Source organism: Mycobacterium sp. E183 (assembly GCF_001667735.1).
Classification (GTDB): Bacteria; Actinomycetota; Actinomycetes; order Mycobacteriales; family Mycobacteriaceae; genus Mycobacterium.
The window spans coordinates 1-48,206 of record NZ_LZJN01000111.1 but is presented as its reverse complement, the minus strand read 5'-3'; the positions used below and the strand labels follow the sequence as shown (position 1 = coordinate 48,206).

38 protein-coding genes and 2 pseudogenes are annotated in these 48,206 nt (G+C 69.4%); 11 read left to right on the top strand and 29 right to left on the bottom strand.

The window, feature by feature from the left end:
* Positions 1-609 (top strand): annotated as a pseudogene (locus A5691_RS12160) (sulfatase); the annotation flags it as partial.
* Here A5691_RS12160 and A5691_RS12155 read toward each other — a convergent pair.
* Positions 606-1,391, bottom strand: a complete 786-nt coding sequence (locus A5691_RS12155) for a trans-aconitate 2-methyltransferase (RefSeq protein WP_067760835.1) — start codon at positions 1,389-1,391, stop codon at positions 606-608. The pseudogene A5691_RS12160 and the gene A5691_RS12155 overlap by 4 nt on opposite strands.
* Before the next feature lie 121 nt (positions 1,392-1,512).
* Between A5691_RS12155 and A5691_RS12150 the strand changes: the two genes are divergently transcribed.
* Positions 1,513-2,706, top strand: a complete 1,194-nt coding sequence (locus A5691_RS12150; RefSeq protein ID WP_067760833.1) for a S9 family peptidase — start codon at positions 1,513-1,515, stop codon at positions 2,704-2,706.
* Here A5691_RS12150 and eccE read toward each other — a convergent pair.
* From eccE to A5691_RS12085, 13 genes are all read right to left on the bottom strand, one after another.
* Entirely contained in the window at positions 2,696-3,664 is a 969-nt protein-coding gene (gene eccE / locus A5691_RS12145; protein ID WP_068015203.1) for a type VII secretion protein EccE, read from the bottom strand. The two genes, A5691_RS12150 and eccE, sit on opposite strands and share 11 nt — an antisense overlap.
* A gap of 14 nt (positions 3,665-3,678) precedes the next feature.
* Positions 3,679-5,073, bottom strand: a complete 1,395-nt coding sequence (gene mycP, locus A5691_RS12140; RefSeq protein WP_068015206.1) for a type VII secretion-associated serine protease mycosin — start codon at positions 5,071-5,073, stop codon at positions 3,679-3,681.
* Complete coding sequence (eccD, locus tag A5691_RS12135) at positions 5,070-6,533, bottom strand: type VII secretion integral membrane protein EccD (protein WP_156675514.1); 1,464 nt, start codon at positions 6,531-6,533, stop codon at positions 5,070-5,072. Before eccD ends, mycP begins: the two co-directional genes overlap by 4 nt.
* Before the next feature lie 34 nt (positions 6,534-6,567).
* Positions 6,568-7,437, bottom strand: coding sequence for an ESX secretion-associated protein EspG (locus tag A5691_RS12130; RefSeq protein WP_068266598.1), 870 nt, complete (start codon positions 7,435-7,437; stop codon positions 6,568-6,570).
* 10 nt (positions 7,438-7,447) lie between these two features.
* On the bottom strand, positions 7,448-7,738 hold the full coding sequence (locus A5691_RS12125; protein ID WP_067278112.1) for a WXG100 family type VII secretion target: 291 nt from the start codon (positions 7,736-7,738) through the stop codon (positions 7,448-7,450).
* Positions 7,739-7,776: 38 nt separating this feature from the next.
* Positions 7,777-8,070, bottom strand: coding sequence for a type VII secretion system protein EsxG (gene esxG / locus A5691_RS12120; RefSeq protein ID WP_067278108.1), 294 nt, complete (start codon positions 8,068-8,070; stop codon positions 7,777-7,779).
* A gap of 63 nt (positions 8,071-8,133) precedes the next feature.
* Entirely contained in the window at positions 8,134-9,627 is a 1,494-nt protein-coding gene (locus A5691_RS12115) for a PPE family protein (RefSeq protein ID WP_068015215.1), read from the bottom strand.
* 12 nt (positions 9,628-9,639) lie between these two features.
* Positions 9,640-9,939 (bottom strand): PE family protein, encoded by a 300-nt coding sequence (locus A5691_RS12110; protein WP_068015218.1) that lies wholly within the window; start codon positions 9,937-9,939, stop codon positions 9,640-9,642.
* The gene (gene eccCa / locus A5691_RS12105) at positions 9,936-13,898 is read right to left on the bottom strand and encodes a type VII secretion protein EccCa (protein ID WP_068015220.1); all 3,963 of its coding nucleotides are present in this window, start codon (positions 13,896-13,898) and stop codon (positions 9,936-9,938) included. Before eccCa ends, A5691_RS12110 begins: the two co-directional genes overlap by 4 nt.
* Positions 13,895-15,496, bottom strand: coding sequence for a type VII secretion protein EccB (gene eccB / locus A5691_RS12100; RefSeq protein WP_068015223.1), 1,602 nt, complete (start codon positions 15,494-15,496; stop codon positions 13,895-13,897). The genes eccCa and eccB overlap by 4 nt, the downstream gene beginning before the upstream one ends.
* On the bottom strand, positions 15,493-17,355 hold the full coding sequence (gene eccA / locus A5691_RS12095) for a type VII secretion AAA-ATPase EccA (RefSeq protein ID WP_068015249.1): 1,863 nt from the start codon (positions 17,353-17,355) through the stop codon (positions 15,493-15,495). The genes eccB and eccA overlap by 4 nt, the downstream gene beginning before the upstream one ends.
* A 317-nt stretch (positions 17,356-17,672) precedes the next feature.
* Positions 17,673-19,151, bottom strand: a complete 1,479-nt coding sequence (locus tag A5691_RS12090) for a PPE family protein (protein ID WP_068015226.1) — start codon at positions 19,149-19,151, stop codon at positions 17,673-17,675.
* A gap of 146 nt (positions 19,152-19,297) precedes the next feature.
* Positions 19,298-20,194, bottom strand: a complete 897-nt coding sequence (locus A5691_RS12085; protein ID WP_068015230.1) for a class I SAM-dependent methyltransferase — start codon at positions 20,192-20,194, stop codon at positions 19,298-19,300.
* 135 nt (positions 20,195-20,329) lie between these two features.
* On the opposite strand from A5691_RS12085, the gene A5691_RS12080 reads away from it, so the two are divergent.
* The gene (locus tag A5691_RS12080) at positions 20,330-20,800 is read left to right on the top strand and encodes a DIP1984 family protein (protein WP_067757565.1); all 471 of its coding nucleotides are present in this window, start codon (positions 20,330-20,332) and stop codon (positions 20,798-20,800) included.
* Positions 20,801-21,137: 337 nt separating this feature from the next.
* Here the strand turns inward: A5691_RS12080 and A5691_RS12075 are convergent, their stop codons facing one another.
* The 4 genes from A5691_RS12075 to A5691_RS12060 form a co-directional block, all read right to left on the bottom strand.
* Positions 21,138-23,177, bottom strand: a complete 2,040-nt coding sequence (locus A5691_RS12075; protein ID WP_068015234.1) for a serine/threonine-protein kinase — start codon at positions 23,175-23,177, stop codon at positions 21,138-21,140.
* A gap of 7 nt (positions 23,178-23,184) precedes the next feature.
* Positions 23,185-24,393: a hypothetical protein gene (locus A5691_RS12070; RefSeq protein ID WP_068015237.1), complete on the bottom strand. Its 1,209-nt coding sequence runs from the start codon at positions 24,391-24,393 to the stop codon at positions 23,185-23,187.
* The gene (locus tag A5691_RS12065) at positions 24,390-25,763 is read right to left on the bottom strand and encodes a hypothetical protein (RefSeq protein WP_231982297.1); all 1,374 of its coding nucleotides are present in this window, start codon (positions 25,761-25,763) and stop codon (positions 24,390-24,392) included. Before A5691_RS12065 ends, A5691_RS12070 begins: the two co-directional genes overlap by 4 nt.
* 125 nt (positions 25,764-25,888) lie before the next feature.
* Positions 25,889-26,839 (bottom strand): sensor domain-containing protein, encoded by a 951-nt coding sequence (locus A5691_RS12060; protein WP_197694369.1) that lies wholly within the window; start codon positions 26,837-26,839, stop codon positions 25,889-25,891.
* 158 nt (positions 26,840-26,997) lie between these two features.
* Between A5691_RS12060 and A5691_RS12055 the strand changes: the two genes are divergently transcribed.
* Both A5691_RS12055 and A5691_RS12050 read left to right on the top strand, forming a co-directional pair.
* On the top strand, positions 26,998-27,756 hold the full coding sequence (locus A5691_RS12055; protein ID WP_082950266.1) for a sensor domain-containing protein: 759 nt from the start codon (positions 26,998-27,000) through the stop codon (positions 27,754-27,756).
* Between the two features lie 44 nt (positions 27,757-27,800).
* On the top strand, positions 27,801-28,202 hold the full coding sequence (locus tag A5691_RS12050) for a hypothetical protein (RefSeq protein WP_082950270.1): 402 nt from the start codon (positions 27,801-27,803) through the stop codon (positions 28,200-28,202).
* Here A5691_RS12050 and A5691_RS12045 read toward each other — a convergent pair.
* A complete protein-coding gene (locus A5691_RS12045) occupies positions 28,199-29,332 on the bottom strand; it encodes an FHA domain-containing protein (protein WP_197696184.1) in 1,134 nt (377 codons plus the stop codon). The two genes, A5691_RS12050 and A5691_RS12045, sit on opposite strands and share 4 nt — an antisense overlap.
* Before the next feature lie 313 nt (positions 29,333-29,645).
* On the opposite strand from A5691_RS12045, the gene A5691_RS28615 reads away from it, so the two are divergent.
* On the top strand, positions 29,646-30,185 hold the full coding sequence (locus A5691_RS28615; protein ID WP_068018807.1) for a DUF4333 domain-containing protein: 540 nt from the start codon (positions 29,646-29,648) through the stop codon (positions 30,183-30,185).
* A 19-nt stretch (positions 30,186-30,204) separates the two neighbouring features.
* On the opposite strand, the gene A5691_RS12035 is transcribed toward A5691_RS28615, so the two are convergent.
* Both A5691_RS12035 and A5691_RS12030 read right to left on the bottom strand, forming a co-directional pair.
* On the bottom strand, positions 30,205-31,782 hold the full coding sequence (locus tag A5691_RS12035; protein ID WP_068018804.1) for a PPE family protein: 1,578 nt from the start codon (positions 31,780-31,782) through the stop codon (positions 30,205-30,207).
* Positions 31,783-31,879: 97 nt separating this feature from the next.
* On the bottom strand, positions 31,880-32,791 hold the full coding sequence (locus A5691_RS12030; RefSeq protein ID WP_068018801.1) for an oxygenase MpaB family protein: 912 nt from the start codon (positions 32,789-32,791) through the stop codon (positions 31,880-31,882).
* Positions 32,792-32,873: 82 nt separating this feature from the next.
* Here A5691_RS12030 and A5691_RS12025 point away from each other — a divergent pair, with 82 nt between their 5' ends.
* Complete coding sequence (locus A5691_RS12025; protein ID WP_068018813.1) at positions 32,874-33,536, top strand: TetR/AcrR family transcriptional regulator; 663 nt, start codon at positions 32,874-32,876, stop codon at positions 33,534-33,536.
* A 9-nt stretch (positions 33,537-33,545) separates the two neighbouring features.
* On the opposite strand, the gene A5691_RS12020 is transcribed toward A5691_RS12025, so the two are convergent.
* The 6 genes from A5691_RS12020 to A5691_RS11995 all read right to left on the bottom strand — a co-directional run bounded on the left by A5691_RS12020 (position 33,546) and on the right by A5691_RS11995 (position 40,981).
* Positions 33,546-34,889 carry a hypothetical protein gene (locus A5691_RS12020; RefSeq protein ID WP_068018796.1) on the bottom strand — a complete coding sequence of 448 codons (1,344 nt, stop codon included), beginning with the start codon at positions 34,887-34,889 and terminating at the stop codon, positions 33,546-33,548.
* 2 nt (positions 34,890-34,891) lie between these two features.
* Positions 34,892-36,361, bottom strand: coding sequence for a condensation domain-containing protein (locus tag A5691_RS12015; RefSeq protein ID WP_068018794.1), 1,470 nt, complete (start codon positions 36,359-36,361; stop codon positions 34,892-34,894).
* Positions 36,362-36,728: 367 nt separating this feature from the next.
* Positions 36,729-38,093 carry a hypothetical protein gene (locus tag A5691_RS12010; protein WP_068018791.1) on the bottom strand — a complete coding sequence of 455 codons (1,365 nt, stop codon included), beginning with the start codon at positions 38,091-38,093 and terminating at the stop codon, positions 36,729-36,731.
* A gap of 2 nt (positions 38,094-38,095) precedes the next feature.
* On the bottom strand, positions 38,096-39,532 hold the full coding sequence (locus A5691_RS12005; RefSeq protein WP_068018787.1) for a condensation domain-containing protein: 1,437 nt from the start codon (positions 39,530-39,532) through the stop codon (positions 38,096-38,098).
* A gap of 319 nt (positions 39,533-39,851) precedes the next feature.
* A complete protein-coding gene (locus A5691_RS12000) occupies positions 39,852-40,400 on the bottom strand; it encodes a hypothetical protein (RefSeq protein ID WP_068266592.1) in 549 nt (182 codons plus the stop codon).
* A complete protein-coding gene (locus A5691_RS11995; protein WP_068018781.1) occupies positions 40,397-40,981 on the bottom strand; it encodes a VOC family protein in 585 nt (194 codons plus the stop codon). The genes A5691_RS12000 and A5691_RS11995 overlap by 4 nt, the downstream gene beginning before the upstream one ends.
* Before the next feature lie 111 nt (positions 40,982-41,092).
* Here A5691_RS11995 and A5691_RS11990 point away from each other — a divergent pair, with 111 nt between their 5' ends.
* Complete coding sequence (locus A5691_RS11990; RefSeq protein ID WP_068018810.1) at positions 41,093-42,226, top strand: alpha/beta hydrolase; 1,134 nt, start codon at positions 41,093-41,095, stop codon at positions 42,224-42,226.
* Positions 42,227-42,326: 100 nt separating this feature from the next.
* Positions 42,327-44,528, top strand: coding sequence for an acyl-CoA dehydrogenase (locus A5691_RS11985; RefSeq protein WP_068018778.1), 2,202 nt, complete (start codon positions 42,327-42,329; stop codon positions 44,526-44,528).
* A gap of 147 nt (positions 44,529-44,675) precedes the next feature.
* On the opposite strand, the gene A5691_RS27295 is transcribed toward A5691_RS11985, so the two are convergent.
* Positions 44,676-44,990 carry a hypothetical protein gene (locus tag A5691_RS27295; protein ID WP_082950264.1) on the bottom strand — a complete coding sequence of 105 codons (315 nt, stop codon included), beginning with the start codon at positions 44,988-44,990 and terminating at the stop codon, positions 44,676-44,678.
* A 503-nt stretch (positions 44,991-45,493) separates the two neighbouring features.
* Here A5691_RS27295 and A5691_RS11980 point away from each other — a divergent pair.
* Positions 45,494-45,856, top strand: coding sequence for an ATPase (locus A5691_RS11980; RefSeq protein ID WP_067757513.1), 363 nt, complete (start codon positions 45,494-45,496; stop codon positions 45,854-45,856).
* Positions 45,857-45,862: 6 nt separating this feature from the next.
* On the opposite strand, the gene fadD2 is transcribed toward A5691_RS11980, so the two are convergent.
* Positions 45,863-47,542, bottom strand: a complete 1,680-nt coding sequence (fadD2, locus tag A5691_RS11975; RefSeq protein ID WP_067757510.1) for a long-chain-fatty-acid--CoA ligase FadD2 — start codon at positions 47,540-47,542, stop codon at positions 45,863-45,865.
* A 58-nt stretch (positions 47,543-47,600) separates the two neighbouring features.
* Between fadD2 and A5691_RS11970 the strand changes: the two are divergent.
* A pseudogene (locus A5691_RS11970) lies at positions 47,601-48,143 on the top strand (DNA polymerase domain-containing protein); the annotation flags it as partial.
* Positions 48,144-48,206 lie beyond the last annotated feature (63 nt).

The following is a 48,206-nucleotide window of genomic DNA, read 5'->3' as shown; positions in this document are numbered from 1 at the left end:
GCGCTGCCCCCGCGGGTCTACGACGAGCTGTTCAGCGGCGTTGACCTGCTGCCGACGCTGCTGGGCCTGCTGGGCGTGGACGTTCCGGCCGACGTCGAGGGCGTATCGCACGCCCGCGCCCTCCTCGCGCCCGACCCGCACACCGTGCCGGTCCGGGACCACGTATACACGACGAAGACCTATCACGACTCGTTCGATCCCATCCGCGCGATTCGCACCAAGGAATACAGCTACATCGAGAATTACGCCCCGCGGCCGCTGCTCGACCTGCCGTTGGATATCGAGGAGAGCCCGTCGGGGGCAGCCGTCGCGCCGTTCATCACCGGCCCACGCCCGCAGCGTGAGCTCTACGACCTGCGCGCCGACCCCACCGAGACCACCAACCTGCTGGCCGCCGGCGACGCCGACGCCGACGAAATCGCGGCCGATTTGGCTGTGCGGCTTCATGATTGGCGTCAGCGTACGGGTGATGTAATCCCGTCGGAGTTCGCCGGCACCCGCATCTCGGCCCGGTACACCGAGACGTATCTGCACATTCATCGGGTGAAACCGACCGCCCGGTCTGCGCTCGCCGCCGACCGCGGCATCGAGGAACAGGCGAGCGGTTAGCCGCCGGACCGCCGGGAACCGCCGACCTCGGCGACGATGAACACCCGCCGGAACGGGAAGATCGTGGTCCCGTCGGACCGGGGCGGGTAGGCGTCGTCCAGCAGCGGGATGAGCTCCTCGCGGAACCGTTCCCAGTCTTCGTCGCCGAGCCGCTCGCGCACCGGAACCAGCGCCGTCCCGGTGATCCATTCCAGCACCGGGTTCTCCCCGCCCAGCTGGTGCAGGTAGGTGGTCTCCCAGACGTCGACTTTGCACCCGGCGTCCAGCAGCAGGTTTGCGTACTGGATCGGCGGCTGCACCACCGCGCCGACGCGAAATGGTATGTCCCGCATCACCTTTGCGTAGGGCTCCCGACGGGCCAGGGTGCGCACCGTGGCGTGCGACGGCGTCTCGAAGTTGCCGGGAATCTGGACGGCGATCCATGATCCGGGCGGCAGCTCGCCCGCCCACCGGACCAGCAGGTCGGCGTGCTCGGGCACCCAGTGCAGCGCGGCGTTGCTGACCACGACGTCGGTATCGGGCTTGGGTTTCCAGTCCCGCAGGTCGCCGATCACTGCGTCGATGCCGCGTTCCTTCGCGGCGGCGACCATCTCCGGCGAGCTGTCCATCGCCTCGATCACCGCGTCCGGCCAGCGCCGGGACAGGTACTCGGTCAGGTGGCCGGGGCCGCAGCCGAGGTCGACCACCCGCCGGGCCCGCTCCGCCCCCACCCGGGACAGCAGGTCGTAGAAGGGCCGGCTGCGATGGTCCGCAAAGGCCAGGTAGACATCGGGATCCCACATGTCGGTCCTCCTGATCAAAGCGCCGCCGCCAGCCGGGGAGATAGACAAACGGTATTACCGCATGCGGCCCCGCCGCCCAAGTGGCCCCGGCCGCCGCGCCGGCCGGTTAGCATCGGCGTTCGTGGCGCCCAACACTTCGATTGAACCGCCGATTCCCGCCGCCTTCGAAGGCGCGGACGTCCCGGTCGACGACGGCGGCTTGCCCCCGAATTCGGCGCTGTCCCCCCGCCAGCGCATGGTAGTCGAGGGCTCGGCCATCGGCGACCTGGCGCTGCGCACCTGGGTGTCGTCACTGCTCACCGCGACGGTGGCACCCGCCGTCGTCGCCGCGTCCCTGCGGCACGCCGATGCCCGCGCCGAGCGCGCCAACCTGAGCTTCTACGCCGGGCTGGGCGCGCAACGCGATCCGGTGAAGTCGTTTCCCGCGCCGACCGAGCCGCCGCGGGTGTCGTCGCGGCGGGCCAGCCCACTGACCGAGTGGGTCGCGGGCGGGACGGTGGAAAACATCGCGTTCCCAAGCAGCTTCAGGGCGATCAACCCCGCGATGCGCCCGCAGTGGTCCGCCTTCAGATCCAACAACACCGTGCGCGCCCAGCACTGGCGCCACGACGACGGGCCACGCCCCACGCTGTGTGTCATCCACGGCTTCATGGGATCGTCGTACCTGGCCAACGGGCGGTTCTTCGCGCTGCCCTGGTATTACCGCTCCGGCTACGACGTGCTGTTGTACACCTTGCCATTTCACGGCAAGCGGGCCGAAAAGCTTTCGCCGTTCAGCGGTTTCGGCTATTTCGCCGGCGGCCTGAGCGGTTTCGCCGAGGCGATGGCCCAGGCCGTGCACGACTTCCGGTCCGTCATCGACTACCTGCACGGCACCGGGGTCGACCGCATCGCGCTGACCGGCATATCGCTGGGTGGCTACACCTCGGCGCTGGTGGCCTCCGTCGACGACCGGCTCGAAGCCGTCATCCCGAACTGTCCCGTCGTCGCCCCGGCGAACCTGTTCGACGAATGGTTCCCGGCCAACAAGCTCGTGCGACTCGGGCTGCGCCTGTCCCGCATCAGCCACGCGGAGTTATCCGACGGGCTGTCCTACCACAGCCCGCTGAACTACCGGCCGCTGCCGAGCAAGGATCGGCGGATGATCATCACCGGGCTCGGCGATCGGATGGCGCCACCGCAGCACGCCGTCCAGTTGTGGGAACACTGGGATCGCTGTGCGCTGCACTGGTTTCCGGGCAGTCACGTGCTGCACGTGAGCCAGCTCGACTACCTGCGCCGGATGACCGCGTTTTTGCAGACCGTCATGTTCTAGCGGCTTCGGCGACCGAATCCGCGCGCACCGGGGTCGGCCAGTCCAGCTGCGCCAGCAAGCCCGCCGCCACCTTGGCGTGACCGTCGAGCCGCCGGGTGGACAACAAATCCAGTGCCTGCAGCGCGGGCCGGTGATTGCCGCGCTCCGGTACCAGCCCCGCCGGCGCGGCGATCCGCTCCGGCGGCGTGTCGGTCAGGAAGGCGCAGGCGGCCGCGACGGTGTGGTGCGTCCCGTCACCGGCGAGCTCCAGCGCGGTGCACGTCTCGCGCGCCGGATGCTCCCTGATCGCCTCGAGGGTGGCCGCCAGCCCCTCCCCGACCGGGATCTGGTATGCCGCAAGGTAATCCGAGGCCCCACGCTGCACCCCGGACCAGCTCTCGCGGGGGTTGGAGGTGAGCAACCGGGGAACGTCGTCGGGCGCGACGATGGTGACGTCCCAGCCGAGCTCCCGCAGGTGGTCGGCGAGCCGGCGCGCCGCCACCTGCGCGGTCTCGTGCAGCGGGATGCGTGCCGAGCGCGCCCGCAGCGCGGCCAGGTTCTCGGTGGCCGAAATCGTGAGACCAATCCACGTCTCGCGCCTCGATGGGTCGGATGCGTTGTCCCGGTTCGTGATCCGGATCTTGTGCGCCCGAATGCCGTAGCGGTCCAGGTAGCCGGCGATCAACGGCAATGGCAGCACGTCGGCGTCGCCGCCCGGCACGCCGATCCGCAGCAGCGCTGTCGTCGCCGTGGCCGAATCGGATTCGGCCGCGGTCTCGCCGCGCCCGATGATCGCCAGCCGGCGGCGCGCCAGGGTGGTGAAATACAAGCCGCGCCAGGAACCGAACAACACGACGACCACGGCGGCGGCGATCCCGAGCAACCAGTAATCGCGGGGTGACCGCCAGGGGTAGGCCATCACCGCGGGCACGACGGCCAACAGCGCCAGCGTGATTCGGCCGGGTCCGGGGATTGGCATCCAGCGCTGCGGGCTCACGGGGTGTGGTCCTTTCGTCGGCGGGTGGCCGTGGCGGCGAACGCGCCCGCGACTGCGACGAGCACAGCCAGCGCGGCGGTTCCGAGGAGCGCGACGGTCCGGGGGGTGGTGTCCTTGGGCGCGGGCGCCGGCGGAACGGCGACGGGTTTGACCTGTGCGGCGGGCGGTTGGTTGCCCGCGGGCAGTTGCCAGGTCAGGGCTGCCACCGGGTCCACGCTGCCGGTGCCGACGACGTTGGAGGGCGCGCGTGCGCCGCCCAGCGCGGTGGCGGTGATGCGATGGATGACCTGCGTGGCGTTGAGGTCGGGGTACTTGCTGCGGACCAGCGCCGCGACGCCGGCGACGTAGCCGGCCGCATAGCTGGTGCCGCTCAGCGCGACCTGCTGCTGGTGTTCGTCGGGCAGCCCGTTGGCCAGGCCGCCGCCGTCGGCGTTGCCGACCGACACGATGCGTTCCCCGGGCGCCGCGATGCCCACCCACGGCCCCGCCATGGTGAATTTCGACGGCTGGCCATCCGGCGTCAGGGAGGCCACCGACAGCACGTAGGGCTGCCACACCGACGGGATGGAGACCGAGGTGACGCCCGCCCAGTTGCGCGGGTCGTCCGGGCGGCTCAGGTCGGTGAGCGGGTTGGACTCGCAGGAGGTTCCGCCGCCCACCGATCCGGTCGCTCCGGTGTTGCCTGCGGCGGCCACGATCACCGCGTCCTTGTCCACCGCCGCGTAACGGATCGCGGCGCCGAGCGCGGCCTGATCGACCGGCCGGTCGGCGGGCAGGCAGGTGAGCGTGGAGATGTCGATCACCCGGGCGCCGAGGTCGGCCGCACGCACGATCGCGCGGCCCAGCGTGGTGACGTCCAGCGACGCCCGCGCCACCAGCGGGTCTCCCCCGGGCGTCCGCGGCGAGAACTTGGCCGACGTCGTCCTGATCGAGACCACCCGCGCCGCGGGCGCCACGCCGGCGAAGCCGTCGTCAGCCGGTTGGCCGGCGATGAGCCCGGCCACCAGGGTGCCGTGGCCGTCGCAGTCGGTCAGCCCGTCGGTCGCCTCGACGAAGTCACCGCCCGGGTCGACGTTGGGCAGGCGCGGACCCGGCCGCACGCCGGTGTCGAGCACCGCCACCAGCTGGCCCTCTCCGCGCGAGAATTGCCATGCGCCGGGCAGATTCAGCGTGGCCTGGCTGGGTGTGGCGGCCGCGGGGTCACTGCCGGGGATCACCCCGGAGACGGTGCACGGACCGCGCTGCTCCATCGGCTGCACGGCGCCCGGGGCCCCGCTGGGCGGCGGGACACCCGGATCGACCTTCGGCGCTTCGATGGCCATCGCCGACGGACACGTCCACAGCACGGCCGCCAAAGCCGCGGCGAGACAAGCCGATCCGGATCGGATCATCGATTGAGTATCCAGGTGAAGATGCCGACCAGGAATGCCATGGCGGGGATGAGCGACGCGTCGAGCCCGGCCGCGACGAAGCCCACCAGCCGTCGCACCGGGAGCGAATAGCTCTCCGGCTCGGCGATCTGCGGGTTGAGCGCCACCACCACCCACACCAGGGTCAGCGCGACGAGCACCAGCGCGGCGCCCAGGGCGGCGGCGTAGCGTCCGGTCGCGGTGTAGAGCACCAGCAGCGCACCGGCGGTCAGGTACGGCTGGGCCAGCAGCCACGCCTTGCACGCCGCCGAATCCCACACCCGCGCGCGCAGCACGGACGTCGCCGCGGTGGCGCCCACCACGCACCAGCCCACCCCGCTGCACGCCTCGGGGCGCAGGGTGATCGCCACGGAGCCCAGGACGCTGAGAACCACTGCGGCGGCGATGAATCCGTTCTGGTGGGCGTCGCCGGTCCGCACGCGCCGCGGCAGGTCCTCGAGCACCCGCAGCGACGGCGCCGACGGCGTGGGGTCACCGGGCGCCGGGATGACCGGCAACGGGAAACGCGCCCAGAGCGCGGAGAGCTGCGCCGCCTCGATGGTGACCAGCAGCGCCGCGACGATCAGGCCGCAGCCGATGGCGAGTGGCCGCAGGTGCCACAGCACCTCGGCGCCCGCCGCCAGCAACACCCCGGCCCCCACCACCGCGGTCGCGGTGAAGAACCCGACGATGCGCTCACGCTCGGCGCTGGGCACCATGAGCGCGATGAGCGACCACGCGGTGACCCCCGCAGCGGCGAGCATGATCTGCGCCGGCCCGAACCGTCCGGGCACGGCCAACGAAAGGGCGGCGCCGATGGGCACCAGCGCGGCGATCGAGCACGCCGTCGCGGTGCGCGGCGAGCGGGCCGCGACGAGCAGGCCGGCGATCGCGGTCAGGGCCGCGATCGCGCTGACGGCGACCAGCCCGGCCAGCGCGCCGGTGGTGACGCGGTAGGTGACCGAGAGCCCGGTGGCCAGGAACGCGACCGCGATCACCGCGGCCAGCGCCCCGCGCTGGATATGCGCTGCGCCCCAGGGCTTCAGCCGCGAGGTCGAGAAGATCATGGCCGCATCGGCGATGTCCTCGACGATCCCGGGGGCCGCCTGGCCGACCGGCACCGGCTGCAGCGCCAACAGGTCACCGTCCACAACCCCGACCGTGTCCAGGCTGGCGTCCAGGCTGAACGGCGCGCCGCCGATGGGCGCGAGGCTCAGTTGGGTCGCGTCACCGAGGTCGGCGGCGCCCCGGGCCGTGTCGTCGGATTCGCCGTTCGACGCCGAAGGAACCACCAGACGCTGGACCGCGGGCAGGATCTCACGCAGCGGCAGCTCGGCGGGCAACGCCATTTCCGTCAGCCTGCTTTCCGCGAGGATTGCCACGCGGACGATCGGCATGACGGCGCCGGACGTCACCGGACCCTCGAAGGACGCTGGGGCCATACCTGAAACATCGTTGCTCTCTTTTCCGTTGGGGTTACGCGTGTTGCGCGGTGAAATCTCGGGCCAAGCGGTGGCCGGAGAACCATTCGGACTCCGGCAGTAAAGCGGTCAGCTGTTCGATCGCCAGGGCGATCGCGAACGGTGTGCCGGGGGCGAAGGTCGACACCCATTCGCCGTCGAAGGCGCGCGACGGGCTCACCAGCACGCGGCCCGCGACGGCGTCGACGATGCTCATCCCCACCTCGGTGATGGCGTGCCTGCCGTCGCGGCGGCAGCCGGCGACGATCTCGACGTAGCTGCGCGGGCCGTTGAACACCGACTCCACCACCGACCGGGCCGACTGCGGGATGCCCAGGTAATCAACGACTTCGGCCAGCGAGGCGCCCGAGCGCAGCCGCTCGTCGGCCCGCGCCCCGACGCGGGTCGGCATGCTGAACTCGTCGAATCGGGCCGGCGGTTGTTGTGCCAGCCCGACGCTCAGCACCGGAACCAGCGCGCGCGGGTCGTCGATGTCCATGGCGGTGAACGTGATCAGCTGCGCGCTGCGCAGCGCGACGACGGTCTTGACGCTGGTCGCGGGACGCTGAGCCACGATGCCGCGCAGCAATTCGCCGGTGCCGGTGTCCTTGGCGGGCCCCACGTACCGCAGGTCGAGCCACCGCTCCGGGAAGCACACCACCCTGATCCAGTCGGCCACCGTCGGATTGATGGTGCCGTCCTCCGATACCAGACCCATCCGGGTCAGCTCGGCTCGCTGACGGTCGAGGAACGCCTGGCGTTGCGTGGCATCGGTGTAGGGCGAGGTGATCGCCAGCACCCACGGGAAGCTACCCGCCCCAATGGTTTCCGCTATGAACCAGGCGTTCTCGACCGTCAGCTCGACGGCGTTGGGCTCAGCACTCATCTGACAGGAACTAACCGCCCCACTTGGCGGCTTCGGCCTGGTCCCGGGCGAGCATGGACGTGGTGTTGGCCTCGTGGGTGCTGGCCATCGACTGGTAGGCCCGCACGAGGCTTTCCATCGCCTGGTTCCACTGGGCCTGCCAGGCCTGGTAGGTCATACCGGTGTCGCCCTGCCAGGCGTTGGACAGCGTGGCCTGCTCGCTGGCGATGTCCGAACCCAGCCCCTGCAGCGTGCCGGCGTAGCCGGCCATGTCGGCGGCGTGGCTCAACATCGCCGGGTAGTTGTACATGATTTGGGACATGAGAAGTCCTTTCGCGGTTGTTGGCGGCTGAAGCCCGATCAGAAGGCGTTGTAGCCGGACGCCGCGGCGGCGTCGGCGGCCACGTAGGTTCCCGCGGCGTCGCCGAGGTTGGCCTGGGCGATGTCGAGCAGGGTGTTGACCCGCGCGGCGGCCTCGACGAAGCGGGCGTGCGCGGCCTGGAACGCGGCCGAGGACTCGCCCTGGTGGAACGCCTGTGCCGACATGGCCTCCTGCTCGGCCTGACTGATGGTGCTGCGCATCAACGCCGCCTTGGCACTGAAGGCCGACTGCGCGGCCACCAACTGCGGGATGTGGGCGTCCAACATACTCATGGTGCTTCCTTTCTCTGCGGTCTCATGGGGTTTCGGTGACTGACGAGCATCGGGCTGACTGCCTTATCCCCCTTCCCTGGGCTCGGTCGGGCGCGCCGGGTCGTGGTCCCAGGTGCCGGGCATCATCGGCATCTTTGGGCCGCTGCCGAATTCGCCGTCGGTGAGCTTGGTCAAACCGGCCGCCCGGAAGGTGTTCGCCTTCCGCGCGGTGCCGGCGAAGCCCAGCGTCCCGGCCCCGGCACCGGATGCCACCGCCGCGGCCAGTCGCTCATCGTCGTCGTCGTAGTCCGGGGGCACGCCGATGTCGGAATCCATGTCCGCGAACTCGTCGGCGTGGTCCCGCAGCGTGGCCCGGCGGCGCCGCCGCGCGCGCGCCTCCGCCCGGCTGGCCGCGGCCGCGCCGGCCGCCGGGATGGTCGCCGCCGGCGCTTTGGCGCCACCACGGCCACCCACCGTCGGTCCCACGCCGGTCTCCGGGTCACCGCCGTAGGCGACCAGGTAGGCCAGGGTGCTCGGCGCCGGCGCGGGCGCCGGGGCGGGAGCACTACCGGTACCCGCCGCGACCGAAGTGGCCGGCGCCCCAGCGGGAGTCGCCACCGTCGGGGCCAGCGCGACCGCCGGCAGCAGTGACGCCGGCTTGGTCGAGGCGACCAGCGGCGCCGCGGCGGCTCCCGCCGCCACCGGGGCGATCTCGGCGGGCGCGGTGAGCAGGGAACTCAGGCCGATGCCGAGCAGCAGCGGGATGAGGAAGGGCGCGGTCAGGATCGCGCCCCAGGTCGGCCAGCCGACGGCGTTGAAGAACACCTGGTAGGCGACGAAGAACAGCAGCGGGCCGTTGGCGGCCAGCAACGCCGGGAGGTTCGAGAAGAAGTTCTGCAACAGCTGCTGAATGTTCTGGAAGAAGTCCTGCAGGAACTTGGCCAGCTGCTGGAAGAAGTCGGAGATCGCGTTCGCGGGGTTGGAGGTGTTCTGCGCGGCGTTGACCGCGGCGTCGTTCGCCTCCCCGCCCGGCCGCACGATGGCCGGCGCCGGGGTGCTGCGCGGCGCGGACGCGAGCGCTGCGCCCGAGGTGGCCTGATAGGCGCCCATGACGGTCGCGGCCTGGACCCACATCCGCGCGTAGTCGGCCTCGTTCAACGCGATCGGAATCGTGTTGATGCCAAAAAAGTTCGTCGCCACCAACACCCCGTGGACGGTGTGATTGGCGGCGAGCTCGCCCAGTGTCGGCATGGCCGTCAGGGCGGCGGTGTACGCCGCGGCCGCGATCTCGTGCTGCGCGGCCACGCCCGCGCTGTCGGCGCTGGCCTGCTGCAGCCACGCCAGGTACGGGGCGTGCGCGGCCGCGTACTGCTCGGCCGTCGGCCCCTCCCAGGACCCCGCCTGGGCCTGGCCCACCACCCCGGTGAGTTCGGCTGCCGCCGTTGCGTATTCGGTGCTCAGCGCGGTCCACGCGCCGGCGGCCGCCAACAGCGGCCCCGGCCCGGGACCGGCGCTCAGCAGCGTCGAATGCACCTCGGGTGGCGAAGCCATCCAAAGGGGCGCAACGGGGGACGTCATTGTCGGGCGCCCTTAGAACCCGTACGTCGCCGCGGCCGATGCGTCCCCGGCGAGATAGCTGACGCCGGCCTCGCCGACGCCCACGCCGGCGCGGCCGAGCTCTTCCACGCCCTGGGCGGCGACGACGGCGTGCTCTTGACCCTGTGCGCTGAAGCCGAGCGCGGTCTGCAGCGACACCGGATCCACCGCGGGCGGCACCACCGCGGTGATGGCCGGCGCGGCCGCCGCGTGCGCGGCCGCCAGCCGCGCCGTCAGCGCCTCCACCGCGGCGCTGGTCGCGGCCAGGCCCTCGGGAACCACTCGCAACGTCATGACTCTCCCCTTTCACCAAACATCGCGGCCTCACCCACCAGCGGGTTGACCAACTGCACGTACGTCGGAATGTCGCTGTCGCCCAACAAGATCGCCCGCCCCGCGGGCAGCCGGCCGAAGCGCTGGCCCCGGATCTTGCCGCTGTCCTGCGGGTTGCCCGCCAGCATCAGCGTGGTCGCCTGCAAGTCGTTGAACCGGCGCAGCAGCGGGTTGGTCATCAGGGCGTGCCCGGATCCGGTCGCCCGCGCCGTGACGATCACCCGCAGCCCCAGATCGGCCGCCTGCGAAAGGATTCCGATCAACGGCGTCCATGGCCGCTGCCCGACGTACGGGCCGCTCATCGCCGGCGCGTCCGGTATCTGGTCGACGTCGTCGATGATCAGGTAGTGGGTGTGGCCGGCGTATGCCCACCGGGCCAGCTCCCCGGGCGACAACCCGGCCGGGGGACGCCGCGATTCGATGATGTTCGCCAGCCCCAACATCGCCGGGATGATGCGGTCGACGTTGGCGGTGTACTCGTTGTCGGCGAACAACGGCTCGTCGACAAGGTGCAGCCGGCGATCCAGCACCGTGAAGGCCACCTGATCGGGCGTGGAGTGCTCGCGGATGGTGCGAATGATGTGGCGCAGCAACGTGGTCTTGCCGGATTTGCTGTCGCCGAACACCATCAGCAGCGGCTCGTCGGCGAAGTTGACCACGACGGGTGCCAGGTCCTCCTCGCGCTGGCCGATGACCACCTGCTCCGTGCCGCGATAGAGCGCGCCGAGCGCCTCCGGCGCGAGGTTGGTCGGCAGCAGCCGCACCGGCGGCGCTGCCATGCCCGGGTAGCGGGCGTTGATCGCGGCCACCTGGTCGAGCTCGGGGTTGGCGAACAGGAAGTGCTCGGCGGCCATCGTCAACCCGCGGCCCGGTTGGTCGTGCGGCACGGACTCCGCGGGGCGACGCAGCGCGCCGACGAGCCGCACGTTGCTGTCCCGCGGGTCGTGCAGCTTGAGCTCGAGCCGCAGGCCGAGGCCGTCGCGCATGGCCAGGGGCACCTCGAGCCAGCTCGGGGTGGTGATGACGACGTGGATGCCGTAGGCGAGCCCGACGTTCACCAGTTCGCTCACCTTGGCCAGCAACGGATTACGGGTGTTGAACTGGTCGGTGTTGTCCCGGCCGAACGCGTACAGGTTGTCGATGACCAGGAACACCTCGCCGTAACCGTCGTCGGGCGCGGCGCCGTGCCTTTCCCGGAACATCTCGCGCCGCTGCCGAGACAGCAGCAGCTGCTCGAGCTCCCCGAAGGTGCGCCGGATGCGTTCGGGTTCCAGCGCCGAGGCGACGCTGCCGACATGCGCCAGGTCTTCCAGCGCCCGCAGCTTCCCGCCGCCGTAGTCCAGGCAGTAGAAGGTGACGTCGCGCGGTGAGTGCAGGCTGGCCGCCGACAGGATGAACGTCTGCAGCGCGGTCGATTTCCCGGACTTGGGGCCGCCGTGGATCACCATGTTGCCGGCCGCCGAGGTCGCGTCGAACACCAGTGGGTCCCGGCGCATCTCGAAGGGTTTGTCGATCTCGCCGAGCGGCCACTGCCACTGGCGCTGCGGCACCCCGGCCCGGGCCAGTACCGCGGTCAGCGGGATCGGCTCGTCCAGCGGCGGCAGCCACAGCTGCGGGGCTCGCGGACCGTAACGCGCCAGCTGGTCGCCGATCGTGGCGATCAGCTTGCGTGGCGGGCCGGTGAATTCCTCGTCCTCGGCGGCCGGGATCACCATGTCCTGCTCCGGTTCCACCCGTCCGGCCGTGAAAAGCTTGGGCTCCGGAACGGACTGCACCACAAGGGCCTTGGCCTTCTGCGGCGGGTCGTAGATGCCGTCGACGTAGGTGCTGCGGAACTTGATCGGGGTCGCGCCCGGGGCGGGCACCAGGAAGCCCACGCCCTTGTGCTCCTTGCCCGATTCGATGTGGTACGCGTCCTCCACGCCGATGATCTGGCGGGAAACGCTGGGACTGGCCACCTTCAAGCCGATGCGGTACGAGGTGTTCTTGTCGATGTCCTTGATCTTGCCCACGTCCAGCGTCTGCGACGCGAACAGGATGTGGATGCGGAACGAGCGGCCCTTGCGGGCAACGTAATCGAACAACTCCGCGTATTCGGGGTGATCGGCCAGCATCAGGGTGAACTCGTCGGCGACCACGAACAGCGTCGGGATCGGCGGCAGGTCGTGCCCCGCCGCGATCGCGCCCTCGTACTCCACCACCGAGTTGAACGCGCTGCCCTGCACGCGGCGGCCGGCCTCGCGCAGCAGTGTTTCGCGGCGGGCCACCTCACCGCGCAGCGTGTCGGCGAACCGGTCGGCCAGCGACTTCTTCTCGGCCATGTTGGAGATCACCGCGACCACCTGCGGGAAATGGCGGAAGCTGTCCGCGCCGGCCTCACCCTTGAAGTCGGCGTAGATCACGATCAGACGGTCGGCCGAATGGGTTGTCAACAGCGACAACAGGATCGACATCAGCGTCTGCGACTTGCCCGATCCCGTCATACCGATCATCAGACCGTGCGGGCCCATGCCGCCCTCGGCTTCGTCCTTCAGGTCGAAGAACAGCGGTTCACCGGTCGCGGTGACGCCGATGGGCACGCGCAACTCGTCCTCGCGGCGGCGCGGCGCCCACAGCGTGGGCACGTCCAGCCGCGAGGCGTCGCCGATGCCCAGCAGGGTGGTGAAGGTGGCGCCGCGCGTGGCCGCCGAGCGCAGCCCGGTGTGGGTCGGGTTGGAGTCCCAGCGCGACAGCTGGCGAGCCAGGTGGGCCGCCTCGTCGGGGCCGAGCAGGTCGGCGTCGTCGATGTAGGGCTGCCAGCCGCCGGTCTGCCAGCGCTCGATCGCGCCGTTCACGACGCGCAGGATCGGCTTCTCCGGGTCCGAATACTGCTCGCGGTGCGGCGGGGTGGCGGAGCGGTGCACGACGGTGACTCCCGCGCGGCCGAGCGCGAGCGTCGAGCTGCTCAGGTCGAAGTCGGGGTCGTCGATGACGATCAGCAGGTGCCGCAGCGCGTCCGCGGGCTCGCCGGTGAACGCCGGCCGGTCGACGAACGCGGGGCCCAGCAGCAGGACCAGCTCGTCGGGGTTGGTCGACAGCAGGCGCGCCGGGCCCACGCCGTCGAACTCACCCGGAACATCCACGTGTGCAAGCCATTTCAGCCAGGACCAGTCTGGGCTCTCCAGGTCGCGGGAGACCAGGGCCACCCCAAGCACGGTCAGGTCGTGCCACGTCACGGCCTGGGCGAGCCAGGCGCGCATCGCCGCCCGCGCCTCATCGGGCTCACCCAGCACGGTGATCCGCGAGACCTTGGTCAGGTCGATCCCGGTAGGCACGTCGCGCACGACGCGGTGGGTGTCGAGCAGGCCGCGTAATGCGCTGTGCGACACGGGCTCCAGGTCGACCTCGTCCGCGGTGTCGTTCACTCGCAGCGCGGTGCTCAGGGGCACCTGGTGGCGGCCGGCGCGCAGGACCAGGAAGTCCGGGTCATGCGGATCGCGCTCCCATTGCCTGCGCGACCCCGGCACGGCAACCAGGGCCGCCGGGTCGGGGTGCGACCACTCGGCGGCCGCGCGTTGCTGAGCGGCCTGGGTGCGGATGTTGTCGCGGACCACCGAGAGGTAGCGCAGGTAGTCGGCGCGTTCGGCGTCGACCTCCTCGGTGCGCGTCTTGTTGTCGTTGCCGCGATACATCGCGGTGGCCGCCAGCAGCAGCACGAACGGGAAGAACAGCGTCTGCGGCGAGATCAGCCGCATCCCGGTGGCGAACAGCGCGACGACCATACCGACGATCAGGATCACCAGCACGTACGGCATCGCGCGGCGCAGGAACGACGGCGGGATCACCCGTGGCAACTCGGGCGGCGCCTCGATGTTGATGGTGCCCTTGCGGGTGACCGGCGGCGCCAGCCGGCGGCGGGCTTCGAAGATGAGTCGGCTCATCGGGGCGCTCCCTCTGCTGGTGCCACGCGGCCGGGCTTGGTGTCGGGCGCCAGTCCGTCGTGTGCCAGCAGCGCGTCCGCCCGCGACAGCGTCGGGCCGGTCGCGAACAGCGAGAGCACCGACCAGGGTACGGGCACCGCGGGCTCGCTCAAGCCCAGGGCCTCAACGGTTTTGCCACGCCCGGCGGCCGAGGTCTCCGCCTCGTTGTCGATGCCGTAGCGAACTCCGGTGTCGGACACCCAGAACAACGACCCGGTGCCGGGCGCGCCGGCGCCGCCGGTGACGGTCTGGGCGAAGTAGCCGGTGCCCGGCGCCAGGGCGACGCGCGTCGCGGTGGCCGGGGAGGCGCCGCCGACCAGGTCGACGGTGCGGATCGATTCGGGTATCGGCAGGGCCGAGCCGGCCAGCAGGCTCAGCGAGCTGGTGGCGGCGCCGCCGGGCTTGCTCCAATAGGCGCACGTGACGGGATCTTTGGCCGCGTCGACGAGGGTGATCTGCTGGTCGGGGTAGCGCGCGGTGTCGAGCATCCGGGACACCGGCAGCTTCGCCACCGCGTCGGCGCCCAGCCGAGGCGGCTGGTCCAGGCCATAGGAGTTGGTGTTGCGCAAGATCGCCGCGAGCACCGGGGAGATGGGCTGCAGGCCGTCCGGTAACACCGCGTAGTAGCGCGGCGCACCCGACGAATTCTGTTCCAGGGCATAGGAAACCACCACTGCCCCGATCGGCGCAGGCACGCTGAAGCCAGCCGGGGCGCCGGCGTTCGGGATGGCGGGCGCCGTCAGCGACGGCGCTTCGGGGATGGCGTTGAACAATCCCAGTGCAATGGGCCGCGGCGCGGGCACCTCAGTGTTGTTGAGTCCCAAGCCAAGCGCGTTGGTGACCGCGTGATCGGCCAGGTTGAGCTGGCTGCGCCTGCCGTCCCAGAGGAGCCAGGTGCTGTTGCCGCTATCGACCAGGACGGCCTGTTTGGCGTCGAGTTTGGCCGCGCGGGCACCGCCGCTGTCGGGGCGGCCGGCGATCACCGTGACGCCGGTGCTGTGGATGGCGTGCGCCGTCCCGCCGATGCCGTCACACACGGTCCAGTTGGCATCGCGCGTGGTGTTTTGCACCATGCGCTCCGGTGCGCCCGGGATACCGATCAGGTTTCCGCGCGGAAACCGGTCCAGCTCGGTGCTTTTCACCGTTGTCGGGTTGACGGGCTTACCGACGATCAACCGGGCCGACGTCAGATTGAGCACCGGATGCAGCTGTTCGCCCACCCGCACGTACAGGGCGGCCGTCGACCGGTCGGCGAGCACGGCGTTGGTGCCCACCGTCCCGTTGGGACGGATCAGCGAGAACACGAAGCAGCCCGCCAGGCCGGTGGCGAGCAGGACCACGCCCATCAGCACCGCGCGCGACTGGGTGCGCAGCGGGTCGACCAGCATCCTGGTGTCGTGCAGGGCGATCCCGGAAGCGATGCGCCGCATCACGAACCGCCAGCCGCTGACCTGGTGCCGGGTGACGAAGCCGCGGCGATACTCGACCTTGTCGGGATTGTCGTTGACCGGCGTGCGCGACGCGAACGAACGCCGATCGTCGGATTCGGGATTCGTCATGCCGGCACCGACAGCCCGAGTCCGCGCAACAACGGCTCCACCGAATTCTCGACGTCTTGGTCGGTGATCGTCATCAGCTCCTCGTCACTGAATTCCCCGGTGCCCGCGTGCTCCGAATGGTCGAGCCGGAATTCGCGCTCCTCCTCGGAGCGTTCGACGATGTTGCGGACGAATCGACCGTTACCGGCGATGTCCAGGTTGCGCCGCGAGATTCCGTTGGCGTCGGGCGTCGACTCGGTGGCCAGCTTGGTGAACAACGCCTCCATGTGGTCGAGCGCGGCCTGTTCGAAGACGCTGTCGCGCTGCTCGGCCATCTTGTTCGCGATCTCGACGAGTTCCGACGGTGCGTACGAAGGGAAGTCGATGTTGCGGGTGAATCGGGAACGCAGACCCTCGTTGGTGTCCAGGAACTTGTCCAGATCGGCCCGGTATCCCGCGATGATCACCACCAGCCGGTCGCGGTCGTTCTCCATCCGTGCCAGCAGGGTGTCGATGGCGACCAGCCCGAAGTCGTTCTTCGCGCCGGTGGCCACCAGGGCGTAGGCCTCGTCGAGGAACAGCACCCCGTCGAGTGCGCTGTCGATGATCGCGTTGGTCTTGGCTTCGGTCTCGCCGATGTGCTGGCCGATCAGGTCGGCGCGGTGCACCTCGCGGATGTTTTCCCGCTTCAAAAGCCCGAGGCCGCAATAGATCTTGGCGACCACGCGGGCGATCGTGGTCTTACCGGTGCCGGGCGGCCCGGCGAACACGAGGTGGTGGGCGCGCTGTGCGACAGCGAGGCCGCGCTGCTTGCGCACCAGCTCCATGGCGACCGAGCTCTTCAGCCGCGACACCTGGTTCTTGACCTCGTCGAGGCCGATGAACTCGGCCAGCTGGACTTCGGCCTCGTGCAGCAACACGGCCTTGCGCTCGTGGGCCGCGGGATCGACGAAGTCCTCCGCGCTGGGCTCGGTGTCCGGGTCCCAGGGGTCGGTGCGCGCTTCGATCCGCGCCGCGGTGGTGGTCGCGATCCCAAAGCTGGTGTCCAACAGGGCCTGTTCGATCTGTTCGTTTTCCGGTTGGGCCGCGTACAGATCCTGGAGCACTTCGCTCGCCGACTCCTCGTCGACGTGCGCCCGCAACACCAGCGCCTTGGCCAGCGCCCCGTCGACCGCCGCGACCGCGACCGGACCGTCGGGCTCCTCCAGGTACGACAGCGCCGGGGCGAACATGCCCAGCCGCGCCAGCGCGGTCCCCAGGGCGATCCTGGCCGCGTGCGCGAACGCCTCGTCGAGCCCGGCGTCGTTCACGACCGGCGTCAGCAACTTGACGACGTCCGACCAGCGCTCGGCGCGGTAGTTGAGGACGACGGCGACCCAGCGGGCCTCGCGCCAGCTCGGGCGGCGCGCGGTCAGGCCGGTGACGATCTGGTCGGCTTCGGCGAGCCGCGCCGCATCCCCGGTCGACGCCAGGCCCGCCGCGTGGGCGAGGTGGAAATCGTCTGGGGTGGCGGCGCGGAACTGCAGGTACAGCCCGGTGTCATAGCGGAAGCCCAGTTCGCCCGGCGCCAGATCCACCTTCCGCTGCAACACCCCGGCCGTGCTCGCGGTGCGCGACACCGCCTCCAGCACCCGCAGGGACACATCGCCGGCGGCGGCGAGGCCCGTCCAGGCGTCGCACTGGTCGTGGGCGACCCGGGTCAGCGCGGTGAAGCCGGAGCGGGCGGCGGTCAGGTCGGCCGGGCGCTGGCGCTGGTAGACCGAGATGCCGAGCGCGCGGCAGCACGTGGCGAACCGGCTGACGACGTCGCCATCAACCCTGGCATCCGCACGTGAATTGACGGGCTGAGCGGCGAGCACGCCGGTGTCACCGAGTTCCACGGCCACGTCTCTCCATTTGTGTAGCCTCCCCTAACCTAACCCGCCTGAAGTTAGCATTGCATAAGCTAAGTGTCGAGGCGCGAGGGCCCGTCCGACTCACCACAGCACTCCCAGCTCATCACCGCGAATGAGGGAGTTCAGGCGCACTCCCGTCCGCATTTTCGGTCCGTTCCCCCGGCTCCGACGGATCGGCGGGCCACCACCGGCCCCGCCGAGCGGCCCGAGCTTATCGAAAATCATTTTCATTAGCAATCCGAGAACGCAGCCAATAGTCGTCCGGCAAGCCCGAAAAGTTCCGGCCCGCGGCGTGCGCGCCGCTAGTCCCCCTCCCAGGAGCCGGGCAGCAGGGGCAGCACGGGCCCACCGCCGAAGTCATCGCCGGTGAGCGTCGCCAGCCCGGTCGCCGCCCGGGCGGAACCCTTGCTCGCGGTTCCGGCGAAACCCAGGGCTCCGGCGCCCCGATCCGATGCGAGCGAGGAGCTGGCCGGCGCCGCCGGATCCTCGGGCTCGCCATCGGGGTCCAGATCCATGAACTCGTAGCCGCGGTAGCGATCTTGCAGGCCCGCCTGCCGGCGGCGACGCGCCCGCCGCTGCTCCCGCGCCGATGCCGCGGCCGCCGCCGTGGCCGCCGCGGAATCGGGCTCCGGCGCCTTGCGCGGCACGCCGGCACTGGTTCCCGAACCGAAACCCGCGGTCGGCCCGCCGACCAGGTATGGGAACGCGGCGCCTTCGACGCCGGCGGGGGGTGGCGACGGTGGGGCCGCGGGTGCCGGCGCCGAGGCCGGCGCGGGTGCCGGGGCCGAGGTCGGGGGCGAAGACGGTGCCGGCGCCGTGGCCGGGGCAGCGCTCGCTACAACCGGAGCGCGGCTGACGACTGGCGCATCGGGTGCCGGCGCCATCGGAGCCGGCGCAGCGACGGGAACTGGGGCAGGCTGGATTCCGGCCATCAGACTCAAGCCGGCTATGCCCCCCGCAAATCCACCCGGCACGATGAACGGCACGGCGGCGAGCTGTGGGAACGCCTGAAGGGCCTCGCCCACGTGGGTGAACTCGTCAGCGATGAGTCCGGCGGGCCCGAAAATGTCTTGTAGCAGATCCTCTAAGGCGTCGGCCGGGTCCGTGCGAAACTCCGCCAAATCTCTGGCTATGGTCTGGAAAACCTCCGTGAATCGGTTGATCCACCAGCTGAGCTGGTACGGGTTGCCGCCGTCGTTGTCGATGATTCCGTCGTCGTCACTGTCTTGGCCGCTGTCGGCGGCCTGCACGATTTGTGGCGCGGGCCCCGTTTGCGGCGCCGAAGCCACCGCGGCGGTGGAGACCGCCTGGTAGGTGGACATCGTGGTGGCCGCCTGGACCCACATCCGCGCGTAGTCGGCCTCGTTGACCGCGATCGGGATGGTGTTGATGCCGAAGAAGTTCGTCGCCACCAACACGCCGTGAACGGTGTGGTTGGCCGCCAGCTCGGGCAGCGTCGGCATCGCGGCCAGCGCCACGGTGTAGGCCGTCGCCGCGGTCTCGTGGCGGGCGGCGGTCGCCGCACTGTTGGCGCTGGCCCCCATCAACCAGGCGAGGTAGGGCGCGTGGGCGGCCGCGTACTGCTCGGCGGTGGGTCCCTCCCAGGCGCCGGCCTGCGCGGCGGCCAGGGTCGCGGAGAGCTCGTCCGCCGTCGAGGCGTACGTGGTGCTCAGTGAACTCCACGCGGCCGCGGCGGCCAGTAGGCCGGCCGCGCCGGGGCCACTGCTCAGCTGGGCCGAATGGACCTCCGGGGGCAGCGCCATCCACACCGGTGCGGTCATCCCGCGACTCCTCGCCGGGCTGAGACCGTGCCGCCCGGGCTGTTGGGCGGCACACCGATCAGCCCGGTATTAGTCGGGGGCGGGCACGCGAAAGTTCCCGCGCGGGATCAACTCATCGAGAACACATGAAAAGCCCGGGGGTCGGGTCAGCCCTTGACGGCGCTCACCAGCGTGTTACGCGAGACCATCGACCCGGCATCCGTGTCGGGCCCGGGCACCGGCCTGCCGTTCTGGGCCAGGAACTCGGCAAGCGGGGTGCCGACGGCGGTCCAGCCCCGGTCACCGAACCACTCCGTGGCCGGTGCGATCCGCTCGTTGTAGACCAACTGATAGAACGGACGCTCGGCACCGTCGGCGCGTTCCGCCTCGCGTTTGGCCTCGAAGTCGTCCTGGTCGAGCGGCGCGCCGTCCTCGACCGCGACGTGGCTGCCGGCGGCGGCCAAGTTGTCGATGCCGGTGAACAGCTGCTCCTCCGCGGCGGCCGGGAGGTAGATGAGCAAGCCTTCGGCTATCCACGCCGACGGCCTGGCGGGATCAAAGCCGCTGTCGCGCAGGGCCTGCGGCCAGTCGTCGCGCAGGTCCACCGCGATCTCGCGCCGCTCGGCCTTGGGTTGGGCGCCGTGCCCGGAGAGCACCTCACGCTTGAAGTCGAGGACCTGCGGTTGGTCCAGCTCGAAGATCGCCGTCCCGGCGGGCCAGTCCAGCCGGTAGGCGCGCGAGTCCAGTCCGGCCGCCAGGATGACCACCTGGCGCACGCCCGCGCCGGCGGCGCGGCGGAAGTACTCGTCGAAGTATTTGGTGCGGGCGCCCTGGAAGTCGACGAAATGCGCGCCCCAGTCCGGAGTCTTCAGCTGGTGGTCGGGGAGCTCGCCGTCGAGCACGTCGGCCGCCCACCCGCCCACGGCGCGGCAGAACAGCTCCGCATAAGGGTCGACGGCCAGCGGGTCCGGCTTCTGCGCCTCGAGCGCTCGGGCGGTCGCCACGAATAAGGCCGTCGAACCGACACTTGTTGTGATGTCCCAGGTATCGCCTTCACTACGCACGAATTCGACAGTACCGGCGGTCGGCGACCGGCGGCCGGTCAGTGGCCGGCCGCGGGGTCGGCGGAGGCAGCTAAGCAGCCTTTCTCGGACCTATCCTGGTTAGGCGGTTGCGCCGCCCACCGGAGGGGGAACATTGTGAAGTTGGCCGAGGCGTTGTCACTGCGGGCCGATGCGCTGCGGCGTATCGAACAGTTGCGCACACGCATCGTGAGCAGTGCCCGCTATCAGGAGGGCGAAGAACCCGCCGAAGACGCGGCGGCGTTGCTCGCCGAGGTCGAGGGCGTGCTGGGCGAGTACGAGGTTTTGATCCGGCGGATCAATCGCACGAACGCGGCGACGACGATCGGCGCGGACGGCACGCTGACCGACGCGTTGGCGCGCCGCGACGCTCTGCGCTGGCGTCACCATGTCCTCAAAAGCGCAGCGGACGCTGCTGCCGGGAGCTCCCAGCAGGGCTACTCTCGTCAACTGCGGTCCGAGCTAAAGATGTTGTCCGCCTTGACCGTTGCCGATGTGCGCGCCCAGGCTGATCAGGTGGCCCGCGAGCTTCGCGAGCTCGACGTGCGGATCCAGCGATCGAACTGGGAGGTAGACCTGTTGGAGTAAGGGAGCCGGGGTGTAGCAGGTAGGCGTCGCGGAGGCGCGCACGAGCCCTGGCCGGCGGGCCAAGTCCGGTCTCTCCTGGCGCACGAAGGGCAGTGCAGGGGGTTCGACTCCCTCCTCACATCGCAGCCCCGCATCGCGCACAGGTGACGGGGCACAGCGCACAGCACATCACCGCGTGCGGATCCGTGACGACGAGGGTGGGCACGGGGCATACACCGAGCGAATCGGCGGCGGCCGGTCCTCTCTGCCGGCGGTTGCGACGTGACGAGGAGCGAGGCGATCGCCGCAGCGACGGCAACGGTCTTGAACCATCGATGCGGCTCGTTGAGCGGCATCGTCAGCGGATCTGGTTGGCGAGCTTGGTGACCAGCGCGCTGTTGAGATAAGTGGTGGCGGCCGGGCCGCCGGAGTTGAGGGCGGCGATGGTGGCGGCGTCGTCGACGATGACCAGGGTGCCGCCGAAACTGCTGTATCTGGCGGGCAGGCCACCGTATCCCCCGCCGCCGGCGGCGGGGTCGGTGCGGAGCAAGAGCATGACGTCGCTGCGTTGGGCGATGTAGTCGGCGTCGTTGATGTTGAACGGGACTTGCGCCGGACCGCCGGGGCTGCGCTTGTAATAGGCGTTGTAGGTGAAGCCGATGCTCTCCAGGTAGCCGCTCGGCGGAGAGGGGGTCACGGCGGCCGTCGTGGCGGTGCCGGTGTAGTTGACCACCACGATGGACTTCCCGGAGAAGGCGCCGTGCTCGGAGCGGATGGTGTTCTGTTCGGATTGCGCCTTGTCGATAAGGGTTTTGGCCGTGCCCGTGCGGCCGAGGGCGGTGGCGATCCAATTCAGCTGCGCCTGCCAGGTCCAGTCTCCGGTGTTGTCGGCGGGCTGGGCGAGAGTGGGCGCGATGGCCGACAGCGCGTTATAGGTGGGTTGGTCGATGTCACCGGTGTCGATGATCAGGTCGGGCTTGGCGGCGGCGATCGCCGCGGTGTCGGCTGCGGCGAAGACCGGCGGGGATGAGTGCACCAGTGGTTGCAGCCAATTCGGAACGGTGGCGTTGGCCGCGTTCATCAGGACGGGCTGAGCGCCCAGCGACAGGACGGCATCGGGATCGCCGGGCCCCAGCGCGGCGACGGCCATCGGGCGGTGTTGGATCTTGACGGTGCCGAATTTGGTTGCGAGCGTTTGCGGTTCATAGGGGCCCAGGCCGCCGCCGCTGCCGCCGAACAGATGGATGCCCACGACGGTGGCGGCGGCCAGCGCCGCGACAAGAACGATCGCGGCCACGACGAGACGAGTCCGTTTGCGCCGCATGGCTTTCGGCGACAAGTCGGGTCCGCCGAACGAGGGCGGCATGCCGGTAAACTGTGGGGGCGCGCCGTGGTGCGGGGCCCCGACCGCTCCGCGCGGGTCATACGCGGGCCACCCGGGCGCCGGCGCCAGCCCGGGGGGCGCGGTCGGTGGATAGGTCACCGTTGGATTGGTCGGGTTGCTGGTTGGACTGATCGCGTTGCTTGCCGGTGGCCCGGTGGGGCCGGGACGCGTCGCCGGGGTGCCGGTCAACGCTGCGGCGGTGGCAGCCGCCAGTGCGCCGGCGGTCTGGAAGCGCTCGGCGGGGTCCTTGGCCAGCGCCCGGGCGATCACGTCGTCGATCTCGCGGGGCAGGGCGGGGTTGACGTCGGTGGGGTGCGGAATGGGCCGCATCAGGTGTCCGGCCAACATCGCCGACAACGAGTTGTCCTCGTAGGGGGTGCGGCTGGTCAGCAGCCGAAACAGGGCGCACCCCAGCGAGTAGATGTCGCTGCGGGGGTCGGCCGCCCGGCCCTCGATCGTCTCCGGGGCGGCATAGGCGGCGGTGCCGACCATCGAGCCCGTGGCGGTCAACGTGGTGGCGTCGTCGAGGGCGCGCGCAATCCCGAAGTCGGCCAACAAGACTCGTTCGTGGTCGCTGCCCGGCGCTGATACCAGGAAGTTTCCGGGTTTGATGTCGCGGTGCAGCACCCGCCGGGAGTGCGCATAGTCGAGTGCGGCGGCGACGTCGGTGACGATGCGCACGATGCGGGCCGGGGTGAGGTTGGCGCGGTCCAGGTCGTTGGCCGCGGTTCCCTCGACGTACTCCATGGCGATCCACAGGTGCCCGTCGTCGGTTTCGCCGCGGTTGTACACGCGCACGATGTTCGGATGGTTCAAGGTGGCGGCCAGGTCGGCCTCGCGGGTGAAGCGGACCCTGAACTGGTGGTCCACGGAAAGCTCGGCGGACAGGATCTTCAACGCGTCGCTGCGGGGCAGTGTCGGGTGGCGGGCCAGGTACACCGTGCCCATCCCCCCGGAACCGAGCACACCTTCGATACGGTACCCGGCGATGACCGTTCCGACGGCGAGAGGCATCAGGCGCTCATTTCCCGGTGAGCAAGCGGTATTGGGCGGCCATCATCTGGTGCAGCGCGTTCTCCTGCTCGTTCTGCATCTCGTAGGCGTAGCGATCCGCGCGCGCCACGCACCAGTAGCCCAACGCCTCATTGAAGCATCTCGCCTTGGGCATCCCGCTTATCCCGCCGACTTGGTGTGGGCCGGACATGTCGGCGACGATGCGCGCCGCCGCCCCGGCGTCCGGGGTCTGATAGACCCTCGTTTCCAGCACGTAGGCAACCTCTTGTACGTTGGCGGACTTGAACAATGCCTGTAGGTGCACCGGGTCATCGGCCTCCAGGTGTAACGCTCCGTGCGCGTCATAGATGCCGTCGTTGATCGACTCGTTCTCCTGTCGGGGCGGCACGGTGCGCGCCATCAACCCGTCGGGATCCAACGGCAGCTGAGCCATCCGATCCGGCGGAGTGGGCTTGAAGGCATCGATTAGGGGCTGCTGCAGATCCAGGGTGGTGGCGATGAATTGCGCTGCGACGTCGGCCGTGTCGTCCGACGTCGCCGTTTGGGCGAGGAGGTATTGGCCGTGGGCGCTCAGGGCGGTCACCGAGAAGCGTGGGCCACCCGGGGCGGGGTACTGTGCGGTCCAGCGGAAAGTCAGTGCGGCCGTCCCCGGATAACGTGGAATCGAAAAGGGCTGTGTGGGAAGCGGTTTACTGTCAAATGGCATCGTCAGGGTGATGCCCTTGGCGGCCATGTCGGCGGCCGCGGCGATCGCGTCGGCGGGGCTGGCCAGCTCCAACACAATGTTGAGCAGACCCTTGTAGGGGCCCTTGTCGGTATGCCGTGAGCTGGAAAACCCGGCCAGCAGGTTATGGCCCCGCAGCGCGTCGCCCATCGGGATGCCCAGCAGCGCGTTCACCCCGTCGGTGTCTTTCACCACGCCGGAATCGATTTGGGCGTAAGCCGTCAGGTCACGGTCGACCTCCCAGGGACCGACGACGGCGCCGGCCAGGCGGCGTCCTTCGGCCCAGCCGCCCCGCAGCGCGTCGCCGGCCGTGCCCAGGGGGTCGCGCGGGGTGGTGGGGAAGTTCCCGGCGTCGAGCAGCGCGAGGTCGACACCGTCGGAACTGTCCGACCCGGGGACTTTGACGGCGGTTCCCGCGACGGTCGAACTGCACGCGACCGTCAGCGCCGCGACCGCGACGGCGAGGATCAACGGGCGGGTAAGGCTCGTCATGGCGCCGTCAACATCAGGTATTGGGCCGCGACGATCTGGTGCGCCTCTACCTCTTGGGCGGCAGTGACTTTGAACGCGTAGCGGTCGGCGGTGCCGAGGCACAGGAAGCGCACCGTGCCCAGCTCGGTGGTATCGGGCCCGCGGTCGAAGCAGCGCGCCGAGGGCAGCCCGTTGACGCCGGGGGCGGAGCGGTAGCCCAGGAAGGGAACGTCGATGCGGGCGAGCCCGTCGACCGCCCGCTGGGCGCCGGTGGTGTCGACGGCCTCGTAGACGGTGGTGCGGTCGGCGGCGACGTGACCGATGCCGGCGTCGGCGAACATCTCCTCGGTGGCCACGGGGTCGGGCCGAAATTGCAGCGCGCCGTGCGGTGGATAGACCGTGGCCTGGTTGACGCCGGGGTCGGTGGCGGGCACGGTGCGGGCCAGCAGTCCGGTCGGGTCGGCGGGCAGGGCGGCCAGCTGGTCCACCGGGGTGGCCTGGAAGTGGTCGGCCATCGGGCCTTGCAGGTCAAGGGTTTTGGCGATCATATCGGCGGCCGCGCCCGCGCTCTCCTTGGAGCCGGCGAACTGAAAGAACACGTAGGGGCCGTGAGCGGTGAACGCTTCGGCTTCAAAGCCGCCCGATAAGGGTGCCACGTTCGCCACCGTGTCGGAGTAGCGCGGGATTGGCAGCCGGGAGGCCGGAATGTTACCCGGCCGGATGGTGGCCACGTCGGCGGCGGCCATGGCCGCGGCGGCGTCGGTGGCGTCCTGCGCGCCGGGGAACCGGAAGACCCCGTTGTCGAGGATCTTGGGCTTGTCCGTCGGGGGCTGGCCTCGTGGGGGTGGCGGGGTGGCGCGCCCGCTGACGAAGCCGGCCACGAAGTGATGGGCCGCCGCGATCGCGGCGATCGAATCACCGCGCACCAGCGCCGAGAGCCGCCCCGCCTCGGGAAGCGCTGTGGTGGGCGCGATTTCGGCACTCAACGGGCTGATCAGCGTCCCGTCGACCTGCCAGGGGCCGGCCACCATGTCCGCCATTCGCTGGGCTTCTACGCGGCGCCCGGCCGCGTCGTCGGTCACGGTGCCCAGTGGCGGGCGCGGCCGGCGCGGATAGTTGCCGGGGTCGAGCAGCGCCACGTTGGCCACCGGCGGCGCGGGACCGCCGGACTTGACGGCGCTGCCGGTGACCACCGTCGAGCAGCCGCTGCCCAGCACGGTCACCGCGGCGAGCGCGGCGATCTGCAACGCCGGCGCTCGCAGCCCGGCGCGAATCCGTTTCTCGGCCGCGCGGATTCGGCACCACTCGGTCCCGACGGCGTCCGGGGCGGCAGTGCGGTGCGGATAGCCGATCCGCCGGGAGCGGTTGAGCGGCGCGTGCCCATCCCCCATTCCTATCCCCTCGTTTCGGCGCCCACTGCAGGCCACCCGCGGCGATCCCGACCAGACCAGCAGAATGTTAGTCGCTGCCACCAGCGCATCGGATTCGTTCGCTGAATTTGCGGCGGGTTAGGCGTTCAGCCCGCGGTGACGCGCTCGGCCATCCGCGTGGCGATGGTGATCGCTTGATCGGTGCGGTTCTCGCCGCAGCTGCGCACGTCGATGACGATGTTGTTGCGCGCCGCCAGGGCTCGCTGGCACTGCCAGCCTCCTGCACCCTCCTGGGTGTTGGTGATGCTGAGTATGCCGTCACGGTTGGTGGCGGTGCCCGCTATCCAGACGCTGGTCGGCTCCCGGCGGGTGGTCAGGTGCAGGCTGGCGCCGTTGCACCTCGGCCACGCCTGCGCCTGCTTGGCGGCGAAGTCGTTGGCCGCCTTGGCGGTGGCGAAGTAGATGGCGGCGCTGTGGTTGAGGTGCCGGGCGCCGTCGCGGTCCTGCAGCGATTGCGTGCGAACCCCGATCCAGCCGCTGCCGTCGAGTTCCGATTCGAGTGCGGGCGCCTGGATCTCACCGCATTCGGGCCGATCGGTCGTCAGGCCGCTGTAGGCGTTGTGGTCGTTGCCCGAGTCGGGTGCCGGCGCGATATCGGTGGCGCCCTCGATGCTGTTGATGGTCGCGACGTCCAGCAGCAGGCCCGGCAGTGCGGACAACGGCACCGTGGGCGCCTGCGGTGCCGGGCCGGGGCCGACCGGTCCCGCGGAAGTCGTCGGCGCCGGCATCACTGTCGAACTCGCCGTGTCATCGGGACTGGCGGCCACGTTGATCGCCAACCCCGCGCCGGCGAGGGTGACCACGACCGCGGCCCCGATCGCGATCTGCGCCCAGGTGGGCCAGCGGCGCCGCGGCGCGGGGGCGAACGCCGGCGGGTAAGCGGGCGGGGTGCCCCAGGCGGGCATCCGCGGCGGCATCGGCGGCATCGGAGGTGGACCGGCAGTCCGGAATGGCCGGCGGGGCAGGACGGCGGTGACCTCCTCCCCGGGGCTGGGCGGTGTCGTGCGGGCCATCGGGGGGTGCGGGCTGCTGGGCATGAGGGTCCTTCGGAACGGGGTGACTGCGCGGGCTCTTCCGCGACATGCTTCAAATTGAAACACAGCGCTAGGCGCTGCGCAATGTTTATAAACGTTGCACTGCTGCGTTTTTGTTGCTAGCGTCACCGCCATACCGAACGATCTGGCAGGAGGACCCCATGAGCGCTGCTTCGCCGCACCCCCAAGCTGAACCGTCGAGCGGCGCACGCCTGGCGCGCGCTGTGCGTTGGGCCCTCGTCGCCGCCCTCGGGCTGGCCCTGCTGCTCACCGGCTGCACCGCGACCACCACCGGACATCCGGCGGCCGCCGCTGACCTGGGGCGCTGGCAACCGCCGGCAATCCTGCCCCAGCATCTCGCCGATCTGCTGCTCAAGGAGAACGACGTCAACGCGATCGCGCACACCACCGGCATGGCGGTACGAAAGCCGGTCTCGCGGATGTGGCACGACGACGAGACGATCTCGGACCCGAGCTGCGTGGACGCCTACGCGCCCGCAGAAGCCACCGCGTACCGGGGCACTAACTGGACGGCGGTGCAGGGGCAGATACTCGATGACGCCACACTGGTCGTGCGCGAGCACGCGCTGATGCAGGTACTGATCGGCTTCCGTGACGCCGATTCGGCCCGGCAATTCTTCGGCCAATCGAAAGCACGCTGGTCCGCCTGCGCCAACCGCTCCATCATCGTCACCCCGCCCGGCCACGCCGTCACCACCTGGGATCTCGGCGACCTGCAGGCCACCGACACCACCTTGGCCATCCTGCAAACCCAGCCCGGTGGACGGGGCTCCACCTGCCAGCGCGCCGTCGGACTGGTCAACAACGTCATCGTCGACACCCTCTGGTGCGGGTTCGACACCGCTACGCAGGCGAGCGACATCGTCTCGAAAACGACCGCAGTGATCGCGCAAGCGTGACGCAGCGGTCACCCACCCAATCCCCCACCCATTACGGAGGAATCATGTCTGCGCCGCACCACGACTACCGGCACCCTTACGGCTACGCCCAGCCGCGTCCCTACCCGCAGGCGCAGCACGCCTCGCGGGCCGGCTATCCGCCGCCGCCCCCGACCGGCAACCAACCGCTGTATGCGGTACGGATCAGGAAACACACCGGCGCGGTGGTTCTGATGTTCAACCAGGCCTACACGGTCACCGGGACGCTCGCCCAATGCGAGGCCGCACTGGACAACGCCCTGCTCCACAACCTGCTGGCCGGGTGGTGGAGTTTGGCCTCCGTGCTGGTCTGGAATTGGGTGGCCCTACTCGAAAACCACAATGCGCGAAAGCATTTGCGGCGCCAGGCCGCCGCGCGGGCGTACACCGCGCCCGCCACACCGCCCGCGCCGCCGGTGCCGCGCTAACTGGTCGTCAGCTGGGCGATGAGATTCTCGATGGCCCGCGCGGCCTCGGGCGCGACGGCGCGCTCGGCTTCGGCGTCTTCGAGGACGGACACCGGCAGCCCGGCGCCGTTGGCCGCCTCCTCGAGGCTCAGCTCCGCGCGGTGGCGGGCGCCATAGAGCCGCTGGCCCAGGGTGGCCGCCGGTGAACGCGCCGCGCGCATCATCAGGTCGTTGTAGCTGCGCCGCACGCCGCTCAACGCCAGGATGACCGACGGGCTCCCTTTGGCGTTGCGCGCGGCGCTCGACGCCAGCCGCTCCAGCCTGCGGAGGTCGGCCAGGGTTTTCGTGGCCTTGGGACTGAAGTCGGGATGGGCCGGGTCGGGCAACTCGGAGATGGCGGTCAGGAGCGTGTGCATGGCCAGCTCCACCGTCTCGGCCATTAGCGGCGCCTGAACGGAGTCGGTGAACGCCTCGGTGGCCTCGTCCGCGGCGGAGGCGACCGGCCCGCCGGTCCTGATGGGACCGCCGGTGGGCGCCGGGGCCGCGCCGCGCCGAACGCGGGTGATGTGGCCGGTGGGCCAGTCCAGCACCCGCTCCAGCTTCTCCAGCGTGGTGCGGCGCGGCCAGCTGCGGCCCTTCTCGAAGTTGATCAGGGCGCCCGCGTTGATGATTCCGTCACGGTCCAGGCTGCGCTGGGAGATCCCCAATTGCTGACGGCGTTCAGCGACCGCGCTGCCCGCGCGGATGACGCCGGGGTCGCTTTCGTCGTCCCACCACTGTTCGTCCTCGGCCTCGAACGGGCGCATGACCTGGGTCGATTCGTCGAGCGGTACGTCCGATCGCTGCTGTGGGGTGAGCGTCACGGCGACCCCGTCGGGCGCACCGAGACAGATGGTGGTGGCGCCGGTGATCAACACGGAGCTGCGGCGTACCCCGTCGACGAACATCCCGTTGGTGCTGGTGTCGAATGCCTGCCAGCCCTCGCGGTGCGGCTCGAGCCGGATGTGCGACCGCGAGATCCGCTCGTCGTCCACCTCTACCGTGGCCCCGGCGTCCCGTCCGATGACGGCGACGCCGGCCGCGGGCGCCAGGGTGCGCGTCGCCTGACCGACCCGCACGGTGAGCGCGGTCGTCGGTTGGTCGGGTGTCACCTGGTCGCTCCCCGGTTGTGTGGGCACCGCGCTGCGGTATGACTCGGTGCGTTACTGCTGCATGCTACCTCTGATTGAGGTGCACCCGTGCCCGGAAACCCGCTACACGGCCACGGCGACGCCGGGCCGCGACCGATTTGCGCTTCGGTTATCGGGGGTATCAGCAGCTCAGAACGCGCGTGGGCTTCCCGCGACCCTGACCAGAGGCCGGTCATCGTGCACTGTTTTAAACCGTTGCGCCGCGCTGCTGCTTTGGTTAGAGTTAGAGCATCGCGGTCGCGGTCCGACGCGAGCACAGCGAGAGAGGAACCCGATGCAACCACAGCAGCCCATGGCGCCACGGCGAACCCAGCGACCGGTTGCGCCGGGCCACTTCGACGAGCCGCCCACCCAGCCGCTGCCGCGCCCCTTCCCCGGGAGACCGCAGCACCGGACCCTTCCCCCTCCCCAGCTCCCCATCGGTGCGGGCTGGTGGGCGCCGGCGGCCTTCCCCGCGCCCGGTGTCGTTCCGCGCCGCGGACACCTGCCGCTCTACCTGGCCGCGGCGGCCACCGTGGCCACCGCCATCGCGGCCATCGCGGGCTTCTGGGCGCCGGGCTTCTTCGTCACCAGGCAACTCGACGTGGCCGCCGTCCAGGCCGGCGTCGCGCACGTCCTGTCCGACCCGGCGGGTTACGGCGCCAGGGACGTCAGCGACGTCTCCTGCAACGACGGGCAAAACCCCACCGTCACCAAGGGCGGCACCTTCACCTGCCAGGTCACCATCGACCACCTCAAGCACCAGTTCGTGGTCACCTTCACCGACGACTCGGGCGGCTATGAGGTCAGCGACCCGAAGGGCACCCAGGTCTAAGGCCGCACCCCGGCGTGCGCTACCGCGGTTCGCTGCCGCCGTCGGCGTCCCAGCTCCCCGGCAGCATGGGAATCTTTGGGCCGCCGCCGAACTCGTCACCGTCCAGAGTGGCCAGTCCCGTTGCCGCAGCGGTCGCCTCGCGGCGGCCGGTGCCCGCGAACCCCAGCCTTCCCGCGCCGTTCTCCGATGCGAGCGCCGAAGGCTCGCCGGCCGGGGCGCCCCAATCCGGATCGACGCCGACGTTCATGTCGGCGAACTCGTCGCCGTAGTCGCGCCGCGTCGCCCGCCTGCGCCGTCGCGCCCTGGCCTGTCCGCGTGCCGCGGCGGCCGCGGCGGCGGTGGCGCTATCCGGTTCCGGCGCTTTCCTTTTGGCGCTGGAGCTGGCCGCGGCGCCCATGCCCGAGCCGAACCCGATGCCGGGCGGGGCGATGACGTAGGGCGGGGCGAAACCCGCGGCGTGCGGTGGCGGCGGGGCGGGTGGCGCGGAGCTGGCGACGGTGGTCACGGTCGAAGCGGGTGCGGACGCCGGGGCGGAGGCGGGCGCCGGGGCCGGCGCGACGGTGGACGGCGCGACCGCGACGGCCGGAGTGGGACTGGGCGGTGGGGCGGCCGCCGGCAGTGGCGCCGGCGTGACGGCGGGCGGGGCCATGCTCGCCAGGCCAGCCAACCCGGCGAAGCCACCGACGGCGCCGAAGGGGGCGGCCGCGAGCAGGACCGCGGGGGCCAGCAATTCCGGCTGGCTCGTGAAGATCTCGAGGATGTGCGTCGGCCAGTCGAATAGCATGAGTTGAACGATGTACTGGAACGCCAGCGCCGGATTGTGCACCAGGTAATAGCCGAATTGCTGGAAATCCTCCAGCAGTTCCAGCGCCCGGACCACCCAGAACAGCGGGTCTCCCGCGTTGGTATAGGCGTCGTAGGGCAAGCCGTTGACGGTGCCCTGCGCGGGGTCCCAGTTGATGCCGAGGTTCCTCAGGATGTTGGCGATGAAGTCGTCGAGCGGGTTGTCGATCGTGGGGTCGTGGATGTCGCCGCCCGAGTCTTGGCTGGAGGCATCGGATTTGACTATCGGCGGGGCGGGGTCCGTTTGCGGCGTGGACTGCACAGCCGCGTCGGACACCGCTTGGTAGGTGGTCATGGTGGTGGCCGCTTGAACCCACATCCGCGCGTAATCGGCCTCGTTGACCGCGATCGGGATCGTATTGATGCCAAAGAAATTCGTCGCCACCAACGCCCCGTGGACGGCGTGGTTGGCGGCGAGTTCCGGCAGCGTCGGCATGGCCGCCAGCGCCGCGGTGTAGGCGACTGCGGCCGTCTCGTGTTGGGCGGCGGCCGCCGCGCTGTGCGCACCGGCTTGCGTCAGCCACGCCAGGTATGGCGCATGGGCGGCCACATACGATTCCGCGCTGGGCCCCTCCCACGAGGCAGCCTGCGTCGCGGCCAGGACGCCGCTGAGTTGTGCTGCGGCCGAGGCGTATTCGGCGCTCAGTTCGGACCATGCCCCTGCCGCCGAAAGAAGCGACGCGGGACCGGGGCCGCTGCTGAGCGAGGCGGAGTGCACTTCCGGTGGCGTGGCCATCCAGATGGGCGCCGTCATGGGTACTCCTCGGGCTGGAGGTCTTACCAGGCAGAGGAGAGCTTAATGAAAATGATTTCCGTTATCAACTCGGCGGGTGGGCCGGGCCGCCCCGGTGCTACACCAACGGGCGGCCCGTCCTGATCCGGCGATCGACGTCGGCCAGCAGGACATTGAAGGGAAACTGCCGAATGAACCGCGGCAAGCGCCGGTTCACCAGCGCAAGCGTCCCGATCAGCCGGTCGAAGCGCCGTTGCCTGGTGGCATCCCAGGGCAGTCGCATCTCGTCGCGGAACCGCTGCGGCAAGAAACCCGTGGTGATCAGCAGAGCGAAGCTGTCGGAGGCGCGCTGCAGGCGGTGGGGCAACGTCAGCCCCGCGATGCGACTGGCGGCTATCGGGTACAGGTACTCCCGCACGGCGTCGTCGATGTGCACCTTGGCCAGCGACTCCTGCCAATACCGGTCGAACGCCGCGCGGTCCGGCGGCCACATCTCCGGCGGCACCTGCAACGTGGTGGCCAGCGCCATGCCCTCGCGGTAGTGGCGGTCGGCGTCCTCGCCCTCCAGCTCGCCGATGAACATCCGGTAGATGTCCACGCCGCCCTTGTACAGGCAGGCCCCCACCCAGAGCTGCAGGTCGGGATCGAAAGCGTTGTACTGCACCGGACTTTCGGGGGTGGAGTACACCTGCGCGTGTGCCCGGTTCACCGCTCGGCGGAACGCGTCCTTCTGGGCGTCGCTGCCTCTGGTCGCCACCGCCAGGTACGTGAAGGTCGTGCGGGCGCGCTTGATCGGGTGCAGGTCGATTCGGCCGCTTTCGACGCGGCTCTCCATAACGCCGTAGCCGACACCGGGGCGCCCCAGTTGCATGATCACGTTCGCCGGGCCGGCCAGCAGTGCCACTCCCATCAACCCCTCGTCGATGCCGAGCGGCCGTCGGCGCCGCCGCGCGGGGGATCGCCGTGGCGCATCGGCGACGGGGCGCTCGACGTGCCGGACCGGTTCGCGAACAGCCTCGTGTAGTGCCATGGTCAACCCCTCCAACGGCGCCGCCCGGGAATGTGCGAACGCGCGTTTCCTGATATTGTCGTGGCCTCGCGTTGGTGTCAAGATGGTTCGCATGAGCGAAACCTCGGGGGCGCGGCCGTACCGCGGCGTCGAGGCCGCGCAGCGCCTGGCCACGCGTCGGAGTCGGCTGCTGGCCGCGGGCTTGGACCTCCTCGGGGCGGAGCAGCAGAACATCTCCGCGGTCACGGTTCGCGGCGTGTGCCGCCAGGCCGGCCTGGCGGCCAGGTATTTCTACGAAAGCTTCGCCGACAAAGACGAATTCGTCGCCGCCGTGTTCGACTCGGTGGTCGCCGAGCTGGCGGCCACCACCCAGGCCGCAGTCGCTGCCGTGCCGGCGCACGAGCAGACGCGGGCTGGGATGGCCAACATCGTGCGCACCATCGCCGACGACGCGCGCCTCGGGCGCCTGCTGTTCAGCACGCAACTGGCCGATCCGGTGATCGTGCGCAAGCGCGCCGAATCCACCGCGCTGTTCGCGATGCTGTCCGGCCAGCACGTCGGAGACGCGCTGCGAGTGCCTGCCAATGACCGCATCAAGGCCGCGGCGCACTTCGTCGTCGGCGGCGTCGGGCAGACCATCAGCGCCTGGCTAGCCGGCGATGTCCGGCTCGAACCGGAAGAGCTCGTCGATCACCTGGCCGCCCTGCTCGACGAGCTCGCCGAGCCCAACCTCTACCGACCGACCGAGGTGCGCGCGGAATCCTGACGCGCGTTCTCACACCGGGCACCCGGTGGGCCACCCCGTGGTCGCGGTGAGCGAGAAGTCGCTCAAGGCGCCCGAAATCTGTTGTCCCAATTCGGCATTCGAGTTCTGGCCGTCCGCCTCGTAGCCCAGGAACGAAACGAACACCTGTTCGCGCATTCTGCCCGACAGCAACGCCAACACCCCGTTTGTGCGGCGCATCGTCGCGGCGGTCACCCCGGGGTACAGGGACTTCATGGCGAAGTAGTCGGCGTCCGTGCCGTCAGGGCGGTTGGCGGCCGGGTCGACCGCACCGAGGTTGGACGACACGACGGCTGTTGCGCTTCCGGTGGCCGCGCCGATCAGCCGGCGCATGACGCGTCGTGGGATCAGAGGAACGAGCGGGAGCAACGCCCAGCGCTCGTCCGGCTCATCCTGATGGCGGAGCAACGCCTGCCTTAGCGCGGCGCGGATCTCGCGCAGGTCCGTCACGGGCGCTGGGCCCACCATGACGTCGACATTGGTGACCGCGTTCGCGCGCGTATCGGCCGGGCCGCGCTGATTGACGGGTATCCCGACGGTGACCGTGCCGTCCGCGGCGACCCGTCCCACCCGCTGGGCCAGGCGGGCCGCCAACCCGGCCAGCAGCGCGTTGCTGGTTCCCCCCAAGGCGTTCGCGCGGGCGTCCCACTCGTCGGCATTGACGAAGATGGTTGCCGTTGGGAGAGCGACGGTTTCGTCAGCCCCGGTGAGCGGTCGCCGGTTGGGTGGCCGGACATCGGCCACGGTGCCGCCGCCACGGCCGGCCAGTCGCGCCGCGGCGACCACGGCGCGGCCGACCCGCGGCACGTCGCGCGCGGCTTGGTATGCATCCTCGCGCAGCGCCCGCCACCGCGGCCGCGATCCCGCGGCGGGCCAGCCGTTCGCGCGGTCGCGTCCCTGGGCCGCGTCCGCCAGCGCCTCGCACAACCCGACCCCGTCGCTGAGGCAATGCGTGACGACAAGGCTCACCGCCGCTCCCCCATCGGTGAGCGGCAGCACCGCGAGCCGCCATCCGGGCCCGCGTTCGGCGTCCGGTCGCCTGGCCGCCTGCTCCTCCAGCCAGGAGTCGACGGCATCGCGCGGCCGGGGCACCGCGACGAACTCGATGCCTGGCTGATCGCCGGGCGTGACCCACCGATGGCGGCCAAACGGTAACGGGGACCGTTCGATCCGGCGGCATAACCGGCCCCGCTGCAAATGGTGATGGAACTCCTGCAGGCCGTCGATGCCGACGGCGCGGTTGTAGATCCACACACATTGCACGAGGCTGGTGGTTCCGGTTGCTCGCTCACCGAGAAAGAGGGTCTGGTCGGCCAGATCCAGCACGTTGCTCATCGCTAGGCCGCCTCGTTGTCGTCTTCCCCTGGGGCTTTCGTGCTCGCCGGCCCACCTCGCGGCGCTACGACGTCCGCCTGCTGTGCGACGCCAGTGGCCACGCGCCCGAACACCCGGGTCAGCGTCGCGATGTAGCGATCCACCGACTCGCGGGCCACCGGGTTGTCCGGGAAGGAGATGGTCACCGTGGTATTCGCGGCCTGCCGGTTGATCCACATGTTGATGCCGCCGGCGGACAGATTGTCACCGTAAGTACCGAAATTCAGCTCAGCCCACAGGCCGGCGAGTGGGATCTTGCGAAAGTCGAGGAACGACAACATCATCGGCAAACGGGTGGGCGGCTTTATCTCCAGATCGTCCGATGCCGCAGCCAGCTCCATGACCCGCTCAACCGGCACGTCGGCAAGATCCTTGGCCGCATCAAACGACTTCTGGGCGGCTCGGGCCGCCTCGCCGAATGTGGTCCCGGCGGTCGGCACCGTGACCGGCACGAGGCTGGCGAACCAACCCACCGTCATGGTGTCTATACCGGGCGCCCGGGTGTCCCTGGCCGTGAACCCGTGAAACACCTCACCGCCGGTCAACTCGTGCTCGGCCAAAGCGGTGCAGGCAAGAACTCCGCCGACGAATCGCGCGCCGGCGGCGCTGCACATGGCGTCGAAAGCCTCCGTGCGGGTGGCGTCCAGCAGCTCCACGGTCAACAAGTCGCCCTTGCTGCTGGACCATGTATCCCCAAGGGGGAGAGGAAAACTCGGCCAGTCACCGTCGGCATCGCGGGCGAACGCAATCCATTCCTTTGCCTCGGGGCAGTCCAGCGTCAGGCTCCGTGCCTTCTCACGCTGTCGCGCGGCATAGTCCTGATAGCTCCCGACCTCGGGAAGCGCGAGGGACGGGTGACCCTGCATGAGTTGCTGATAGGCCAAGTGGATATCGACGAAGATGACACCGGCGGACAGGCCATCGATGTGCAGGTGATCGACGCTGGCATAGAACGTGAAATAGTCTTCGTGCTGCACGACTCCGAATGTGAAGCAACCCCATTCGAGCGTTCCCGGCGTCGCCGTCAGCACATGGTTGCGCACTTGATCGGCGGCCATGTGTCCGAACTCCATGGGCACAAGCTCTACGGCGTCAGGGTTGTCGATCGCGCGACGCACGATTACACCGTTCTCGATTTCGAACCAACTGCGGTAGGTGTCGTGGCGACGGACATGCGAATTGACCACTGCGGTCATCGCTGGTATGTCACATACGCCGGGAATGTCCCAGGCCACTATCATCAATCGCGGTATCTGCCTGCGCAATGCACGACCGTGATAGGCGGCCCAAACATGTTGCCCCTGCTGGTAACTCGGAGCGCAGTCGCTTCGTGGCGCGTTGCGAGCCGCTTCCTGCGTGAGCGGTGAGGCCGTCCACGCGGTGACCGGGCCATGGGGCGGTTGCCATTCCTTGATGTTGCCGAGCGAGACCATCTGCTTAAGTCCCCGTTCTTCCGATGCCGAATTGCCTTGGCGTGGGCAGGGATGCAGGCGGGCTTTTCCGCATGGCTTTTAGCCAAGCACGAATTCCCTTTGGGCTGAATACTTTGCGACGTGCTTCCCGGATGTCGGGACCCGGACTTATGGCGTCGCTATGCACCCCCTGTGTCGCCGCTGAGGACGGTAGCGCACGGTTGCGACGAAGGCAACAATTGCGCGGTGCTGTGAAGCATCCCACATCGCTCCAATCGGACCGGCGATGCGGCGGCCGGGTTTGCCGATCAGTCGCTTCGGTGGCGCGCCTATATAAGGGCGCGCTCGAGGGGAGGAGTCGTTGCCCGAGCGGCCGCTGCGCCCGAAGTTAAGAGACGGCCATCGGCCCGGTTGGCAGCCGGCCCCAACCCGAGGTGGCGGTAAGCGAGAAGTCGGTCAGGGCCTCCGAAATGTGCTGCCATAGCTCGGCTTGGGAGTTGTGCCGACCCAGCTCGTAGGCCAGGAACGAGACGAAGACCCGGCCGTGCACCCTGCCCGACAGCAGCGCCAGCGCGCCGTTGGTGCGGTACATGGTCGCGGTGGTCACACCCGGGTAGACAGTCTTCATCGCGAAGTGGTCGGCCTCGGTGCCGTCCGGCCTATTGACGGCCGGGTCCATCGACCCGAGGTTGGACGACACGACGGTGACGGCACTGCCGGTGACCACACCGATCAGTCGCCGCATGACACCTTGCGGGATCAAGGGAACCAGCGGCAACAAGGCCCAGCGTTCGTCGGGCTCATCCTCGTGGCGGGACAGCGCCTCCTTGATGCCGGCGCGGATCTCGCGCAGGTCGGTCGTCGCGGGCGTGGGGTCGACCGTGATGTCGACGTTGACGACGGCGTTGGCACGGGTGTCGCCCGGGGTGCGCTCGTTGACGGGCATCCCCACGTTGACGGTGCCGTCCGCGGCGACCCGGCCCACGCGCTGTGCAAGGTGGGCCGCCAATCCGGCGAGCAGCGCGTTGCTGGTTCCCCCCAACGCGGTTGCGCGGGCGTCCCACTCGTCGGCGCCCACGAAGATGGTCGCCATGGGCAGCTCGAGGGGTCGGTCCGGCCCGGCGGGCGGCGCGGGCCGCTTGTTGGCCGGCGCAACGGCGGTCGCGTCGCGGCCGGCCCGGGCCATGCGTGCCGCCGCGACCACGGCGCGGCCCACATGGGCTGTGTCCCGCGCGCTTTGGCGCGCGTCCTCCCGCAGCGCCTGCCACCGTCCCCGGGATGCCGCCGCGGGCCAGTCGATCGCGTCGTCGCGGCCGCACGCCGCATCCGCCAAGGCCTCGCACAGCCCGACGCCGTCGGTGAGGCAGTGGGTCACCACCAGGCTCACCGCCGCGCCGCCGTCGGTCAGCGGGAGCACCCCCAGGTGCCAGCCCGGGCCATGCTCGGCATCCGGCCGCTTACCCGCCTGTTCGGCCAGCCACGCTTCGAGATCGTCGCGAGGCCGGGGCGTCGCGACGATCTCGAGGTCCGACTGGCTGGTGGGCGCCACCCAGCGATGCCGGCCGAACGGCAACGGGGACCGTTCGATGCGGCGGCGCAAGCGGCCCCGACCGAGGTGGCGATGGAAGGCGCGCAGACCGTCGATGTCGATCGGGCGGTCGTACACCCAGATCGCCTGCAACACACTGGTCGTGGCGGTCGCCCGCTCGCCCAGGAAAAGGGTCTGGTCGGCCAGGTCCAGCAGGTTGCTCATCGCTAGGCCGCCTCGTCGTCGTTCTTGGTCGGCGCGGTAATGCCCGGCTGGCCTCCGGTGGCGTCGACGACGCGCGCGAACATCTCACCCAACGTCGCGATGTAGCGATCCACGGACTCGCGCGCCGTCGCGTTGTCCGGGAAGGACATCGTCACCGTCGTCTTCTCGGCGTGGCGGTTGATCCACATGTTGATCCCGCCGTGCGACAGGCTGTCGCCGTAGGTGCCGAAATTGGTCTCCGCCCACAACCCGGCAAGCGGGATCTTCCGAAAGTCGAGGAAGGACAGCATCATCGGCAGACGCGTGGGCAGCTTGATGCCGAGTTCGTCGGGTGCGCCCAACTCCAGCAGTCGCTCGACCGGAACACCGGCGAGATCCTTGGCCGCGTCGAACGACTTCTGGGCGGCCCGGGCGGCCTCGGGGAAGGTAATTCCCGCGGTCGGCACCGTGACCGGGACCAGGCTCGCGAACCAACCCACCGTCATGGTGTCGATGCCCGGCGTCCGGGTGTCCCTGGCCGTGAACCCGTGATACACGGCGCCGCCGGTCAATTCCCGCTCCGCCAACGCCGTGCAGGCGAGGACCCCGCCGATGAACCGGGCGCCGGCCGCACAGCACACGGCGTCGAAAGCCTCCGTGCCGGCCGCATCCAGCAGATCGACGGTTACCAGGTCACCCTGGCTGTTGGTCCAGGTCTCGCCCAGCGGCAACGGGAAGCTGGGCCATTCGCCGTCGGTGTCGCGCGCGAACGCGATCCAGTCCTTGATCTCCGAAGACGACAGGGTGAGCCCGGCGACCTTCGCGCGCTGCCGCGCGGTGTAGTCGCGGTAGCTTCTGACCTCGGGAAGCGCTGCGGACCGCCGGCCCGGGACGAGTTCCTGATACGCCAGGTGGATGTCGACGAAGATCACGCCCGCCGACAGGCCGTCGATGTGCAGATGGTCCACGCTCGCATAGAACGTGAAGTAGTCGGCGTGCTGCACGACCCCGTAGGTGAAGCAACCCCATTCGAGCGTTGCGGGGGTCGTCGTCAGCACGTGGGTGCGCACTTGGTCGACCGTCCTGTGCCCGAACGACATCGGAACGAAGTCGATGACGCCGGGGTCCTCGATCGCGTGGCGCACGATGACGCCGTTATCGAATTCATACCAACTGTGGTAGGTGTCGTGCCGGCGGACGTGCGCGTTGACCGCGGCCGTCATCGCCGGGATGTCACACGTCCCGGGAATGTCCCAGGATACGATCATCAGGCGCGGTAGCGCCCGGTTCATCGCCCTGCCATGGTAGGCGGCCCAGAGGTGTTGAGACTGTTGATAACTCGGAGCCAGATCACTTCGTTGCGCGGCGCGAGCAGCTTCGCACGCCGAAGGTGAAGCCGTCCACATGGTCAGCGGCCCCTGGGCCGGTTGCCATTCGTAGATGTTTCCGAGTGCGACCATCTCCCCCAGTCCCCGTTCTGCGGCGCCGATGTTGTGCGCGGCATGGGAGGAGCCGAGAAGCCGTGCGGCAACGGACTTTCCGCGCAGCACAAAATAAACCTTCGTGTCGGGATTCTTGGACGCCGTAGGTCGGGCTGAAGTTACGGCGTCGCTTGCACCCCCCTGTGTCGCTGCTATTGGACATTAGTCGAGGAAGACGGTGTTTTACGCCGTTTTGCGAAGATTCGCAATTGGCGTGTGTCGGCGCCGCCTCGCCAGTAGTCTTCTTTCCCTTCGGTTGTGTTCCGACGCCGGACCGGCAAGCCAAACCGTCACCGCCTCACGGCAATAGGGGCAGATCCCACAGCCGCATCCCGGGATCCAGCAACCAAAATCGCTCCATGGTCAGGCGCATCAGCCGCAACGCGCTGACGACCATGAAGGCCGCCAGCGGCAGCTCGACCAGCACCGCGGTGGCCACCGACAGCCAGAGGTCGTTGGGGCCCGCGGTCATCAGGTCGAACCAGGCGTCGCACATCAGGAGCACCCCGGTGGTGAACGCGGCCGGAACCAGCACCTGACGACGCAGGAAGCCCAGAACGGCGGTCGCCACCATGAACGTCATCAACAGGATGTCGAAGCCCACCCAGGTGAGGGGCCAGTCGTGCACGACGTAGTTCTCCGGCAGCGTGGTGGACAGATAGCCCACCCAGGGGATCATCACCGCCGAACCACCGACCATCAGACTCAGCCGGATGCGTCGCACGCGGGCCAGGAAGAGGGGGTCGATGACGTCGCTCACCGGCTGTTCCAGCCGGGAGATCAGCTGCCGACGCTGCTCGGGGGTCAGGGCCGCAATCTGCGCGTCGGTCAGGATGCCGTCGGTCATCGACGACCGGCGGCCACCGGAGGCCGGCGGTCCGCCGCGGTCCTGGGCACGGCCTGAGCATCACTGGAATCGAATTCCTTTATCCAGCAAGCGAATTCGAGGGTAATGCCGTCGGGGTCCTGAAAGTAGAACGACCGGACGTACACCCCGGGGTGCACGGTCGCGGACACCTGCATGGGGCTCTCGTCATGGTTCAGCACCGGGCCGACCCGCACCCCCTTGTCCTTGAGCCGCTGGCGGTAGGCGTCGAACTTCTCGGCCGGCACGTGGAATGCCAGATGGTTCATGGTGCTCACCGCGCTGGTGATGTCGCCGATGCCGGGGATGGCGCCCGGCGACGAGATGCCCGGCACTCGGTCGGGGGCGTCGGCGAACCAGAAGAACGCCACGCAGTCGCCGTTGCCGGCGTCGAAGAAGAAGTGCTGGCCGGCGCCGCCGGGCAGGTCCAGCGACTTGATCAACGGCATGCCGAGGATGTTGGTGTAGAAGTCCACGGTGCGGGCCATGTCCGAGCACACCAGCGCGACGTGGTTGATTCCGCCGAGTTCGAATTCCGTGTTGGTGTTCTGCGGCTTGATCATCGCGCGGCTCCCCTCGGTCCCCGGTTTGAAGTCCTGGCGAAGATGTGATTCTGAATCTAACATCAGCTTCAGTTTTCTTTCGAGATGTCGATCGCCAACAGGGCCGCTGAAATGACTCCTCACACCGGTGCCGCAGGGGTTGTCCGCGAATTCGTCGGGCTACCGTCGCGCACCGCAGGGCGTGCCGGGGCGGGTGGGCATCCTTGCCAGGGGCTGTACCACCGCGGGGTGGGCCGCAAGCCGAAGGTGGCGATGATCGCCACGCATTATCAGATCGACTTCTCCGAGCACTACCTCGCCGACTACATGGCCACCCGAGGGGTCGGTTTCCTCGGCTGGAACACCCGGTTCCGCGGCTTCGAAAGCAGTTTCCTGTTGGACCACGCGCTGGTCGACATCGGCGTCGGGGTGCGCTGGTTGCGCGAGGTTCAGGGCGTTGAAACCGTTGTCCTGCTCGGTAATTCGGGTGGCGGATCGCTGATGGCCGCTTATCAGTCGCAGGCGGTGGAGCCGAACGTGACCCCGCTGGACGGGATGCGGCCCGCGGCGGGACTGACCGAGCTGCCGGCCGCGGACGGATACGTTGCGGCCGCCGCGCATCCCGGGCGACCCGACGTGTTGACAGCCTGGATGGACGCCGCCGTCGTCGACGAGAACGATCCCGTGGCCACCGACGCCGACCTGGACCTGTTCAACGACCGCAACGGACCGCCCTATTCGCCGGAGTTCCTCGACCGCTATCGGCGCGCGCAGACCGCGCGCAACCACGCCATCACGGACTGGGCCGAGAAGGAACTCAAACGCGTTCGCGCGGCGGGTTTTTCCGACCGCCCGTTCAGCGTCATGCGCACGTGGGCCGATCCCCGCATGGTGGACCCGAGTATCGAGCCGACGAGGCGTCAACCGAACACGTGTTACGCGGGGCACCCGGCGAAGGCGAACCGTTCCGCGCACGGCATCGCCGCGGCCTGCACGCTGCGCAGCTGGCTGGGCATGTGGAGCCTGCGGGTGGCACAGACCCGCGCCGAGCCGCACCTGGCCCGGATCACCTGCCCGGCGCTGGTGATCAACGCCGATGCCGACACCGGTGTCTTTCCGTCGGACGCCCAACGGATTTACGCCGCGCTCGCCAGCGGAGACAAGACGCAGGCGTCGGTCGACACCGACCACTACTTCACCACCCCGGGCGCCCGCGGCGAGCAAGCCGACCTGATCACCAAGTGGATCGCCAAGCGTTTTCGCTGAGAACCGCCACCCGGTGACCGCTGTGGTCAACCAACCGACCGGTTGTTAGTTTGGAAGGTGCTTGGCCGAGACACGACTCGAAAGCATGGGAAGGCGACCAATGCCGATCGCTATCACTCCTGAGCATCAAGACCTGGCCGATTCCGTGCGGTCGTTGGTGGCGCGCATCGCGCCATCCGAGGCGTTGCACGCGGCGATGGAAACGCCGATCGACAATCCGCCACCGTACTGGCGGGCGGCGGCCGAACAGGGCCTGCAGGGTTTGCACCTCGCCGAGTCCGTCGGCGGGCAGGGCTTCGGGATCCTCGAATTGGCGGTCGTGCTGGCCGAGTTCGGTTACGGCGCGGTGCCCGGACCTTTTGTGCCCTCCGCGATCGCCAGTGCCCTGATCTCCGCCAACGACCCCGACGCGAAGGTGCTCTCCGAACTGGCGTCCGGCGCCGCGATCGCCGCCTACGCGATGGACTGCTGCGGGCTGACCGCGACCCGCCATGGCGACACGTTGGTGCTGCGCGGCGAGGTCCGCGCGGTGCCCGCCGCGGCGCAGGCGTCCGTGCTGGTGTTGCCGGTCGCGATCGACAGTGGCGAGGAATGGGTGGTGCTGCGCGCCGAGGAGCTCGAGATCGAGCCCGTCAAGAGCATCGACCCGCTGCGACCCGTCGCCCACGTGCGGGCCAACGCCGTCGAGGTCGGCGCCGACGCCGCGTTGCGCAACCTGAGCATGGCCACGGCGCACGCGCTGATGACCACACTGCTGTCCGCCGAGGCGATCGGGGTGGCGCGCTGGGCCACCGACACGGCGTCGCAATACGCCAAGATCCGCGAGCAGTTCGGCAGGCCGATCGGCCAGTTCCAGGCCATCAAGCACAAGTGTGCGGAGATGATCGCGGACACCGAACGGGCCACCGCGGCGGTATGGGACGCCGCCCGCGCCATCGACGAGGCGCACGAAAACGACTGGGACATCACCGGTTCCCACGTCGAGTTCGCGGCCGCCGTCGCGGCGACGCTGGCCCCGGCGGCAGCCCAGCGGTGCGCGCAGGATTGCATTCAGGTGCACGGCGGGATCGGCTTCACCTGGGAGCACGACACCAACGTGTACTACCGCCGGGCATTGATCCTGGAAGCCTCCTTCGGCCGCGGGTCGGAGTACCCGCAGAAGGTGGTGCACACCGCCACGAGCACCGGCCTGCGCGCGGTCGACATCGACCTCGACCCCGACACCGAGAAGCTGCGCGAGGAGATCCGGGCCGAAGTGGGCGCGCTGAAGGCGATGGAACGCGACGAGCGCAAGGTCGCCATCGCCGAGGGCGGATGGACGCTGCCGTATCTGCCGAAACCGTGGGGCCGCGCCGCCGGTCCGGTCGAGCAGATCATCATCGCCCAGGAGTTCACCACCGGTCGGGTCAAGCGCCCGCAGATGGGCATCGCGACCTGGATCATCCCGTCGATCGTCGCCTTCGGGACCGAGGAGCAACAGCAGCGGTTCCTGCCGCCGACCTTCCGCGGCGAGATGATCTGGTGCCAGCTGTTCTCCGAGCCCGGCGCCGGCTCGGACCTGGCGGGGCTGAGCACCAAGGCGACCAGGACGGACGGCGGCTGGCGGATCACCGGCCAGAAGATATGGACCACGGCGGCGCAGCTCTCCCAGTGGGGGGCGTTGCTGGCGAGAACGGACCCGAGCGCCCCCAAGCACAATGGCATCACCTACTTCCTGCTCGACATGAAGAGCGAGGGTGTCCAGGTGAAGCCGCTGCGCGAGCTCACCGGGAACGCGATGTTCAACACCGTCTACATCGACGACGTGTTCGTGCCCGACGAGTGCGTGCTCGGTGAGGTGAACCGGGGCTGGGAGGTCAGCCGCAATACCCTTACCGCGGAACGGGTTTCGATCGGCAGCAGCGAGGCGAACTTCCTGGCCACCCTGGGCCAGTTCGTCGAGTTCGTTCGTGACGGACAGTTCGACCCGGTCGCCAGACACCGCGCCGGTCAGTTGATCGCCGAGGGCCACGCCGCCAAGGTGCTGAATCTGCGCTCGACGCTGTTGACGCTGGCCGGCGGGGATGCCATGCCGTCGGCGGCCATCTCCAAGCTGTTGTCGATGCGGACCGGCCAGGGGTACGCCGAGTTCGCGGTGTCCTCGTTCGGCACGGATGCCGCCATCGGAGACCCCGGCGAACCGCCCGGCAAATGGGGCGAATACCTGCTGGCGAGCCGCGCCACCACGATCTACGGCGGCACCTCCGAGGTGCAGCTGAACATCATCGCCGAGCGGTTGCTCGGGCTTCCTCGCGATCCCTGACCGCCACTTGGGCATTGGCCCCGGAGAGGGGCCATGCCGACCTGAGGGGTGGTCAGGCCGGCATGGTTTCCCCCCCATCCCGTGGGCCGGTCAACCTTGGAGTGGATCGGCACGTCGAGGTTGACCGGTTACCACGGGGAGGGTGGTTCACCACCACCAGTTCCACCAGTGACCGGGGGCCCAGAATCCGCGGTTGCCCGAACCCCATCCGGGGTGGCCTCCCCCGCCCCATCCGTGGCCACCCCATCCATGGCCGCCATGACCCCCGCCTGGACGGTCAGGGATGATGCCGGGACCGCCGGGCGCACCGTGGGGGCCGGCGGTGGTGAAGCTGGTGTCGATACATGGCGCCGGGGCAGCCTGGGCCGCGGGGCTGGGGCCCAGCAGCAGCGCGCCGGCCACCGCCGATGCGCCGACTGCGCCCACGGCCGCGCCGCGCAGCGATCGCGTGGAGATCGTCATCGCGAGAGCTCCCTTCCAGACTGATACCGACAAAGAAAACGTTAGCCAGATGTTTCCCGGCAAACAACATCCGCACACGAAATATGTCCTGTGAATTATGTAACAAATGCTTAACTGAGTTTTATCAAGGCGACGGTGGGCGGATTTAATGACTTTCTCAGTTCAGGATTTTAACCGGTACTGAATGGTCGCTACCCAGACATATTTCCAGCTCAGGCGCGATATACTGACATACTGGCTTGCGTTGTTCCGTATTAGCGGAATGCCTGAACCGCAGATTGCCCGACCCCGCAACGATGTCCCCATGGCCCGCATCACACAGACCCGAACAATCGTTTACGCAGCTAATCAAGTGAATTTGCTGGGATGGCCCGCGGTGGGGCGACGCCCCGCGCCCACGGCCCGGCGGCGCGACTTCCGCCGCCGTCGGTGGAAGAATCAGTATTGACACACTCGAGCGCTGATTTACTGATTGGCCACTCATTCGGAGGACGACCGCCACAGTGAACTTCAACCCCAGCCACATCGGACCCGGCGCCGGAACGTTTCGCCCCGGGCCGTCGGCCGCGCCGACGGGAGACGCCGCGCCAACCGAACGCCTCATGGGACTCGGTGGGCAGGCCCCCCAGCGGATGGGCGGCCAGCCGGCGGCGAACCAGGCGGGCCGGGTTCAGCGGACGCGCCGCACCGTCGACCTCCCGGCGGCCACCCACCGCGCGCTCGACATCTGGCAGCGGGAGGCGGCCGACCGCCTGGGCGTCGCCAGGGTGACCGGGCAGGAGGTTCTCACCGCGCTCATCGACCAGCTCCTGGTCGACCCCAAGCTCGCGGCGCAGATCACCCGCGCCATCAAGGACCGACGCTGACCGCGGCTAGTCGACCTCCATCTCGCGCAGCTCGCGCTTGAGGATCTTGCCCGTCGGGTTCCGCGGCAGCTCCTCGAGGAAGACCACCTCACGCGGCACCTTGTAACGGGCCAGGTGATCGCGCACGTAGTGCTTGATGGTGTCCTCATCGACGTCGGAGCCGTCCTTCTTGACGACGAAGGCGCGCAGGCGGTGACCCCACTCCTTGTCCTCGACGCCGATCGCGGTCGCCTCGACCACCTCCGGGTGGCCGCTGATCAGGTCCTCGACCTCGGCGGGGAACACGTTCTCGCCACCGGAGACGATCATCTCGTCGTCGCGGCCGCTGACGTACAGCAGGCCGTGCTCGTCGAAGTATCCGACGTCGCCGGACGACATCAGGCCGTCGATGATCTGCTTGTGCCCGCCGCCGGTGTAGCCCTCGAACGGGAACGCGTTGCCGACGAAGATCCGGCCGACCTCGCCCTGCGGCCTCTCCTTGCCGTTGTCGTCCAGGATCTTGACCTTCACGCCCTTGACCACCGGCCCGACCGTTGCGGCGTTGCGCTCCAGGTCCTGCGGCCCGGCGATGGTCGCGAACGCGATCTCCGTCGAGCCGTACATGTTGTAGATGACCGGACCGAGGTCCTTCAGCGCGCGGCTGGCCAGCTCGGCGCCCAGCTGCGAGCCGGAGATGAACACGATCTTCAGGCTGGACAGGTCCGGCTTCTTGTCCATCTTCTCGACCGCGTCGAGGATGCGGGACAGCATCACCGGCACCACGACCATCGCGGTCACCTTGTACTTCTCGATGTCCTCGAGCACGTGCGGCGGCTTGAATTTGCGCCGCAGCACCAGCGTCGAGCCCAGGAACATCGCGATGGTGCCGTGCAGAAAACCCAGCGCATGGAACATCGGGGCGGGCAGCGAGGTCACCTCGTTGGCCTTGAACGGCACGTGCGACAGGATGCCCCCGATGGGCGCCAGTGTCGGCGGGGTGCTGCGGTTGGCCCCCTTCGGCGTGCCGGTGGTGCCGCTGGTCAGGATGATGATCGACGAGTGCTTGCTCGCCTTGGGCGCGGGATCTTTGCTGCTGCGCTCGATCAGGTCGGCCAGCGTCTCGTCCTTGCTGCCCGACGGTTCGTCCGCGTCGGGATTGGTGCCCAGCGCGCGCAGGAAGCCCAGTTCCGGCTCGGCCTTGCTGACCGCCTTGGTGTACTCGTCGTCGTAGATGATCAGCTTGGCGCCCTCGCGCTCCGACACCTCCTTGATCTGCGGGCCGGAGAACTCGCTGTTGAGCAGGATGATCCGGGCGCCGACCCGGGCGGCTCCGAAGTAAGCGATCAGGAACCAGCGGGTGTTGCGGGCGAGGATCGCGACGCCGTCACCGCCCTTGACGCCCATCTCGATCAGGCCGTTCGCCACCGCGTGGGCTGCCTCGTCGAGCTCTTTGAAGGAGAACTCGCCGTCCTCGTCGATGCACGCGGCCCGGTCGGGATGGCGCCGGGCATTCAACGACGGGAGCATGCCGAACTCGCCCCACTTGTAGATGTCGTTGGCCATCGCGGCGTAGTTCTGCGGCGGCTCCAGCCGGAAGGCGCCCGCTTCGAAGATCTTGCGCACGTAGTGCAATTCGGCTGAGCCGCGCTCCAGGTATTGCTGGACCTTGGCAACCGCCTGCCCGGGCAGGCCGATCAGATTAGGCATGGATCCACCCTATGTGACGTCCGTCGCATTCCGAGGGGTAAGTACCCATCCACTTACGATGATGAACATGAGCGGTCCGGCGTCACTGGAAGTGGCCGGCCGCCGGGTCACCGTCACCCATCCCGACAGGGTGGTATTCGAGGCCCACGACGGCAAGGGGCCGTTCACCAAGTTGGACCTGGTCCGCTACTACCTGTCCGTGGCCGACGGGGCGCTGCGCGGGGTGGCCGGCCGGCCGATGATCCTCAAGCGTTTCGTCAAGGGCATCGCGGAAGAGGCGGTATTCCAGAAGCGCGCCCCGAAAAACCGGCCCGACTACGTCGACGTCGCCGAACTGCACTACGCACGCGGCACGTCGGCCGCCGACGCCGTCATCGACGACGCCGCCGGCCTGGTGTGGGCGGTCAACCTGGGCTGCGTCGACCTCAACCCGCACCCGGTGCGCGCCGACGACCTCGACCACCCGGACGAGTTGCGGGTCGACCTGGATCCGATGCCCGGGGTGTCCTGGCGGCGGATCGTCGAGGTGGCCCTGGTGGCCCGCGGGGTGCTGGAGGATTACGGCCTGGTCGCCTGGCCGAAGACGTCGGGGTCGCGCGGACCGAGTACGCCGACGCGACCGTGCGGTCCTTGGCGTTCTGGTTGAAATCGACGAACACCCCCT

Bases quoted from the DNA above. Each gene is read 5' to 3' on its own strand.
- fadD2 (WP_067757510.1), bottom strand. From the start codon at position 47,542: ATGCCTAATCTGATCGGCCTGCCCGGGCAGGCGGTTGCCAAGGTCCAG.
- eccD (WP_156675514.1), bottom strand. From the start codon at position 6,533: ATGGCCCCAGCGTCCTTCGAGGGTCCGGTGACGTCCGGCGCCGTCATG.
- eccB (WP_068015223.1), bottom strand. From the start codon at position 15,496: ATGACGAATCCCGAATCCGACGATCGGCGTTCGTTCGCGTCGCGCACG.
- A5691_RS11990 (WP_068018810.1), top strand. From the start codon at position 41,093: ATGACTCCTCACACCGGTGCCGCAGGGGTTGTCCGCGAATTCGTCGGG.
- A5691_RS12035 (WP_068018804.1), bottom strand. From the start codon at position 31,782: ATGACGGCGCCCATCTGGATGGCCACGCCACCGGAAGTGCACTCCGCC.
- A5691_RS12155 (WP_067760835.1), bottom strand. From the start codon at position 1,391: ATGTGGGATCCCGATGTCTACCTGGCCTTTGCGGACCATCGCAGCCGG.
- A5691_RS12010 (WP_068018791.1), bottom strand. From the start codon at position 38,093: ATGAGCAACCTGCTGGACCTGGCCGACCAGACCCTTTTCCTGGGCGAG.
- A5691_RS12005 (WP_068018787.1), bottom strand. From the start codon at position 39,532: ATGGTCGCACTCGGAAACATCTACGAATGGCAACCGGCCCAGGGGCCG.
- A5691_RS12130 (WP_068266598.1), bottom strand. From the start codon at position 7,437: ATGAGTGCTGAGCCCAACGCCGTCGAGCTGACGGTCGAGAACGCCTGG.
- A5691_RS12055 (WP_082950266.1), top strand. From the start codon at position 26,998: ATGAGCGCTGCTTCGCCGCACCCCCAAGCTGAACCGTCGAGCGGCGCA.
- A5691_RS12025 (WP_068018813.1), top strand. From the start codon at position 32,874: ATGGTTCGCATGAGCGAAACCTCGGGGGCGCGGCCGTACCGCGGCGTC.
- A5691_RS12115 (WP_068015215.1), bottom strand. From the start codon at position 9,627: ATGACGTCCCCCGTTGCGCCCCTTTGGATGGCTTCGCCACCCGAGGTG.
- A5691_RS12050 (WP_082950270.1), top strand. From the start codon at position 27,801: ATGTCTGCGCCGCACCACGACTACCGGCACCCTTACGGCTACGCCCAG.
- A5691_RS12075 (WP_068015234.1), bottom strand. From the start codon at position 23,177: ATGCCTCTCGCCGTCGGAACGGTCATCGCCGGGTACCGTATCGAAGGT.
- A5691_RS11995 (WP_068018781.1), bottom strand. From the start codon at position 40,981: ATGATCAAGCCGCAGAACACCAACACGGAATTCGAACTCGGCGGAATC.
- eccE (WP_068015203.1), bottom strand. From the start codon at position 3,664: ATGCCAATCCCCGGACCCGGCCGAATCACGCTGGCGCTGTTGGCCGTC.
- A5691_RS27295 (WP_082950264.1), bottom strand. From the start codon at position 44,990: ATGACGATCTCCACGCGATCGCTGCGCGGCGCGGCCGTGGGCGCAGTC.
- eccCa (WP_068015220.1), bottom strand. From the start codon at position 13,898: ATGAGCCGACTCATCTTCGAAGCCCGCCGCCGGCTGGCGCCGCCGGTC.
- A5691_RS12030 (WP_068018801.1), bottom strand. From the start codon at position 32,791: ATGGCACTACACGAGGCTGTTCGCGAACCGGTCCGGCACGTCGAGCGC.
- A5691_RS12000 (WP_068266592.1), bottom strand. From the start codon at position 40,400: ATGACCGACGGCATCCTGACCGACGCGCAGATTGCGGCCCTGACCCCC.
- A5691_RS12070 (WP_068015237.1), bottom strand. From the start codon at position 24,393: ATGACGAGCCTTACCCGCCCGTTGATCCTCGCCGTCGCGGTCGCGGCG.
- A5691_RS12065 (WP_231982297.1), bottom strand. From the start codon at position 25,763: ATGGGGGATGGGCACGCGCCGCTCAACCGCTCCCGGCGGATCGGCTAT.
- mycP (WP_068015206.1), bottom strand. From the start codon at position 5,073: ATGATCCGATCCGGATCGGCTTGTCTCGCCGCGGCTTTGGCGGCCGTG.
- A5691_RS12020 (WP_068018796.1), bottom strand. From the start codon at position 34,889: ATGAGCAACGTGCTGGATCTGGCCGACCAGACCCTCTTTCTCGGTGAG.
- A5691_RS12015 (WP_068018794.1), bottom strand. From the start codon at position 36,361: ATGGTCTCGCTCGGCAACATCAAGGAATGGCAACCGCCCCATGGCCCG.
- esxG (WP_067278108.1), bottom strand. From the start codon at position 8,070: ATGAGTATGTTGGACGCCCACATCCCGCAGTTGGTGGCCGCGCAGTCG.
- A5691_RS12110 (WP_068015218.1), bottom strand. From the start codon at position 9,939: ATGACGTTGCGAGTGGTTCCCGAGGGCCTGGCCGCGACCAGCGCCGCG.
- A5691_RS12125 (WP_067278112.1), bottom strand. From the start codon at position 7,738: ATGTCCCAAATCATGTACAACTACCCGGCGATGTTGAGCCACGCCGCC.
- A5691_RS28615 (WP_068018807.1), top strand. From the start codon at position 29,646: ATGCAACCACAGCAGCCCATGGCGCCACGGCGAACCCAGCGACCGGTT.
- A5691_RS12060 (WP_197694369.1), bottom strand. From the start codon at position 26,839: ATGCCCAGCAGCCCGCACCCCCCGATGGCCCGCACGACACCGCCCAGC.
- A5691_RS11985 (WP_068018778.1), top strand. From the start codon at position 42,327: ATGCCGATCGCTATCACTCCTGAGCATCAAGACCTGGCCGATTCCGTG.
- A5691_RS12090 (WP_068015226.1), bottom strand. From the start codon at position 19,151: ATGACCGCACCGGTGTGGATGGCGCTGCCCCCGGAGGTCCATTCGGCC.